This window comes from Pseudomonas lactis (assembly GCF_001439845.1).
Classification (GTDB): Bacteria; Pseudomonadota; Gammaproteobacteria; order Pseudomonadales; family Pseudomonadaceae; genus Aquipseudomonas; species Aquipseudomonas lactis.
Map to the genome: position 1 here is coordinate 1 of NZ_JYLO01000011.1, position 55,829 is coordinate 55,829.

General features: G+C 60.1%; 56 protein-coding genes (1 of these 56 running past the window's edge). 34 read left to right on the top strand and 22 right to left on the bottom strand.

Annotated elements, in window-relative coordinates; genetic code table 11:
- Window positions 1-160 precede the first annotated feature (160 nt).
- A complete protein-coding gene (locus TX24_RS19570) occupies window positions 161-874 on the bottom strand; it encodes an SIMPL domain-containing protein (RefSeq protein ID WP_003188494.1) in 714 nt (237 codons plus the stop codon).
- 205 nt (window positions 875-1,079) lie between these two features.
- On the opposite strand from TX24_RS19570, the gene TX24_RS19575 reads away from it, so the two are divergent.
- The 3 genes from TX24_RS19575 (at window position 1,080) to TX24_RS19585 (ending at window position 4,719) form a co-directional block, all read left to right on the top strand.
- The gene (locus tag TX24_RS19575) at window positions 1,080-2,342 is read left to right on the top strand and encodes an ATP-binding protein (RefSeq protein WP_003188495.1); all 1,263 of its coding nucleotides are present in this window, start codon (window positions 1,080-1,082) and stop codon (window positions 2,340-2,342) included.
- Window positions 2,335-2,895 (top strand): response regulator transcription factor, encoded by a 561-nt coding sequence (locus tag TX24_RS19580; RefSeq protein WP_003171731.1) that lies wholly within the window; start codon window positions 2,335-2,337, stop codon window positions 2,893-2,895. Before TX24_RS19575 ends, TX24_RS19580 begins: the two co-directional genes overlap by 8 nt.
- A gap of 99 nt (window positions 2,896-2,994) precedes the next feature.
- The gene (locus TX24_RS19585; RefSeq protein ID WP_057710921.1) at window positions 2,995-4,719 is read left to right on the top strand and encodes an ABC transporter ATP-binding protein/permease; all 1,725 of its coding nucleotides are present in this window, start codon (window positions 2,995-2,997) and stop codon (window positions 4,717-4,719) included.
- 274 nt (window positions 4,720-4,993) lie between these two features.
- Here the strand turns inward: TX24_RS19585 and TX24_RS19590 are convergent, their stop codons facing one another.
- Window positions 4,994-5,431: a Z-ring associated ZapG family protein gene (locus tag TX24_RS19590; RefSeq protein WP_003171734.1), complete on the bottom strand. Its 438-nt coding sequence runs from the start codon at window positions 5,429-5,431 to the stop codon at window positions 4,994-4,996.
- A 146-nt stretch (window positions 5,432-5,577) separates the two neighbouring features.
- Between TX24_RS19590 and TX24_RS19595 the strand changes: the two genes are divergently transcribed.
- The 3 genes from TX24_RS19595 (at window position 5,578) to zapE (ending at window position 8,753) form a co-directional block, all read left to right on the top strand.
- Window positions 5,578-6,207, top strand: a complete 630-nt coding sequence (locus TX24_RS19595) for an alpha/beta hydrolase (protein WP_003188497.1) — start codon at window positions 5,578-5,580, stop codon at window positions 6,205-6,207.
- A 16-nt stretch (window positions 6,208-6,223) separates the two neighbouring features.
- Complete coding sequence (locus tag TX24_RS19600) at window positions 6,224-7,579, top strand: tryptophan--tRNA ligase (protein WP_057710922.1); 1,356 nt, start codon at window positions 6,224-6,226, stop codon at window positions 7,577-7,579.
- A gap of 79 nt (window positions 7,580-7,658) precedes the next feature.
- Window positions 7,659-8,753 carry a cell division protein ZapE gene (zapE, locus tag TX24_RS19605; RefSeq protein ID WP_014716907.1) on the top strand — a complete coding sequence of 365 codons (1,095 nt, stop codon included), beginning with the start codon at window positions 7,659-7,661 and terminating at the stop codon, window positions 8,751-8,753.
- Between the two features lie 138 nt (window positions 8,754-8,891).
- On the opposite strand, the gene TX24_RS19610 is transcribed toward zapE, so the two are convergent.
- Window positions 8,892-9,812 (bottom strand): GlxA family transcriptional regulator, encoded by a 921-nt coding sequence (locus TX24_RS19610; protein ID WP_169855855.1) that lies wholly within the window; start codon window positions 9,810-9,812, stop codon window positions 8,892-8,894.
- Window positions 9,813-10,032: 220 nt separating this feature from the next.
- Here TX24_RS19610 and TX24_RS19615 point away from each other — a divergent pair, with 220 nt between their 5' ends.
- Window positions 10,033-11,169 carry an acyl-CoA dehydrogenase family protein gene (locus TX24_RS19615; RefSeq protein ID WP_034134864.1) on the top strand — a complete coding sequence of 379 codons (1,137 nt, stop codon included), beginning with the start codon at window positions 10,033-10,035 and terminating at the stop codon, window positions 11,167-11,169.
- Window positions 11,170-11,320: 151 nt separating this feature from the next.
- Here the strand turns inward: TX24_RS19615 and TX24_RS19620 are convergent, their stop codons facing one another.
- Complete coding sequence (locus tag TX24_RS19620) at window positions 11,321-12,361, bottom strand: NADP(H)-dependent aldo-keto reductase (RefSeq protein ID WP_057710923.1); 1,041 nt, start codon at window positions 12,359-12,361, stop codon at window positions 11,321-11,323.
- A 250-nt stretch (window positions 12,362-12,611) separates the two neighbouring features.
- Between TX24_RS19620 and rplM the strand changes: the two genes are divergently transcribed.
- The 8 genes from rplM to TX24_RS19660 all read left to right on the top strand — a co-directional run bounded on the left by rplM (window position 12,612) and on the right by TX24_RS19660 (window position 18,408).
- A complete protein-coding gene (gene rplM / locus TX24_RS19625) occupies window positions 12,612-13,040 on the top strand; it encodes a 50S ribosomal protein L13 (protein ID WP_003188508.1) in 429 nt (142 codons plus the stop codon).
- Window positions 13,041-13,054: 14 nt separating this feature from the next.
- Entirely contained in the window at window positions 13,055-13,447 is a 393-nt protein-coding gene (gene rpsI / locus TX24_RS19630; RefSeq protein WP_002555064.1) for a 30S ribosomal protein S9, read from the top strand.
- 266 nt (window positions 13,448-13,713) lie between these two features.
- A complete protein-coding gene (gene petA, locus TX24_RS19635; RefSeq protein ID WP_003188524.1) occupies window positions 13,714-14,307 on the top strand; it encodes a ubiquinol-cytochrome c reductase iron-sulfur subunit in 594 nt (197 codons plus the stop codon).
- The gene (locus TX24_RS19640; RefSeq protein WP_003188526.1) at window positions 14,307-15,518 is read left to right on the top strand and encodes a cytochrome b; all 1,212 of its coding nucleotides are present in this window, start codon (window positions 14,307-14,309) and stop codon (window positions 15,516-15,518) included. The genes petA and TX24_RS19640 overlap by 1 nt, the downstream gene beginning before the upstream one ends.
- Window positions 15,518-16,297: a cytochrome c1 gene (locus TX24_RS19645; RefSeq protein WP_003188528.1), complete on the top strand. Its 780-nt coding sequence runs from the start codon at window positions 15,518-15,520 to the stop codon at window positions 16,295-16,297. The genes TX24_RS19640 and TX24_RS19645 overlap by 1 nt, the downstream gene beginning before the upstream one ends.
- A 147-nt stretch (window positions 16,298-16,444) precedes the next feature.
- Window positions 16,445-17,062, top strand: a complete 618-nt coding sequence (locus TX24_RS19650) for a glutathione S-transferase N-terminal domain-containing protein (protein ID WP_003188529.1) — start codon at window positions 16,445-16,447, stop codon at window positions 17,060-17,062.
- 17 nt (window positions 17,063-17,079) lie between these two features.
- Window positions 17,080-17,499: a ClpXP protease specificity-enhancing factor gene (locus TX24_RS19655; protein WP_003188531.1), complete on the top strand. Its 420-nt coding sequence runs from the start codon at window positions 17,080-17,082 to the stop codon at window positions 17,497-17,499.
- A gap of 159 nt (window positions 17,500-17,658) precedes the next feature.
- Window positions 17,659-18,408, top strand: a complete 750-nt coding sequence (locus TX24_RS19660; protein ID WP_003188534.1) for a FadR/GntR family transcriptional regulator — start codon at window positions 17,659-17,661, stop codon at window positions 18,406-18,408.
- Window positions 18,409-18,549: 141 nt separating this feature from the next.
- Here TX24_RS19660 and TX24_RS19665 read toward each other — a convergent pair whose 3' ends face one another.
- Entirely contained in the window at window positions 18,550-19,707 is a 1,158-nt protein-coding gene (locus TX24_RS19665) for a hypothetical protein (protein WP_057710924.1), read from the bottom strand.
- Between the two features lie 233 nt (window positions 19,708-19,940).
- Here TX24_RS19665 and kdgD point away from each other — a divergent pair, with 233 nt between their 5' ends.
- The 5 genes from kdgD (at window position 19,941) to TX24_RS19690 (ending at window position 26,593) form a co-directional block, all read left to right on the top strand.
- Window positions 19,941-20,852, top strand: coding sequence for a 5-dehydro-4-deoxyglucarate dehydratase (kdgD, locus tag TX24_RS19670; RefSeq protein ID WP_003188537.1), 912 nt, complete (start codon window positions 19,941-19,943; stop codon window positions 20,850-20,852).
- A gap of 54 nt (window positions 20,853-20,906) precedes the next feature.
- Window positions 20,907-22,352, top strand: coding sequence for an aldehyde dehydrogenase family protein (locus TX24_RS19675; RefSeq protein WP_057710925.1), 1,446 nt, complete (start codon window positions 20,907-20,909; stop codon window positions 22,350-22,352).
- Window positions 22,353-22,523: 171 nt separating this feature from the next.
- Window positions 22,524-23,888 (top strand): MFS transporter, encoded by a 1,365-nt coding sequence (locus tag TX24_RS19680; RefSeq protein ID WP_003188541.1) that lies wholly within the window; start codon window positions 22,524-22,526, stop codon window positions 23,886-23,888.
- 10 nt (window positions 23,889-23,898) lie between these two features.
- Complete coding sequence (gene garD / locus TX24_RS19685; protein WP_057710926.1) at window positions 23,899-25,452, top strand: galactarate dehydratase; 1,554 nt, start codon at window positions 23,899-23,901, stop codon at window positions 25,450-25,452.
- A gap of 199 nt (window positions 25,453-25,651) precedes the next feature.
- Window positions 25,652-26,593 carry an AEC family transporter gene (locus tag TX24_RS19690; protein WP_003188544.1) on the top strand — a complete coding sequence of 314 codons (942 nt, stop codon included), beginning with the start codon at window positions 25,652-25,654 and terminating at the stop codon, window positions 26,591-26,593.
- 109 nt (window positions 26,594-26,702) lie between these two features.
- Here TX24_RS19690 and TX24_RS19695 read toward each other — a convergent pair whose 3' ends face one another.
- From TX24_RS19695 to gatC, 6 genes are all read right to left on the bottom strand, one after another.
- On the bottom strand, window positions 26,703-27,086 hold the full coding sequence (locus TX24_RS19695; RefSeq protein WP_003188545.1) for a carboxymuconolactone decarboxylase family protein: 384 nt from the start codon (window positions 27,084-27,086) through the stop codon (window positions 26,703-26,705).
- Window positions 27,083-28,162 (bottom strand): calcium/sodium antiporter, encoded by a 1,080-nt coding sequence (locus TX24_RS19700; RefSeq protein WP_057710927.1) that lies wholly within the window; start codon window positions 28,160-28,162, stop codon window positions 27,083-27,085. Before TX24_RS19700 ends, TX24_RS19695 begins: the two co-directional genes overlap by 4 nt.
- 26 nt (window positions 28,163-28,188) lie before the next feature.
- Entirely contained in the window at window positions 28,189-28,560 is a 372-nt protein-coding gene (locus TX24_RS19705) for a septal ring lytic transglycosylase RlpA family protein (protein ID WP_057710928.1), read from the bottom strand.
- A 130-nt stretch (window positions 28,561-28,690) separates the two neighbouring features.
- Window positions 28,691-30,136: an Asp-tRNA(Asn)/Glu-tRNA(Gln) amidotransferase subunit GatB gene (gatB, locus tag TX24_RS19710; protein WP_003188551.1), complete on the bottom strand. Its 1,446-nt coding sequence runs from the start codon at window positions 30,134-30,136 to the stop codon at window positions 28,691-28,693.
- 10 nt (window positions 30,137-30,146) lie between these two features.
- Entirely contained in the window at window positions 30,147-31,598 is a 1,452-nt protein-coding gene (gatA, locus tag TX24_RS19715) for an Asp-tRNA(Asn)/Glu-tRNA(Gln) amidotransferase subunit GatA (RefSeq protein WP_047712591.1), read from the bottom strand.
- A 16-nt stretch (window positions 31,599-31,614) separates the two neighbouring features.
- On the bottom strand, window positions 31,615-31,902 hold the full coding sequence (gene gatC, locus TX24_RS19720; RefSeq protein WP_003188556.1) for an Asp-tRNA(Asn)/Glu-tRNA(Gln) amidotransferase subunit GatC: 288 nt from the start codon (window positions 31,900-31,902) through the stop codon (window positions 31,615-31,617).
- A gap of 210 nt (window positions 31,903-32,112) precedes the next feature.
- Here gatC and mreB point away from each other — a divergent pair, with 210 nt between their 5' ends.
- The 8 genes from mreB to tldD all read left to right on the top strand — a co-directional run bounded on the left by mreB (window position 32,113) and on the right by tldD (window position 43,292).
- Window positions 32,113-33,150 (top strand): rod shape-determining protein MreB, encoded by a 1,038-nt coding sequence (mreB, locus tag TX24_RS19725; protein WP_057710929.1) that lies wholly within the window; start codon window positions 32,113-32,115, stop codon window positions 33,148-33,150.
- Between the two features lie 139 nt (window positions 33,151-33,289).
- Window positions 33,290-34,378 carry a rod shape-determining protein MreC gene (mreC, locus tag TX24_RS19730; protein WP_082628835.1) on the top strand — a complete coding sequence of 363 codons (1,089 nt, stop codon included), beginning with the start codon at window positions 33,290-33,292 and terminating at the stop codon, window positions 34,376-34,378.
- Window positions 34,378-34,866 carry a rod shape-determining protein MreD gene (gene mreD, locus TX24_RS19735; RefSeq protein WP_003188558.1) on the top strand — a complete coding sequence of 163 codons (489 nt, stop codon included), beginning with the start codon at window positions 34,378-34,380 and terminating at the stop codon, window positions 34,864-34,866. The genes mreC and mreD overlap by 1 nt, the downstream gene beginning before the upstream one ends.
- Before the next feature lie 51 nt (window positions 34,867-34,917).
- On the top strand, window positions 34,918-35,514 hold the full coding sequence (locus TX24_RS19740; RefSeq protein ID WP_003188560.1) for a Maf family protein: 597 nt from the start codon (window positions 34,918-34,920) through the stop codon (window positions 35,512-35,514).
- Between the two features lie 70 nt (window positions 35,515-35,584).
- On the top strand, window positions 35,585-37,042 hold the full coding sequence (rng, locus tag TX24_RS19745; RefSeq protein WP_003188562.1) for a ribonuclease G: 1,458 nt from the start codon (window positions 35,585-35,587) through the stop codon (window positions 37,040-37,042).
- Between the two features lie 78 nt (window positions 37,043-37,120).
- Window positions 37,121-40,936: a YhdP family protein gene (locus tag TX24_RS19750; RefSeq protein WP_003188563.1), complete on the top strand. Its 3,816-nt coding sequence runs from the start codon at window positions 37,121-37,123 to the stop codon at window positions 40,934-40,936.
- A gap of 48 nt (window positions 40,937-40,984) precedes the next feature.
- A complete protein-coding gene (locus TX24_RS19755; protein WP_003188564.1) occupies window positions 40,985-41,833 on the top strand; it encodes a carbon-nitrogen hydrolase family protein in 849 nt (282 codons plus the stop codon).
- A gap of 16 nt (window positions 41,834-41,849) precedes the next feature.
- Window positions 41,850-43,292, top strand: a complete 1,443-nt coding sequence (tldD, locus tag TX24_RS19760; RefSeq protein ID WP_003188566.1) for a metalloprotease TldD — start codon at window positions 41,850-41,852, stop codon at window positions 43,290-43,292.
- A gap of 45 nt (window positions 43,293-43,337) precedes the next feature.
- Here the strand turns inward: tldD and yjgA are convergent, their stop codons facing one another.
- Window positions 43,338-43,859: a ribosome biogenesis factor YjgA gene (yjgA, locus tag TX24_RS19765; protein ID WP_003188568.1), complete on the bottom strand. Its 522-nt coding sequence runs from the start codon at window positions 43,857-43,859 to the stop codon at window positions 43,338-43,340.
- Window positions 43,860-43,967: 108 nt separating this feature from the next.
- Between yjgA and pmbA the strand changes: the two genes are divergently transcribed.
- From pmbA to TX24_RS19795, 6 genes are all read left to right on the top strand, one after another.
- Window positions 43,968-45,314, top strand: a complete 1,347-nt coding sequence (pmbA, locus tag TX24_RS19770; RefSeq protein WP_003188569.1) for a metalloprotease PmbA — start codon at window positions 43,968-43,970, stop codon at window positions 45,312-45,314.
- A gap of 146 nt (window positions 45,315-45,460) precedes the next feature.
- A complete protein-coding gene (locus TX24_RS19775; RefSeq protein ID WP_003188570.1) occupies window positions 45,461-45,856 on the top strand; it encodes a hypothetical protein in 396 nt (131 codons plus the stop codon).
- Complete coding sequence (locus TX24_RS19780) at window positions 45,849-47,225, top strand: class II fumarate hydratase (protein WP_003188571.1); 1,377 nt, start codon at window positions 45,849-45,851, stop codon at window positions 47,223-47,225. The genes TX24_RS19775 and TX24_RS19780 overlap by 8 nt, the downstream gene beginning before the upstream one ends.
- Before the next feature lie 27 nt (window positions 47,226-47,252).
- On the top strand, window positions 47,253-47,681 hold the full coding sequence (locus TX24_RS19785; protein ID WP_003188573.1) for a hypothetical protein: 429 nt from the start codon (window positions 47,253-47,255) through the stop codon (window positions 47,679-47,681).
- 1 nt (window position 47,682) lies between these two features.
- Window positions 47,683-48,294 (top strand): superoxide dismutase, encoded by a 612-nt coding sequence (locus tag TX24_RS19790; RefSeq protein ID WP_044271631.1) that lies wholly within the window; start codon window positions 47,683-47,685, stop codon window positions 48,292-48,294.
- A gap of 32 nt (window positions 48,295-48,326) precedes the next feature.
- Window positions 48,327-49,220, top strand: coding sequence for a ZIP family metal transporter (locus TX24_RS19795; protein ID WP_057710930.1), 894 nt, complete (start codon window positions 48,327-48,329; stop codon window positions 49,218-49,220).
- Between the two features lie 122 nt (window positions 49,221-49,342).
- Here the strand turns inward: TX24_RS19795 and TX24_RS19800 are convergent, their stop codons facing one another.
- From TX24_RS19800 to TX24_RS19845, 10 genes are all read right to left on the bottom strand, one after another.
- The gene (locus tag TX24_RS19800; protein ID WP_003188577.1) at window positions 49,343-49,615 is read right to left on the bottom strand and encodes an HPr family phosphocarrier protein; all 273 of its coding nucleotides are present in this window, start codon (window positions 49,613-49,615) and stop codon (window positions 49,343-49,345) included.
- Window positions 49,616-49,631: 16 nt separating this feature from the next.
- A complete protein-coding gene (gene rapZ / locus TX24_RS19805; protein WP_057710931.1) occupies window positions 49,632-50,489 on the bottom strand; it encodes an RNase adapter RapZ in 858 nt (285 codons plus the stop codon).
- A 2-nt stretch (window positions 50,490-50,491) separates the two neighbouring features.
- Window positions 50,492-50,956 (bottom strand): PTS IIA-like nitrogen regulatory protein PtsN, encoded by a 465-nt coding sequence (gene ptsN, locus TX24_RS19810; RefSeq protein WP_003188579.1) that lies wholly within the window; start codon window positions 50,954-50,956, stop codon window positions 50,492-50,494.
- 10 nt (window positions 50,957-50,966) lie between these two features.
- Entirely contained in the window at window positions 50,967-51,272 is a 306-nt protein-coding gene (hpf, locus tag TX24_RS19815; protein ID WP_003171804.1) for a ribosome hibernation-promoting factor, HPF/YfiA family, read from the bottom strand.
- Between the two features lie 75 nt (window positions 51,273-51,347).
- Complete coding sequence (locus TX24_RS19820; RefSeq protein WP_003188580.1) at window positions 51,348-52,841, bottom strand: RNA polymerase factor sigma-54; 1,494 nt, start codon at window positions 52,839-52,841, stop codon at window positions 51,348-51,350.
- 184 nt (window positions 52,842-53,025) lie between these two features.
- A complete protein-coding gene (lptB, locus tag TX24_RS19825; RefSeq protein ID WP_003188582.1) occupies window positions 53,026-53,751 on the bottom strand; it encodes an LPS export ABC transporter ATP-binding protein in 726 nt (241 codons plus the stop codon).
- A complete protein-coding gene (lptA, locus tag TX24_RS19830; RefSeq protein WP_003188584.1) occupies window positions 53,751-54,284 on the bottom strand; it encodes a lipopolysaccharide transport periplasmic protein LptA in 534 nt (177 codons plus the stop codon). The genes lptB and lptA overlap by 1 nt, the downstream gene beginning before the upstream one ends.
- Window positions 54,271-54,843, bottom strand: coding sequence for an LPS export ABC transporter periplasmic protein LptC (lptC, locus tag TX24_RS19835; RefSeq protein ID WP_003188586.1), 573 nt, complete (start codon window positions 54,841-54,843; stop codon window positions 54,271-54,273). The genes lptA and lptC overlap by 14 nt, the downstream gene beginning before the upstream one ends.
- An 8-nt stretch (window positions 54,844-54,851) precedes the next feature.
- The gene (locus TX24_RS19840) at window positions 54,852-55,376 is read right to left on the bottom strand and encodes a KdsC family phosphatase (protein WP_003188588.1); all 525 of its coding nucleotides are present in this window, start codon (window positions 55,374-55,376) and stop codon (window positions 54,852-54,854) included.
- On the bottom strand, window positions 55,377-55,829 hold the final stretch of the coding sequence (locus TX24_RS19845; protein WP_003188589.1) for a KpsF/GutQ family sugar-phosphate isomerase. 522 nt of this gene lie beyond the right edge of the window; only the last 453 of its 975 coding nucleotides appear in the window; the start codon falls outside the window, past its right edge — the gene reads right to left on this strand; it ends in the stop codon at window positions 55,377-55,379.

Sequence of the window (55,829 nt, forward strand, 5' to 3'; positions counted from 1 at the left end):
TTTGTGGGTGTGTTTGGGCTTCTTTTTTGTGTGGGCGTGGGGGGGCGGGCTCGGGGGGGGGTGGGGTGCCTAGGTTGGTGGCATCGTCAAATCGGGTACCGACAGCCATCCAAAAAAAGGCGCAAGCCCGTAGGGCTGCGCCTTTGTCCTGTCTAAAAACTTACTGTAAAACTTCGATCACGCCGTCGGCACTCATAGTGACCTGGCTGGTGCCAGCTTCCACTTCAGGCGTCGGCGCTGAATCGGCCATGGCGGCTTTCATCATCATGCCGCCACTGCGGGCGTAAGGCATTGGGTAGCCATTGGTGTTGAAGTTCAGGTTGACGATCTTGTAGCCCTTGCCGCCGAGTGCATCGGTAGCCAGTTGCGCGCGCGCCTTGAACGCCGCCACCGCATCTTTGAGCAGTGCATCTTCGCTGGCCTTGCGCGTGGTGTCGGCGATGGCGAAGTCCATGCTGTCCATTTTCAAGGTGTTCAACAACTCGCCGGTGAGTTTGGACAGCGCCGGGAAATCCGCGCTTTCCAAGCGCAGCTCGGCGCGTTCACGCCAGCCGGTGATCTTCTGGTTCTTGCTGTCGTAGATCGGGTAGCTGTTGCGGCTGCCCTGGCGCAAGGTCACGCCTTTGACTTCGCGCGCCTGGCCCAGGGCCTGGTTCAGGGTGGTGGTGATTTCGGCAGCAAGCTTGGCCGGGTCGGCGTTTTGCGATTCGGTGTAAAGAGTGACGATCATCTTGTCGCGGGCCACTTCCTGGCTGGCTTCGGCGCGCAGGGAGATCTGGTTGTAATGCAATGCATCGGCGGCCATGGCCGGCAGGCTCGCCAGAGCGCTGGCGCTGAAGGTAATGATGGCTGCACTGCGAATGAAACGAGACATGGAAGCTCCTTGAGATAGTCGTGTTCGGTAAGACTGTAGACGCTGGCATCGGGTTCTTCGGGTTTACACATTACCCACAAGTTATGCGGGCGCCGACGAACGGTCATTTACCCGGCCTGCGTCAAAGAGCCACACACGCCGTGCCAGCAGGTCTGCTTCGTTTATACTCGTGCCGATCCGCCTGCAGCGCTCACCGGGAGAGCTCATGCTCGCCGCCGTAAAACTGACTTCCGCCACTCGCCAGAACCTCTGGCGCCTGACGTTCATTCGCACCCTGGTACTGGCCGCGCAGGCCGGTTCCGTCGGGCTTGCCTATTGGTTCGACCTGTTGCCGCTGCCCTGGCTGCAACTGGCCGTGACCCTGGGTTTTTCCACCGTATTGTGTGTGTTCACCGCCATTCGGTTGCGTACCACTTGGCCTGTGACCGAGCTGGAGTACGCCCTGCAACTGGCCTGTGACCTGTTTATCCACAGCGTGTTGCTGTACTTCTCCGGCGGTTCCACCAACCCCTTTGTCTCCTACTACCTGGTGCCTTTGACCATCGCCGCCGTGACCCTGCCGTGGCGCTATTCGGTGGTCCTGTCGGGCATCGCGCTGACGCTGTACACCTTGCTGTTGGCACAGTTTTACCCCTTGCAGACATTCCCCATCGCCCGGGAAAACCTGCAAATCTATGGGATGTGGTTGAGCTTCGCCCTGTCGGCGGCAGTCATTACCTTCTTCGCCGCGCGCATGGCCGAAGAACTGCGTCGTCAGGAAGAACTGCGTGCCATTCGCCGTGAAGAGGGCCTGCGTGACCAGCAGTTGCTGGCCGTGGCCACCCAGGCCGCTGGCGCCGCCCATGAGTTGGGCACGCCGCTGGCGACCATGAGCGTGCTGCTCAAGGAAATGACCCAGGACCATCACGACCCGGCCCTGCAGGATGATTTGAGCGTGCTGCAGGAACAGGTCAAGCAGTGCAAGCTGACGCTCCAGCAACTGGTGCGCGCCGCCGAGGCCAATCGCCGTCTGGCGGTCGAAATGCAAGACGTCACCCAATGGCTCGATGAGGCGCTGAACCGCTGGCACCTGATGCGTCCCGAAGCCAGTTACCGCTTCAACCTGCTGGGCCAAGGCAGCGTACCGCGCATGGCGCCACCGCCAGACCTGACCCAGGCGCTGCTCAACTTGCTGAACAATGCCGCCGATGCCTGCCCTGAAGGCCTCGGCGTGCAGTTGGACTGGGACGCGGAAAACGTCACCATCAGCATTCGTGACCACGGCGCCGGCGTGCCGTTGGCCATTGCCGAGCAGATCGGCAAACCCTTCTTTACCACCAAGGGCAAAGGCTTCGGCCTGGGCCTGTTTTTGAGCAAGGCCAGCGTGACCCGCGCGGGCGGCTCAGTGAAGCTCTATAGTCATGAGGAAGGTGGCACGCTCACCGAGCTGCGCCTGCCCCGTGTCGCACGAGGAGATATCGATGAGTGACGAGATCCAAGTCGAAGGCGAAGAACTGCCGCACCTGCTGCTGGTAGATGACGACGCGACCTTTACCCGCGTGATGGCGCGCGCCATGAGCCGGCGCGGTTTTCGCGTCAGCACCGCAGGTTCTGCTGAAGAGGGCCTGACCATCGCCCAGGCCGACCTGCCGGACTACGCTGCCCTGGACCTGAAAATGGACGGCGACTCGGGCCTGGTGCTGCTGCCCAAGCTGCTGGAACTCGACCCGGAAATGCGCGTGGTGATCCTCACCGGTTACTCCAGCATCGCCACCGCCGTCGAGGCGATCAAGCGCGGCGCCTGCAACTACCTGTGCAAACCAGCGGATGCCGACGACGTGCTGGCCGCCTTGCTGTCCGAGCATGCCGACCTCGACACCCTGGTGCCGGAAAATCCGATGTCGGTGGACCGCCTGCAGTGGGAACACATCCAGCGCGTGTTGACCGAACACGAAGGCAACATCTCCGCCACCGCCCGCGCCCTGGGCATGCACCGCCGCACGCTGCAACGCAAGTTGCAGAAGCGCCCGGTACGACGCTGAACGGCAACTGAACAACCCGCTTCAGGCTGCACGGACGCACGAACCGATCCCCTATGATCGGTTCAAACGCCTGTGACTTTTTCCTACCGAGCCTGAACGATGAATCAGAACGCTGAATACCGCGCGGTCAACGATGCGGTGCGTGGGCAATTCTTCCGCCGAACCTGGGCGATGATCACCCCCTATTGGCGCAGTGAAGAGAAGGGCAGGGCCTGGCTGCTGCTGGCCGCCGTGATTGGCCTGTCGCTGTTCAGCGTGGCGATCTCCGTGTGGATCAACCACTGGTACAAAGACTTCTACAACGCCTTGGAGAAGAAGGACACAGCGGCCTTCTGGCAACTGATCGGCTATTTCGGCGGGATCGCGGCGGTGGCGATACTCGGTGCGGTGTACCGCCTTTACCTGACCCAGATGCTGACGATCCGCTGGCGCGCCTGGCTCACCGAAAAACACTTCAGCCGCTGGCTGGCCCACAAGAATTACTACCAGCTGGAGCAGGGCGGCTACACCGATAACCCGGACCAGCGGATTTCCGAAGACCTCAACAACTTCACGTCCGGCACTTTAAGCCTGGGCCTCGGCTTGCTGCGTAACGTGGTCAGCCTGGTGTCATTCTCGATCATCCTGTGGGGCGTCTCGGGCAGCATCGAAGTGTTCGGCATCACCATCCCCGGCTACATGTTCTGGTGTGCGCTGCTGTACGCCGCCGTGGGCAGTTGGCTGACGCACCTGATCGGCCGGCGCTTGATTGGCCTGAGCAACCAACAACAACGCTTCGAAGCGGACCTGCGTTTTTCCATGGTGCGGGTGCGTGAGAATGCCGAAAGTATCGCCCTGTACAACGGCGAGCCGAATGAAAGGCAGCGCCTGAGCATGCGCTTCGGCAAGGTCTGGCAGAACTTCTGGGACATCATGAAAGTGTCCAAGCGCCTGACCTTTTTCACCGCCGGCTACAGCCAGATCGCGATCATCTTCCCGTTTATCGTCGCCGCGCCGCGCTACTTCACCGGCAAGATCGAGCTGGGCGAGCTGATGCAAATCAACTCGGCGTTCGGCAACGTACAAGAGAACTTCAGCTGGTTTATCAACGCCTATTCGGAGCTGGCGACATGGCGCGCCACCAGCGACCGTCTATTGAGTTTCCAGCAAGCCATGAGCGACAACGAGCAACGCACGCCGGCGATCGACGTGCGCCCTGAAGGCGAGCGCCTGGTGATCAACGACCTGGGCATGGACCTGGCCGACGGCCGCCATTTGCTCACCGACGCCGACATGACCGTGGAGCCTGGCCAGCGCGTCATGCTCAGCGGGCGTTCCGGCAGCGGCAAGAGCACCTTGCTGCGGGCGATGGGGCACCTGTGGCCCGCCGGGCATGGCAGCATTCGCCTGCCGGCGACGCGCTACCTGTTCCTGCCGCAAAAGCCTTACCTGCCGATTGGTACGCTCAAGGCCGTGTTGAGTTACCCACAGGACGACAGCGTCTACGCGCCAGAACGTTATGCACAGGTGCTGGAAACCTGCCGCCTGCCCCATCTGGTCAGCCGCCTGGATGAAGCCAACCACTGGCAACGCATGCTCTCGCCCGGCGAACAACAGCGCCTGGCCTTTGCCCGTGCGTTGTTGTTTGCACCGCGATGGCTGTACATGGATGAGGCGACCTCGGCCATGGATGAAGAAGACGAGGCGACCTTGTACCAGGCGTTGATCGATGAACTGCCGGGGCTGAGCATCGTCAGCGTCGGCCACCGCAGCAGCCTCAAGCGTTTCCATGGGCGGCATGTGCGCATTGACGGTGGGCGGTTGCAGGAACAGCAACTCACTTAAGCTCTTGCGCGCTTAATTTAGGAGCGAGCTTGCTCGCGAAAAACGTCAACGATGACGCGTGCTCCCTGAATAAACGCGGCGCCTGTGAGTTTTTCGCGAGCAAGCTCGCTCCTACAATTAGCGGAGTGTCTGAGGCAGGTGTGTCAACGGGCACACCGCTATCGCAGGCAAGCCAGCTCCCACAGGGGGGCGGTGTTGTCTGATGGTTCAGGCACCTAATAAAAAGCCCGGCTGATCATCGATCAGCCGGGCTTTTTTATTGCTCGAAGATGACTTACTTCTTCAAGCCGTAATGCTCATCCAACATGCCTGGGGCGTTCGGCGTTTTTGGCGCGTAGTCCCGTGGTGGCTCCTGGTTTTCCCGTGGTGGGGTCAGGCGTTCCCGTGGGGTTTGCGGTGCATCGGAATGCAGCGCGGCCAGCAGGCGCTGGCGGGTGATGTCGTCGAGGGCCAGGCGGTTAGCGCCATCGGCGAGGTGATCCTGTACTTCCTGGTAGCTCTGGGTGAGCTTCTTGACCAGGGTCGCGGTGCTGTTGAAGTGGGTAACAACCTCGTTCTGATAACTGTCAAAACGTTCCTGAATGTCATCCAGCTGACGCTGCGTGCGGTTAGGCGCGGCATTGGGCAGCAGGCGGGCAACCAGGAAACCAATGGCGACACCGGCAACCAGGGCAAGAGTCGGCAACAACCAAACTAAGAGCGAGTGTTCCACGAGTCCTTCCTCTATAAACGGCTTTGCTTTACGTTAACGGCTCAAACCTGCGCTGTATACCGCGATTAAGCTCGCAATGATGCCATGCACAGACTTTTAGCTAGACGAGTCGACCCCTTGAGAGGTCACGGAGTTCATCCTTGCTCATGCGTGAAACCCCCGTTTTGATCGATGGCCCGGTGGGCCAATTGGAAGCCCTGTACCTGGATCACCCCGAACCACGTGGCCTGGCGCTGGTTTGCCACCCTAACCCGGTACAGGGTGGGACCATGCTCAATAAAGTCGTATCGACCTTGCAACGCACCGCCCGCGACGCGGGTTTGATTACTTTGCGTTTCAATTACCGGGGCGTCGGTGCCAGTGCCGGTACTCACGATATGGCCAGCGGTGAAGTCGATGATGCAGAAGCGGCCGCCACCTGGTTGCGGGAAAAGCACCCGGACCTGCCGATCACCTTGCTGGGTTTTTCCTTCGGCGGTTACGTGGCTGCCAGTCTCGGCGGGCGTTTGGAAGCCAAGGGCGAAAAGCTCGCGCACCTGTTCATGGTGGCTGCGGCGGTGATGCGCCTGGGCGAGTCGGACGTGCTGCCCCAAGGCTGCCCGTTGACCCTGATCCAGCCGGAAACCGATGAAGTTGTGGACCCGCAACTCGTCTACGCCTGGTCCGCCGCCCTGAAACGCCCCCATGAGCTGCTGAAAGTGGCAGAATGCGGACACTTTTTTCATGGCAAGCTGACCGATCTCAAGGATCTGGTGCTGCCACGCCTTTCGAATTGATGACAAGCGATCACCCATGACGACCCGTACCCGTATCCTCACCGGCATCACCACCACCGGCACGCCGCACCTGGGCAACTACGCCGGTGCGATTCGCCCGGCGATCCTCGCCAGCGAAGACGCGAATGCCGACTCCTTCTACTTCCTGGCCGACTACCACGCCCTGATCAAATGCGATGACCCGCAGCGCATCCAGCGCTCGCGTATGGAAATCGCCGCGACTTGGCTGGCCGGTGGCCTGGATGTGAACCGAGTGACCTTCTACCGCCAGTCGGACATCCCGGAAATCCCCGAGCTGACCTGGCTGCTGACCTGCGTTGCCGCCAAGGGCCTGCTCAACCGCGCCCATGCCTACAAGGCCTCGGTGGACAAGAACGTGGAAAACGGTGAAGACCCGGATGCGGGTATCAGCATGGGCCTGTACAGCTACCCGGTGCTGATGGCAGCGGACATCCTGATGTTCAACGCGCACAAGGTGCCGGTGGGGCGCGACCAGATCCAGCACGTGGAAATGGCCCGCGATATCGGCCAGCGCTTCAACCACCTGTTCGGCAACGGTAAAGAATTCTTCACCATGCCCGAGGCGCTGATCGAAGAAAGCGTGGCTACCTTGCCGGGCCTGGATGGCCGCAAGATGTCCAAGAGCTACGACAACACCATCCCGTTGTTCACCAGCGCCAAGGACATGAAGGACGCGATCTCGCGGATCGTCACCGACTCGCGCGCGCCAGGCGAAGCCAAGGACCCGGACAATTCGCACCTGTTCACCCTGTACCAGGCGTTCGCGACCAAGGCCCAGGAAGCCCAATTCCGTGGCGAGCTGCTAGAAGGCCTGGGCTGGGGCGAGGCGAAGAACCGTCTGTTCCAACTGCTCGACGGCCAGCTCGGCGAAGCGCGCGAGCGTTACCATCAATTGATGTCGCGCCCATCGGACATGGAAGACCAGTTGCAGGTCGGCGCCAAGAAGGCCCGCGCTGTGGCGGCACCGTTCCTGGCCGAGCTGCGTGAAGCGGTGGGCCTGCGTTCGTTCGTCAACCAGGCGGCGGCGCCGGTCGCCACCAAGAAAAAAGCAGCGAAGGCTGCGCGGTTTGTGAGCTTCCGTGAAGCTGACGGCAGCTTCCGCTTCCGCCTGTTGGCCGCCGACGGCGAGCAACTGCTGTTGTCGCGCAACTTTACCGATGGCAAAGCAGCCGGCGCGGTGACCAAGCAACTGCAAAGTGGTGATGCGCTGGACGTGCGCGCCGAGGCTCTGACCTTCAGCGTATGGCTGGACGGCGCCGCAGTAGCTGACAGTGCCGAGTACGCCGATGAAGCATCGCGTGACGCGGCCATCGAAGCCTTGCGCGCTGCGTTAGCCCCCATCGAGGATTAACCCGACCAAGGGTTGATTGCCATTATCCAGGGCCGTCGTTACAGTGTCGGCCCGTTTTTGTTGCCTTGCTAACGAAATTATGACGCCCCTAGAACGATATCAAGCTGATCTGAAACGCCCCGAGTTCTTCCATGACGCGGCCCAGGAAAATGCCGTGCGTCATTTGCAGCGCCTGTACGAGGACCTCGTAGCCGCGTCGCAAAGCAAGCCAGGGATGTTCAGCAAGCTGTTTGGCAAGAAAGACCACACGCCGGTCAAGGGCCTGTATTTCTGGGGCGGTGTGGGTCGGGGCAAGACTTACCTGGTAGACACCTTCTTTGAAGCGCTGCCGTTCAAGGAAAAAGTGCGTACGCACTTCCACCGCTTCATGAAGCGCGTGCATGAAGAGATGAAGACCCTGCCGGGCGAGAAAAACCCGCTGACCATCATCGCCAAGCGTTTCGCCCAAGAGGCCCGGGTGATCTGCTTCGATGAATTCTTCGTCTCCGACATCACCGACGCCATGATCCTTGGCACCCTGATGGAAGAACTGTTCAAGAACGGTGTGACCCTGGTGGCCACATCGAACATCGTGCCCGATGGCCTGTACAAGGACGGCCTGCAACGTGCACGCTTCCTGCCGGCCATTGCGCTGATCAAGCAGAACACCGATATCGTCAATGTCGACAGCGGCGTCGACTACCGCTTGCGTCACCTGGAGCAAGCCGAGCTGTTCCACTTCCCGCTCAACGAAGCAGCACACGAAAGCTTGAAGAAAAGCTTCCGCGCCCTGACGCCGGAATGCACCCAGGCGGTGGAAAACGACAAGCTGATGATCGAGAACCGCGAAATCATCGCACTGCGCACCTGCGATGACGTAGCCTGGTTCGAGTTCCGCCAACTGTGCGATGGGCCACGCAGCCAGAACGATTACATCGAGCTGGGCAAGATCTTCCACGCCGTGATCTTGAGTGGTGTGGAACAGATGGGCGTGACCACCGACGATATCGCCCGACGGTTCATCAACATGGTCGATGAGTTCTATGACCGTAACGTCAAGCTGATCATCTCGGCGGAAGTCGAACTCAAGGACCTCTATACGGGTGGTCGCTTGAACTTCGAATTCCAGCGCACCTTGAGTCGCCTGCTGGAAATGCAGTCCCACGAGTTCCTGTCGCGCGGGCACAAGCCTTAATCAATCTCCGGCTCAATGGAGATCTAATGTGGGAGCCGGGCTTGCCCGCGATGGGGGTGTATCAGTCAACTATAGGCTGGCTGATACACCGTCATCGCAGGCAAGCCAGCTCCCACAATGGTTTGTGTTGGCCTGGAGTCAGGCGGCCTGCTGAAATTGCTGGCGATACTGGTTGGGCGACAACTCCGTGTGCTGCCTGAACAACCGCGCAAAGAAACTCGCATCGTCGTAACCCACCTCATAACTGATGGTCTTGATGCTCTTGCGGCTGCCCGAGAGCAGGCCCTTGGCGGTCTCGATGCGCAGGCGTTGCAGGTAATGCAGCGGCTTGTCACCGGTGGCGGTCTGGAAGCGGCGCATGAAGTTGCGGATGCTCATGCCGTGTTCCCGGGCGACGTCTTCAAAGCGGAATTTGTCGGCAAAGTGCTCTTCAAGCCAATGCTGGATCTGCAGGATGATCACATCCTGATGCAGCTTCTGCCCGCCAAACCCGATACGCCCCGGTGAATAGTTGCGCTGCACTTCATAGAGAATGTCGCGGGCCACGGCCTGGGCGATGTTGGCGCCACAGAAGCGTTCGATCAGGTAGATATAAAGGTCGCAGGCCGAGGTGGTGCCGCCGGCGCAATACAGGTTGTCGGCGTCTGTGAGGTGCTTGTCCTGATTGAGCTGCACCTTGGGGAAGCGCTCGCTGAAAGCGTTGAAAAAACGCCAGTAGGTGGTCGCCTCCTTGCCATCGAGCAGCCCGGCTTCGGCCAGCCAGAACACCCCGGTGGCCTCGCCGCACAGCACAGCCCCGCGAGCATGTTGTTCGCGCAGCCACGGCAGCACCTGGGGGTAGCGGGTGCACAACACATCGAAGTCGTCCCAGAAGGCCGGCAGCACGATGATGTCGGCGTCTTCGAGGCCGCCGTCCACCGGCATGATCACATCGCTGAAGCTGCGCACGGACTGGCCGTCGGGGCTGACCAGGCGCGTTTCGAACCCTGGGGTCAGGCCCAGGCCTTGCTGTTTGCCATGGCGCAGGCTGGCGAGATGGAAGAAATCCTTGGCTTGCATGAGGGTGGAAGCGAATACCCGATCAATGGCCAAAATGCTGACTCGCCGCAACGGCGTGGAGATTTGGTTAGACATAATTTCATTTATTCTTATAGGGGAAAGTGGTCACCAGACGGCTGGATCGTCTTATTTTTTGTCGCATGTGTCCAGTGTCCCGTGACGCCTTCGGGGCATAGGCTCTGTGGGCTCGTCCTTGTCCGACAATCCACACAGGTGACCCATGATCCCCAGAACCTTGTTCAGCTCGGAGCACGAACTCTTCCGTGAGAGCGTGCGCACCTTCCTCGAAAAACACGCCGTGCCCTTCCATGGGCAATGGGAAAAGCAGGGCTATATCGACCGTAACCTTTGGAACCAGGCGGGGGAGGCGGGCATGTTGTGTTCCCACCTGCCAGAGGAATACGGCGGCCTGGGCGCGGATTTTCTCTACAGCGCGGTGGTGATCGAAGAGGTCAGCCGCCTGGGTTTGACCGGCATCGGCTTTTCGCTGCATTCGGATATCGTCGCGCCGTACATCCTGCATTACGGCAGTGAAGCGCTGAAGCACAAGTACCTGCCCCAGTTGATCTCCGGGGAGATGGTCACTGCCATCGCCATGACCGAGCCGGGCGCCGGTTCCGACCTGCAAGGGGTCAAGACCAGCGCCGTGCTGGACGGCGATGAGTACGTGATCAACGGCTCCAAGACCTTTATCACCAACGGCTACCTGGCCGATCTGGTGATCGTCGTCGCCAAGACCGACCCCAAGGCCGGCGCCAAGGGCACCAGCCTGTTCCTGGTGGAAGCCGATACGCCGGGCTTCGACAAGGGCAAGCGCCTGGAGAAAGTCGGCATGAAGGCCCAGGACACCTCGGAGCTGTTCTTCCAGGACGTGCGCGTGCCCAAGGAAAACCTGCTGGGCCAGGCGGGCATGGGCTTTGCCTACCTGATGCAAGAGTTGCCGCAAGAACGCCTGACCGTGGCGATTGGCGCGCTGTCCTCAGCCGAAGCGGCGTTGCAGTGGACCCTTGAGTACACCCGTGAGCGCAAGGCGTTCGGCAAGGCGATTGCCGATTTCCAGAACACCCGGTTCAAGCTGGCGGAGATGGCCACCGAGATTCAGATTGGCCGTGTTTTTGTGGACAAGTGCATGGCTATGCACCTGGAAGGCAAGCTGGACGTGCCTACCGCAGCGATGGCCAAGTACTGGGCCACAGACCTGCAATGCAAGGTGCTCGATGAGTGCGTGCAGTTGCATGGCGGTTACGGGTTCATGTGGGAATACCCGATTGCCCGGGCCTGGGCGGATGCGCGGGTGCAGCGCATTTATGCGGGGACCAATGAGATCATGAAGGAGATCATTGCGCGGGCGCTTTGATGTTTGGTGCTCTTGATTGATCGTTTGATCGTTCCCACGCTCCGCGTGGGAACGCCTCATGTGACGCTCTGCGTCACGACTCTGAAAGCGGACGCAGAGCGTCCAAGGCGGCATTCCCACGCAGAGCGTGGGAATGATCAGTGCGGGTCAATCAGGGTGCTGGATTCGGATGATCCTTCTGAATCGCCTCAATCCCTTCCAACACTTCTTTCGACAATTTCAGATCGGCACTGGCGATGTTGCTGTCCAGTTGTTCCAGTGAAGTAGCCCCAATAATATTGCTGGTCACAAACGGCTGTTGCGTCACAAACGCCAGCGCCATCTGCGCCGGGTCCAGGCCATGTTCCCGCGCAAGAGCCACATAGCGGCTGCACGCCGCTTCCGACTGCGGGTTGAAGTAACGGCTGAAGCGGCTGTATTCAGTCAAGCGCGCCTTGGCCGGGCGGGCGCCATTTTCGTACTTGCCACTGAGCATGCCGAACGCCAAAGGCGAATAGGCCAGCAAGCCGCACTGTTCACGAATGGCAATCTCCGCCAGGCCCACTTCAAAGCTGCGGTTGAGCAGGTTGTAGGGGTTCTGGATCGACACGGCGCGCGGCCAGCCGCGGGCTTCGGCCAGGGCCAGGAACTTCATGGTGCCCCACGGCGTTTCGTTGGACAGGCCAATGTGGCGGATCTTGCCGGCCTTCACCTGTTCGTCCAGGGCTTCGAGCGTTTCCTCCAGTGGGGTGAGGTCGTCTTCGTCCTTGTGCTTGTAGCTCAACTGGCCGAAGAAGTTGGTGCTGCGCTCCGGCCAGTGCAATTGGTAGAGGTCGATCCAGTCGGTCTGCAGGCGCTTGAGGCTGGCGTCGAGGGCTGCGCCGATGTGCTGGCGGTTGTGGCGCAGGTGGCCATCGCGGATATAGTCGATGGTGTTGCCGGGGCCGGCGATCTTGCTGGCAAGCACCCAGTCGGCGCGGTCGCCACGGCTTTTGAAGTAGTTGCCGATGTAGCGTTCGGTGGTGGCGTAGGTGTCGGCCTTGGGCGGCACCGGGTACATTTCCGCGGTGTCGAGGAAGTTGATGCCTGCGGCCTTGGCCCGTTCGATCTGCGCGAAGGCCTCTGCCTCGCTGTTCTGCTCGCCCCAGGTCATGGTGCCCAACGCGATCGCGCTGACATTCAGATCGGTGCGGCCCAGCTGTCGGTAATCCATCGGGTACTCCTTCAGGGGAAAACAATCATAAAAGCAGGTTGAATTTTTTTTCGCAATCTGCATAATTGCCCACCTCTTTCTGCAGTGGAAGTGATGCGCCGCCTGCCGAAGAATCTTGCCGTTGAACGGACGCGCCGACCCGAGCCCCCGATAGCGTCTGTATCCGGCTGCCTTTGACCTTGTCAAAGTACGCACTATTCAGTAAGATCCGCCGTCTAAATTTACAGGCGGCCCCTGAGGCTATTAAAGAATGACAACTTTTACTGCAAAACCGGAAACAGTTCAGCGCGACTGGTTTGTCGTCGACGCCGCTGGTCAGACCCTGGGTCGTCTGGCCACTGAAGTCGCCAGCCGTCTGCGTGGCAAGCACAAGCCTGAATACACCCCGCACGTTGATACCGGCGACTACATCGTCATCATCAACGCTGAGCAGGTTCGTGTAACCGGCAACAAAGCAAGCGACAAAATGTACTACCGTCACTCCGGTTTCCCAGGCGGTATCAAGTCTTCCAACTTCGAAGGCCTGATTGCCAAGAAGCCTGAAGCCCCGATCGAAATCGCGGTCAAAGGCATGCTGCCTAAGGGCCCACTGGGTCGCGATATGTTTCGCAAGCTGAAAGTCTATGCGGGCGCTGTACACCCTCATGCTGCTCAGCAGCCCCAAGAACTGAAGTTTTAACGGAATAGTTCATTATGTCGGCGACTCAAAATTACGGCACTGGCCGTCGCAAAACCGCAACCGCACGCGTTTTCCTGCGTCCGGGCACTGGTAACATCTCGATCAACAACCGCTCCCTGGACAACTTCTTCGGTCGCGAAACTGCCCGCATGGTAGTTCGTCAGCCGCTGGAATTGACCGAGACCGTTGAAAAGTTCGACATCTACGTCACCGTTATCGGTGGCGGTGTAAGTGGTCAAGCTGGCGCAATCCGCCACGGTATCACTCGCGCTCTGATGCAGTACGACGAAACCCTGCGTGGCGCTCTGCGCAAAGCTGGCTTCGTGACTCGCGATGCTCGTGAAGTTGAACGTAAGAAAGTCGGTCTGCGTAAAGCGCGTAAGCGTCCGCAGTACTCGAAGCGTTAATTCGCTTTACGTTCCACAAAAACGCCCAGCCTCCTCACGGAGTTGGGCGTTTTTTATTGCCTGCGATTTATGCACATTTTTCGCCGTGACAACTTGCCACATCCGTAGACCCCCTATACTACAAGGCCTGGAGGCGGAGCCCCGGGCAATTCCCTTGTCATACGTGGGGCTTTTCATTACCATCCGTCAAAATTTTTATAAGTAAAGATTCAACACTTAGTAGACGCCTGATTTAACAGGCCAAAAAGCTGATGGGAGAGGACTGAATGAGCAATGACGGCGTGAATGCAGGCCGGCGTCGCTTCTTGGTAGCAGCCACATCCGTGGTGGGTGCTGCAGGAGCGGTGGGGGCTGCGGTCCCGTTCGTGGGGTCATGGTTTCCCAGTGCCAAGGCGAAAGCCGCAGGTGCACCGGTGAAGGTGAATGTCAGCAAGATCGAGCCAGGCCAGCAGATGATTGCTGAATGGCGCGGCCAGCCGGTTTTCATTGTTCGTCGTACCGAGGAAATCCTGGGGAATCTGAAGAAGATCGAAGGCCAGTTATCTGACCCGACATCCGAAAAGTCCGACCAGCCCGCCTACGCCAAGAACGAAGCGCGTTCGATCAAGCCAGAGATTCTGCTGCTGGTTGGTCTGTGTACCCACCTGGGTTGCTCACCTACCTTCCGCCCGGAAGTGGCGCCTGTCGACTTGGGCAAAGACTGGGTCGGCGGTTATTTCTGCCCGTGCCACGGTTCCCACTATGACCTCGCTGGCCGCGTCTACAAATCCCAGCCCGCGCCCCTGAACCTGCCGGTTCCTCCTCACAATTACGAATCTGACGACATCATTGTCATTGGCCTCGACAAGGAGAACGCGTGATGAGCAAGTTCATGGATTGGGTGGATGCGCGCTTCCCCGCCACTAAAATGTGGGAAGACCATCTCAGCAAATATTACGCGCCGAAAAACTTCAACTTCTTCTACTTCTTCGGCTCCCTGGCCCTGTTGGTGCTGGTCAACCAGATCGTCACTGGCGTGTGGTTGACGATGAGCTACACGCCGTCGGCGGAAGAAGCGTTTGCTTCTGTCGAATACATCATGCGTGACGTCGAGTACGGCTCGATCCTGCGCCTGCTGCACTCCACCGGCGCGTCGGCGTTCTTTATCGTCGTCTACCTGCACATGTTCCGCGGCCTGCTCTACGGCTCGTACCAGAAGCCTCGTGAGCTGGTGTGGGTCTTCGGCATGTTGATCTACCTGGCGCTGATGGCCGAAGCCTTCATGGGCTACCTGCTGCCCTGGGGCCAGATGTCGTACTGGGGCGCCCAGGTGATCATCTCGCTGTTCGGCGCAATCCCGGTGATCGGCAACGACCTGACCCAGTGGATTCGTGGTGACTACCTGATCTCCGGCATCACCCTGAACCGCTTCTTCGCCTTGCATGTGGTGGCCTTGCCGATCGTGATCCTGGGCCTGGTGGTACTGCACATCCTGGCGCTGCACGAAGTGGGTTCCAACAACCCGGATGGCGTGGACATCAAGAAGCACAAGGACGAGAACGGCATCCCGCTGGATGGCATTCCGTTCCACCCGTACTACACCGTGAAAGACATTGTCGGCGTAGTCGTGTTCCTGTTTGTGTTCTGCTCGATCGTGTTCTTTTTCCCGGAGATGGGTGGTTATTTCCTGGAGAAGCCTAACTTCGAACAGGCCAATGCCTTCAAGACACCCGAGCACATTGCCCCGGTCTGGTACTTCACGCCGTTCTACGCGATCTTGCGCGCGATCCCCGACAAACTCATGGGCGTGATCGCCATGGGCGCGGCCATCGCGGTGCTGTTCGTGCTGCCGTGGCTCGACCGTAGCCCGGTCAAGTCGATGCGCTACAAAGGCTGGCTGAGCAAGATCTGGCTGTGGGTGTTCTGCATTTCGTTCGTGATCCTGGGCGTGCTGGGCGTATTGGCGCCTACCCCTGAGCGCACGTTGCTGTCGCAGGTCTGCACCTTCCTGTACTTCGCCTACTTTATTCTGATGCCGTTCTATACCCGGCTCGAGAAGACCAAACCGGTTCCGGAAAGGGTGACTGGCTGATGAAAAAATTACTCGTTGCATTCGTGCTTGCGGCACTGCCGCTACTGTCCTTCGCCGCCGAACATGGCGCAGAGCTGGAAAAAGTCGATATCGATGTGTCTGACAAAGCCGCCATGCAGGATGGGCTGCGTACATTCACCAACTACTGCATGGGGTGCCACAGCGCCAAGTTCCAACGGTATGAGCGCGTTGCCGATGACTTGGGCATTCCCCATGAAGTGATGCTCAGCCACGCGGTGTTCACGGGTGCCAAGATCGGCGACCACATGAACATCGGCATGCAGCCGGCCGACGCCAAGACCTGGTTCGGCGCCGCACCGCCCGACCTCACCCTGGTGGCCCGTGTACGCGGTACCGACTGGCTCTACGGTTATCTCAAATCCTTCTACGAAGACCCTGCGCGCCCCTATGGCGTGAACAACAAAGTCTTCCCGAACGTCGGCATGCCGAACGTTCTGGTCGGCCTGCAGGGGCGCCAGGTGGTAGGATGCAAGCAGGTTCAGGTCGTTGAAGACGGCAAGAAGCAATATGATCCGTTGACCGGCACGCCGCTGACCCATGAAGCGTGCGATCAACTGACCATCGTGCCCAAGACCGGTACGCTGAACGAAGAGCAGTTCGACGAGAAGGTCAAGAACCTGGTGACCTTCCTGGCCTACTCGGCCAACCCGGTCAAACTGCAGCATCAGCGTATCGGTACCTACGTCTTGCTGTACCTGGCTTTCTTCTTCGTATTCGCTTATTTGCTCAAGCGTGAATACTGGAAGGATGTGCATTGATCCAACCGTAAGCAATTGCTGTTAATCTTGCGCGCCCAGCGGCATCTCTGAACACGTAGCGCCGGTTTGAACCGGTCGTTACAGGGATGCTTCTGGGCGCGCTCGTTTTTGAGCTTTCGATAATTTCAACAAGCGAGGAGGACCGCCATGGGCGTGACCAATCGGTTGGCCTGTTACTCCGACCCCGCCGACCACTATTCCCACCGAGTACGCATCGTGCTCGCAGAGAAGGGTGTCAGCGCCGAGATCATCAGTGTGGAGGCGGGCCGTCAGCCGCCGAAGCTGATCGAAGTGAACCCTTACGGCAGCTTGCCCACCCTGGTCGATCGTGACCTGGCGTTGTGGGAGTCGACCGTGGTGATGGAATACCTGGATGAGCGTTACCCTCATCCGCCTTTGCTGCCGGTGTACCCGGTGGCGCGTGCCAACAGCCGCCTGCTGATCCATCGGATCCAGCGTGACTGGTGCGGGTTGGTGGATGTGATCCTGGATTCGCGTTCCAAAGAAGCCGCTCGTGTGCAGGCGCGCAAGGAATTGCGCGAGAGCCTGACCGGCGTTTCGCCGTTGTTCGCCGATAAACCTTTTTTCCTCAGTGAGGAACAAAGCTTGGTGGATTGCTGCCTATTACCCATACTCTGGCGCTTGCCGATTCTGGGCATTGAACTGCCACGGCCGGCCAAGCCGTTGCTTGATTACATGGAGCGCCAGTTTGCGCGTGAGGCTTTCCAGGCGAGTCTGTCTGGCGCCGAACGCGATATGCGCTAAGGCTTAAGGAGCCGTTGATGAACTCCAGTCGACCTTACCTGGTCCGCGCGCTCTATGAGTGGATTGTGGACAACGATTGCACCCCGCACATGCTGGTCAATTCCGAATTTCCTGCGGTTCAGGTACCCCAGGGTTTTGCCAGTGACGGGCAAATTGTGCTGAACGTATCGCCCAGTGCCGTGCGCCACCTGCACATGGACAACGAAGCGGTGAGCTTCGAAGGGCGTTTCGGCGGTGTGCCCCATACGCTGTTCGTGCCCATCGGTGCCATCCTCGGGATCTACGCCCGGGAAAATGGCCAGGGCATGGTGTTCGATCTGGAGTCGCCTTTAGAGGATGACGAAACGATTGAAGGCGAAGACGGTGATGATGTACCGCCACCGGATGCCGAGCCGCCGCGCCCTAGCGGTCGGCCAAGCTTGAAAGTGGTGAAGTAGGCGGATTTCGCTTACAGACCCGTCTGAAAAATGCCTCGACAGCTGTCGGGGCATTTTTTTTGCGTGAAGGATATGGATGAAAGTCGCGCCAGAACGGTGATCGTACAACCACCATGGGCTATGATGCGGTCTTCAGTTCGTCGAGAAAGATGGTTCATCATGGAAAACGCCAGCGCCGCCCCACGTCTTCCCCGCAAGCGCCGCAGCCTTGCCCAGGAATTGGTCACGGTGTTGTCCGAGCAGATCCGCGATGGCCAGCTCAAACGCGGCGACAAGTTGCCCACCGAGTCGGCGATCATGGATGCCCACGGCGTCAGTCGGACGGTGGTGCGTGAAGCCATCTCGCGCCTGCAAGCGGCGGGGCAGGTCGAGACTCGCCACGGTATCGGCACCTTCGTGCTGGACACGCCAAGCCCCAGCGGTTTTCGCATAGACCCTGCCACCGTGGTGACCTTGCGTGATGTGCTGGCGATTCTGGAGTTGCGTATCAGCCTGGAAGTGGAGTCTGCGGGCCTTGCTGCCTTGCGCCGCAGCGATGAGCAACTGGCGGCCATGCGCGCGGCCCTCGATGCCTTGAATGAAAGTGCGGCCCACGCTGGCGATGCGGTGGCGTCGGATTTTGCCTTTCATCTGGAAATTGCACTGTCTACCGGTAACCGCTACTTCACCGACATCATGACCCACCTGGGCACCAGCATCATTCCGCGTACCCGCCTGAATTCGGCGCGCCTGGCCCATGATGATCAACAGCACTACATGAGCCGCTTGAGCCGCGAACACGAAGAAATCTATGAGGCGATTGCCCGCCAGGATTCGGATGCGGCACGTGCGGCCATGCGCCTGCATTTGACCAACAGCCGTGAGCGGCTGCGTCATGCCCATGAAGAGGCAGAGGCACAGCGGGGCTGATCGTTCCCACGCTCTGCGTGGTAACGCCTCTATGGACGCTCCGCGTCCCGATGCGCGTGAATTTCTCAAGCCCTCGCAGGGTGACGCGGAGCGTCATAGGCTGTATTCCCACGCAGAGCGTGGGAACGATCATGCCAGCCGTTAGTTGGCGGGTTGGTTTGGCTTGTAGTCCTTAAGCAGCAAGTACGTGCTCCACCCCCACCAATCATTAGTCCAGTGCTTGTCGTTCAAATCATTGACGTCCTTGCGCCGCAGCACCTTGTCCCCCTCCATCTTGAACAGCGGCGAGAAGTTATTCGCCGGGTTTTGCGCGGCGTTCAGGTCGGGCACATACAGCGGTGCCTTGAACTCAGCTGGGGAGGGCGCGATGCCGCTGATGAAGGTTTCGAAGATCTCATCGGCCGAGGCCTGTACGGCCCCTTTGACCTGCACGCGATTGTCGGCGTCGATGCTGTCGAAGTAGCGCTTGTCGCCGTAGGCATGCCACTGAGCGCCCATGGCATTGCGCACCTTGAGCCCGAATTTACTGTCTTCATCGTGCATGAAGCGGCTGATCAGCGAGCCGAGTTCTCCTGGCGTCACCACTGCCGCCAGTTGTTTGCGCGGTACCCGCAGGTGGCCGGCGGAAAACAGGTCGGTCAAAAAGTGATCGGCAAAGCTGTTCATGGCGTAAGCCAATTCCAGGGCCTGGTCGGTGCCGGTCTGATGAGCCACCACGGCCTGTTGCAGAGCCGCTGCGTGACCGGCCAAATAGGCGGACAGGGCCCATTCACCGAAGTGGTCGGCGTTGTCCGCTGCCAGCTTCAGGTAGCGGCCCAACGGTACGAGGGCCGAAACAGCACTGCCGCCGCCGGTTATGCGATTCCACTCCTCGGACAACGTATCTCCCAGGGCGTCATAGGCTTCATGAGGTTGTTTGCCGTCCTTGATCGCCTGGTTGACGGCGTTGATCTCCTTTTGCATCACCGCCAGGATCTTCTGCGCTTCTTCCCGTGAAGCAGGCAACACGGCGAGAGAATTGAACGCCGCGGTGAAGCGTTGCACGCGCTCGGTCGGAGAATTGCCATCGCTGATCGGTTGGCCGGGGATGCCATAGAAGTCGCCGCCCAGGGCGATCACTTGGCCATAGGTCAGCGCAAGCCCGTTGGGCAGGTGCAGTTCGACTTGGCGCGCAGGAATGGCCGAGGCGTCCTTGCTGAAGCGAAGCAGGGTGTCATCGCCGATGGCGGTGTGTTCACCGCCTTCGAAGCGCAGGGTAGGCGGAGTTTTTTCGGGTGCTGCGAGTTCAAGACCTGACATGTTAGCTCCTTGCTATGTCGTAGGAATCTTCCGTGATAACTGTATGCATATACAGTCACCTGAATCATAGGTGAGAAATTTCCTACGTCAAGAGCCGCGTCTTAAGCCCTCGTTGGATTACGCCGGATGAATTGCAGTTGACGAATTTATTTATAGTTGTACGATGACGTACGACATCATCAAAACCAACAACAACCTTTCGTAAGAAAGTCTTCGCCCAGGGTGTTCGAATAATGAATCCACAAGAACTGAAGTCCATCCTCTCCCACGGTCTGCTGTCTTTCCCAGTGACCGATTTCAACGCCCAGGGTGATTTCCACCAGGCGGGTTACATCAAGCGCCTGGAATGGCTGGCCCCTTATGGCGCCAGCGCCTTGTTCGCCGCGGGTGGCACAGGTGAGTTTTTCTCCCTGGCGGCCAGCGAATATTCCCAGGTGGTGAAAACCGCCGTGGATACCTGTGCGTCCAGCGTGCCGATCCTGGCCGGTGTAGGCGGTGCCACCCGCCAGGCCATCGAGTACGCCCAAGAGGCCGAACGCCTCGGCGCCAAAGGTTTGCTGCTGCTGCCGCACTACCTCACCGAAGCCAGCCAGGACGGGGTTGCCGCCCACGTTGAAGCCGTGTGCAAGTCGGTCAAGATCGGCGTGGTGGTGTACAACCGCAACGTCTGCCGCCTGACCGCACCGCTGTTGGAGCGTCTGGCCGAGCGCTGCCCGAACCTGATCGGCTACAAGGATGGCCTGGGTGATATCGAGTTGATGGTGTCGATCCGCCGTCGCCTGGGCGACCGTTTCAGTTACCTCGGTGGTTTGCCGACTGCAGAGGTTTACGCCGCAGCCTACAAGGCCCTGGGCGTGCCGGTGTACTCCTCGGCGGTGTTCAACTTCATCCCTAAGACCGCGATGGATTTCTACCACGCCATTGCCCGCGAAGATCACGCCACCGTTGGCAAGATCATCGACGACTTCTTCCTGCCGTACCTGGATATCCGTAACCGCAAAGCCGGTTACGCGGTGAGCATCGTCAAGGCCGGTGCGAAAATCGTCGGTTATGACGCCGGCCCCGTGCGCACGCCACTGACCGACCTGCTGCCGGAAGAATACGAAGCCCTTGCTGCGCTGATCGACAAGCAAGGCGCGCAATAAATTATCCACAAGGCCGCTGAGCAATCAGCGGCCTTTTGCGTCAGGAGAAGATTCGTGTCCCAAGCAAAGCGTTTTGAAAACTACATCAATGGCCAATGGGTAACCGGCGCCGACTACTGCACCAATATCAACCCGTCGGATGTGTCCGACGCCATTGGCGAATACGCCAAAGCCGACGTGGCCCAAGTCAACGCGGCCATCGACGCTGCCCGCGCCGCGTTCCCGGCGTGGTCCACCTCCGGTATCCAGGCGCGTCACGATGCGTTGGATAAAGTCGGCAGCGAAATCCTCGCCCGTCGTGAAGAGCTGGGTACTTTGCTGGCGCGGGAAGAGGGCAAGACCCTGCCTGAAGCCATTGGCGAAGTGACCCGTGCCGGCAATATCTTCAAATTCTTCGCCGGTGAATGCCTGCGCCTGTCGGGCGATTACGTGCCGTCGGTGCGTCCGGGCGTCAACGTTGAAGTGACCCGCGAAGCCCTCGGTGTGGTGGGCCTGATCACTCCGTGGAACTTCCCGATTGCCATCCCCGCGTGGAAAATCGCCCCGGCCCTGGCCTACGGCAACTGCGTGGTGATCAAGCCTGCCGAACTGGTGCCGGGCTGTGCCTGGGCCTTGGCGGAGATCATCTCCCGCGCCGGCTTCCCTGCCGGTGTGTTCAACCTGGTGATGGGCAGTGGCCGTGTGGTCGGCGACGTGCTGGTCAACAGCCCGAAAGTCGATGGCATCAGTTTCACCGGGTCTGTGGGCGTTGGGCGTCAGATCGCCGTCAGCTGTGTCTCGCGCCAGGCCAAGGTGCAGTTGGAAATGGGTGGCAAGAACCCGCAGATCATTCTCGACGATGCCGACCTCAAACAAGCTGTCGAGCTGTCGGTCCAGAGTGCGTTTTACTCCACCGGCCAGCGTTGCACCGCCTCGAGCCGTTTGATTGTTACTGCCGGGATTCACGACCAGTTCGTCGCCGCCATGGCCGAGCGCATGAAGTCGATCAAGGTCGGCCACGCGTTGAATAGCGGCACCGACATTGGCCCGGTGGTGTCCCAGGCCCAGTTGGATCAGGACATGAAATACATCGACATCGGCCAGAGCGAAGGCGCCCGGCTGGTGAGCGGTGGCGGCCTGGTCACCTGCGACACCGAAGGCTATTACCTGGCGCCCACACTGTTTGCTGACAGTGAAGCGGCGATGCGCATCAGCCGTGAAGAGATCTTCGGCCCGGTGGCCAACGTGGTGCGCGTGGCCGACTACGAGGCCGCGCTGGCCATGGCCAATGACACCGAGTTCGGCTTGTCGGCCGGCATCGCCACCACCTCGCTCAAATATGCCAACCACTTCAAGCGCCACTCCCAGGCCGGGATGGTGATGGTCAACCTGCCGACGGCGGGGGTGGATTACCACGTTCCATTTGGTGGCCGTAAGGGCTCATCCTACGGTTCGCGTGAGCAAGGTCGCTATGCGCAAGAGTTCTACACCGTGGTGAAAACCAGCTACATCGGTTCGTAACACGCAGCACCCTGTGGCACCGGCCTTATGTGGGAGCTGGCTTGCCTGCGATAGCATCACCTCGGTCTAGCTGACACACCGAGGTGCCTGCATCGCGGGCAAGCCCGGCTCCCACAGGAAAAACAAAAAATCATCACCCGCAAAAAAAATAATTAGTGGGAGTACTTCTACATGCAAGCGACCAAGCCGACCCATGTCCGCTATTTGATCCTGCTCATGCTGTTCCTGGTGACCACGATCAACTACGCCGACCGGGCCACCATCGCTATCGCCGGCTCCAGCCTGCAAAAAGACCTCGGTATCGACGCGGTCACCCTCGGTTATATCTTCTCTGCGTTCGGTTGGGCCTATGTGGCCGGGCAAATCCCCGGTGGCTGGCTGCTTGACCGTTTCGGCTCGAAAAAAGTCTATGCCCTGAGCATCTTCACCTGGTCGCTGTTCACCGTGCTGCAAGGCTACGTCGGTGAGTTTGGCGTCTCCACTGCGGTGGTCGCGCTGTTCATGCTGCGCTTCATGGTGGGCTTGGCCGAGGCACCGTCGTTTCCGGGAAATGCCCGTATTGTTGCGGCGTGGTTTCCTACGGCTGAACGCGGCACTGCGTCGGCGATCTTCAACTCGGCCCAGTACTTCGCCACGGTGCTGTTCGCGCCCTTGATGGGCTGGATCGTCTATCGCTTCGGCTGGCAGCACGTGTTTATTGTGATGGGCGTGATCGGCATTGTGTTCTCGCTGATCTGGCTGAAAGTTATCCACAGCCCGCGCCAGCATCCGATGATCAACGAGGCCGAGTTCAATCACATCGCCGCCAATGGCGCGATGGTCGACATGGATCAGGACAAGGGCAAGGGCAAGAAAACCGACGGGCCGAAGTGGGATTACATCCGCCAGCTCCTGACCAACCGCATGATGCTCGGTGTCTACCTGGGCCAGTACTGCATCAACGGCATCACCTACTTCTTTCTGACCTGGTTTCCGGTGTACCTGGTGCAGGAGCGTGGCATGACCATCCTCAAGGCCGGCTTCATTGCCTCGTTACCGGCGATCTGCGGCTTTATCGGCGGGGTGCTCGGTGGGGTGATTTCCGACTACCTGCTGCGCAAAGGCCATTCGCTGACCTTCGCGCGCAAGGCGCCGATCATCGGTGGCCTGCTGATTTCCAGCAGCATCGTGGCCTGCAATTACGTAGACATCGAATGGATGGTGGTGGGCTTCATGGCCTTGGCCTTCTTCGGCAAAGGCGTTGGCGCACTGGGTTGGGCGGTGGTGTCCGACACCTCACCGAAACAAATCGCCGGGCTCAGTGGCGGCTTGTTCAACACCTTCGGTAACCTGGCGTCGATCACCACGCCGATTGTGATTGGCTACATCATCAGCACCACCGGCTCGTTCAAATGGGCCCTGGTGTTCGTTGGCGCCAACGCGCTGGTGGCGGTGTTCAGTTACCTGGTGATTGTCGGCCCGATCAAGCGTGTGGTGCTCAAGGAGCCGCCTACCCAGGGCCCTGAGTTGACCAACCTTTCTCAAGCGCATTCCTGAGGTTCGTGTGATGCAGTTGATTGAACATGCCGACTCGCCGCGCTCGATCCGTTTGCACGAGCGCGACAATGTGGTAATCGTGGTGAACGATCAAGGGGTGCCCGCCGGTACCGAGTTTCCCGACGGCCTGGTCACCGTGGATTTCATCCCGCAGAGCCACAAGGTGACCCTGGAAGACATCCCCGAGGGCGGCCAGATTATTCGCTACGGCCAGATCATCGGTTATGCCCTGGCGCCGATTCCCCGCGGCAGTTGGGTGCAGGAGGACCAGTTGCGCATGCCCACCGCACCGCCGCTGGACAGCTTGCCGCTGTCCACCGAGGTGCCTGAAACCCAGGCACCCCTGGAGGGGTTTACCTTCGAGGGCTATCGCAATGCGGACGGCACCGTGGGCACGCGCAATATCCTCGGCATTACCACTACCGTGCAATGCGTCACGGGCGTGCTGGACCATGCGGTCAAGCGCATCAAGGACGAGTTGCTGCCCAACTACCCGCATGTCGATGACGTGGTGGCGCTGACCCACAGCTATGGCTGCGGCGTGGCGATTACGGCGACGGATGCCTACATCCCCATCCGCACCGTGCGCAACCTGGCGCGCAACCCCAACCTGGGCGGCGAAGCCTTGGTGATCAGCCTGGGCTGCGAAAAGCTCCAGGCCGGCCAGGTGATGCACGACAACGACAGTTCTGTAGACCTGAGCGAGCCGTGGCTGTATCGCCTGCAGGATTCCAGCCACGGCTTTACCGAAATGATCGAGCAGATCATGGCCCTGGCCGACGTGCGCTTGAAAAAACTCGACCAGCGTCGCCGCGAAACCGTGCCGGCCTCCGAGTTGATCCTGGGCATGCAGTGCGGCGGCAGCGATGCGTTTTCCGGGATCACTGCCAACCCGGCGCTGGGCTATGCCTCGGACCTATTGCTGCGCGCCGGCGCGACGGTGATGTTTTCCGAAGTGACTGAAGTGCGCGATGCGATTTACCTGCTGACTTCACGCGCGCAAAACGAAGACGTCGCCCGCGAGCTGGTCAGGGAAATGGACTGGTACGACCGTTACCTGGCCAAGGGCGAGGCGGACCGTAGCGCCAATACTACGCCGGGTAACAAGAAGGGCGGGCTGTCGAATATTGTCGAGAAGTCGTTGGGCTCCATTGTCAAATCCGGCAGCAGTGCGATCAACGGTGTGCTTGGCCCTGGGGAACGCTTCAAGGAAAAGGGCCTGATCTTCTGCGCCACACCGGCCAGTGATTTTGTCTGCGGCACCTTGCAACTGGCGGCGGGGATGAACCTGCACGTGTTCACCACCGGGCGCGGCACGCCGTACGGGCTGGCGATGGCACCGGTGGTGAAGGTCTCCACCCGCACCGAGCTGGCCCAGCGTTGGCCGGACCTGATCGATATCGACGCCGGGCGCATTGCCACGGGGCGCGCGAGCATCGAGGAGCTGGGGTGGGAGCTGTTCCACTTCTATCTGGATGTGGCCAGCGGCAAGAAGCAGACCTGGGCAGAGCGGCACAAGCTGCATAACGACATCACGCTGTTCAACCCGGCGCCGATTACCTGAAACCAGGCGCTAACCCTGTAGGAGCGAGCTTGCTCGCGAAAAACGTCAACGATAACGCGTGTTAACTGAATGAACGCGGCGCCTGGGAGTTTTTCGCGAGCAAGCTCGCTCCTACATTTGAAGTGCGTTGCCCACACGAACCCGCTCGTACTGGCTTATCATTAGCCAACTAACGACGCCCACCAAGGTTCTCCCCGGCATGCTGGCAATCTTCCTCACCACCCTCACCATCACCGCGCCGGTGTTTGCCATGCTGTTCCTGGGCGTGTTTCTAAAGCGCATCAATTGGATCAACGACAACTTTATCCACACCGCATCGTCCCTGGTGTTCAACGTTGCCATGCCGGCGCTGCTGTTCCTGGGCATTCTGCATGCCGACCTGCACTCGGCGCTCAAACCGGGGCTGCTGATCTACTTTTGCGTCGCCACCTTGGTGAGCTTTGCCATGGCCTGGGGCTGGGCGATCTTTCGTTGCAAGCGCGAAGACCGAGGCATCTACGCCCAGGGTGCGTTTCGTGGCAATAACGGGGTCATCGGCCTGGCGCTGGCGGCCAGTATGTACGGCGACTACGGCATATCCCTGGGCGCGATCCTCGCCGCGCTGGTGATCCTCTTTTACAACACGCTGTCGACCATTGTGCTGGCGGTGTATAGCCCGGTGATCAAGTCCGACCCGTGGAGCATCTTCAAAAGTGTATTGGCCAACCCGCTGATTATCAGCGTGATCGTCGCCACGCCGTTCGCGTACTTCCAGATCGGCGTGCCCGGCTGGCTTGAGAAATCCTTGCAGTACCTGTCCGACACCACGCTGCCGTTGGCGTTGATTTGCATCGGCGGCACCTTGTCCATGGCCGCGTTGCGCAAGAGCGGCAACATGGCGTTGAGCGCAAGCCTGATGAAGATGATCTGGCTCCCGGTGATCGCGACTCTGGGCGCGTGGTTGCTGGGGTTCCGAGGGCCGGAGTTGGGGATTCTGTTCCTGTATTTCGGCGCGCCGACTGCGGCCGCGAGCTTTGTGATGGCTCGGGCGGCGGAAGGGAATCATGAACTGGCGGCGGCGATTATCGTGATCACCACGCTGATGGCGGCGGTGACCACGAATATCGGGATTTTTGTGTTGCAGGCGGGTGGTTGGATCTGAAATAGGCGGGCAGCTTAAGGCCCCATCGCAGGCAAGCCAGCTCCCACACTTGAAGGTATTCACACATCCACATGTGGGAGCTGGCTTGCCTGCGATAGCTATCTGGCAGTCACTGCTGATCGGCCTGATACGCCTCAATCACTTCCTGCGCCGCCCGAAATGCATCAATCGCCGCCGGCACCCCGGCATACACCGCGCAATGCAGCAGCGCTTCGCGAATCTCTTCAACCGTACAGCCATTATTCAGCGCACCGCGCACATGCCCCTTGAGTTCCTGCGAGCACTTGAGGGCGGTGAGGGCGGCGAGGGTGATCAGGCTGCGGGTCTTGAGTGGCAAGCCTTCGCGGTTCCAGACGCTGCCCCATGCGTGCTCATTGACGAAGTCCTGCAGCGGTTGGGTGAACGCCGTTGCATTGCCCAGGGCGCGGTCGACGAACGCATCGCCCATGACTTGGCGACGCACTTCAACCCCTGGCTTTTTCTGATCGGTCATTGCGATTCCCTCTTGTGTTGGCGGTGCCAGGCGCGCAGTGAGGTGAATAACAGCAGAGCGCCTAACGCCGGCAGGACGTAATACAGCATCAATTGTTCAAGCTTGTTGGCCAGCGGCATGCCGGTGGTGAACGCCATCACATGCAGGCCGTAGGCCAGGTACAGCCCCAGCAGCACCACCCCTTCGATGCGTGTTACCCGGTAGCCGGTATAGAACACCGGCAGGCACAGGATGATGGCGCCGAGCATCACCGGTAAATCGAAGTCCAGGGCGTTGGGCGATACCGACAGCGGTGTCGGCGCCACCAGGGCGGTAAAACCCAGCACGCCGAGCAGGTTGAACAGGTTGCTGCCGATCACGTTGCCCACGGCGATCTCCCGTTCGCCACGCAAGGCGGCGATCAGCGACGTGGCCAGGCACGGCAGCGAGGTGCCGACGCCGATCAACGTGAGGCCGATGACGCGCTCCGATAATCCGAGATCGCCCGCCACCTCAACCGCTGCGCCGAGCAACAAATGCCCGGCCAGCACCAGCACCAGCAAGCCGCCGAGCATCAGCAGCACACTGCTCAGCCATGGCGCTTTGGCCACGGTGTCGAGGGTGCGCGGGCGGCGGGAGTGGCGTGTCTGGTAATGCAATACGCCCAGGTAAGCCAGCAGCGCCACCAGCAGCACGGCGCCATCGAAGGGCGTCAGCATTTCATTGGCGGCCAGGATAAACACCAGCAGGCCGGCGACGATCATCACCGGGATATCCACGCGCACCAGCTGCCGCGAGACTCGCAGTGGAATGATCAGTGCGGACAAGCCCAGGGTCACGAGGATATTGAAGATGCTGCTGCCGATGACGCTGCCTACGGCAATGTCCGTGTTGCCAGCCAGCGTGGCCTGCAGGCTGACGGTCATCTGTGGCGCACTGCTGCCGAAGGCGACGATGCTCAAGCCGATGATCAGTGGCCGCACCTTGAGGCTGGCCGCCAGGCGCACCGCAGCGCGCACCAGGATTTCAGCGCCGACGATCAGCAAGATCAGGCCGCCCACCAGTTCGAGCAGGCTCCAGGGCGATAGGGCGTTCAATCCGAAAATGCTCAAGGCTGCCTCGATCAGTTGTTCAGGGCTTGCACGCGAACCCGCGCGGTACCGCTGCTCAGCATGCGCAGTTGCTCGGCAGCCTTGCGTGAAAGGTCGATCAGGCGGCCACGGGTATGCGGGCCGCGATCATTGATACGCACCACGACAGAACGGTTGTTGTCGAGGTTGGTCACCTTGACCTGGGTGCCGAAGGGCAGGCGCCGATGGGCGGCGGTCAAGGCGTTCTGGTTGAAAGGTTCACCGCTGGCAGTTCTCTTGCCATGGTGCTTGGCGCCGTAATAGGACGCGGTGCCGGTTTCGTCGTAGCCGTTGGGGTCGATGAGGCCGCTGGTGCAACCGGCCAGCAGGGAGGACAAGGCCAGGAGGCCGAGTAGACGCTTCATTTCAAGATGTCCCCGTTGGATCGTTCCCACGCTCTGCGTGGGAATGCAGCTGGTGACGCTACGCGTCACAAAAGCGGACGCGGAGCGTCCCGTGAGACGTTCCCACGCAGAGCGTGGGAACGATCATGGATCAGCCTTCGAGCTTGCTTTTGAGCAGTTCGTTCACCTGTTGCGGGTTGGCTTTGCCCTTGGAGGCTTTCATCGCCTGGCCGACAAAGAAGCCGAACATCTTGCCGCGCTTGGCTTCGTCTGCCGCGCGGTATTGCTCGACCTGCTCGGCATTGGCCGCGAGCATTTCATCGAGTACGGCCGAGATGGCGCCGCTGTCGGTGACTTGCTTGAGGCCACGCTTTTCGATGATCTCGTCGGCACTGCCTTCACCGGCGGCCATCGCTTCGAACACAGTCTTGGCAATTTTGCCGGAGATGGTGTTGTCCTTGATGCGCAGCAGCATGCCACCCAGTTGTTCGGCGGTGACCGGCGCTTCGTCGATTTCCAGGCCCTGTTTGTTCAACAGGCTGCCCAGTTCGACCATCACCCAGTTGGCCGCCAGCTTGGCGTCGCCGGCAATGCTCACGACTTTTTCGAAGTAGTTGGCTTGTTCGCGGCTGGAAGCCAATACGCTGGCATCGTAGACCGACAGGCCGAACTGTTCCTGGAAGCGTTCGCGTTTTTGCTGCGGCAGTTCCGGCAGGGTGGCGCGGATGTCATTGAGGAAGGAATCCTCCAGCACCACCGGCAACAGGTCCGGGTCGGGGAAGTAGCGGTAGTCGTTGGCTTCCTCCTTGCTGCGCATGGCGCGGGTTTCGTCTTTGTTCGGGTCGTACAGGCGCGTTTGCTGGATCACCTTGCCGCCGTCTTCGATCAGCTCGATCTGGCGACGCACTTCGCTGTTGATCGCCTTCTCGATGAAGCGGAACGAGTTGACGTTCTTGATCTCGCAGCGGGTGCCGAACTCAACCTGACCCTTGGGGCGGATTGACACGTTGCAGTCGCAACGCAGCGAGCCTTCGGCCATGTTGCCGTCGCAGATGCCCAGGTAGCGCACCAGCGCGTGGATGGTCTTGACGTAGGCCACGGCTTCCTTGGCGCTGCGCATGTCCGGCTCGGACACGATCTCCAGCAGCGGCGTGCCGGCACGGTTCAGGTCGATACCGGTCGCGCCCGGGAATTCTTCGTGCAGGCTTTTGCCGGCGTCTTCTTCCAGGTGCGCACGGGTGACGCCGACACGCTTGATGGTGCCGTCTTCCAGGGGAATGTCCAGGTGGCCCTTGCCGACAATCGGCAGTTCCATCTGGCTGATCTGGTAGCCCTTGGGCAGGTCCGGGTAGAAGTAGTTCTTGCGCGCAAACACGTTGTGCTGGCCGATCTCGGCGTCAATCGCCAGGCCGAACATCACCGCCATGCGCACCGCTTCCTGGTTCAGCACCGGCAGCACGCCGGGCATGCCCAGGTCTACCAGGCTGGCCTGGGTATTGGGCTCAGAGCCGAACGTGGTGGCGCTACCGGAGAAAATCTTCGATTGGGTGGCGAGCTGGGTATGAATCTCCAGCCCGATCACAACTTCCCATTGCATAGTGTTCTCCTCAGAAGCCGGTAGGGGTGCGGGTGTGCCAGTCGGTGTTCAACTGGTACTGGTGCGCCACATTGAGCAGGCGGCCTTCCTGGAAATACGGGGCGAGCAATTGTACGCCCACCGGCAGGCCATCGACGAAACCTGCGGGCATGGACAAGCCCGGCAAGCCCGCGAGGTTGGCGGTGATGGTGTAGAGGTCTTCCAGGTACTCGGCGATCGGGTCGCCGGTCTTGGCGCCGATCTTCCACGCCAGGTTCGGCGCGGTCGGGCCGAGGATCACATCGACTTCTTCAAAGGCGGCCATGAAGTCGTTCTTGATCAGGCGACGGATTTTTTGCGCCTTGAGGTAGTACGCGTCGTAGTAGCCGGCCGACAGGGCGTAGGCGCCGACCATGATCCGGCGCTGCACTTCACTGCCGAAGCCTTCGCCACGGGAGCGTTTGTACAGGTCGGTGAGGTCTTTCGGGTTTTCGCAGCGATAGCCGAAGCGCACGCCGTCGAAACGCGACAGGTTGGAAGACGCCTCTGCTGGCGCGATCACGTAGTAGGCGGGAATCGCATGCTGGTTGTTCGGCAGGCTGATTTCCTTGATCACGGCGCCAAGTTTTTCCAGCTCTTTGATGCTGTTTTGCACCAGATCGGCGATACGCGGGTCGAGGCCGGCGCTGAAGTATTCCTTCGGCACGCCGATGCGCAGGCCCTTGATCGAGGTGTTCAGGCTGGCGCTGTAGTCCGGCACGGGCTCGTCGATGCTGGTGGAGTCCTGTTTATCGAAGCCTGCCATGCCTTGTAACAATATTGCGCAGTCTTCAGCGGTGCGTGCCAACGGGCCGCCCTGATCGAGGCTGGACGCATAGGCAATCATGCCCCAGCGAGACACACGACCGTAGGTCGGCTTCAGGCCGGTGAGGTTGGTGAAGGCCGCTGGCTGGCGGATCGAACCGCCAGTGTCGGTGGCGGTAGCGGCGGGCAGGAAGCGCGCGGCCACGGCCGCCGCCGAACCACCGGACGAACCACCCGGCACGTGTTCCAGGTTCCACGGGTTTTTCACCGCGCCGTAGTAGCTCGACTCGTTGGCCGAGCCCATGGCGAATTCGTCCATGTTGGTCTTGCCCAGGGTCACGGCACCGGCAGCGGCCAGCTTGGCGACCACAGTGGCGTCGTAGGGCGCCTTGAAGTTGTCGAGCATCTTCGAGCCGCAGCTGGTGCGAATGCCCTGGGTGCAGAACAGGTCCTTGTGGGCGATCGGTGCGCCAAGCAGCGCGCCGTTCTCACCGTTGGCGCGACGGGCGTCGGCGGCCTTGGCCTGGCTCAGGGCCAGCTCCTCGGTGAGGCTGATGAAGCTGTTGACCTTCGGATCGAGCGCGGCGATACGCGCCAGCAAGGTCTGGGTCAGCTCTTCGCTGGAAAACGATTTGTCGGCGAGACCGCGGGCGATCTCGGCCAGAGTCATGTGATGCATGAAAGGCTCTTTCCCTTTAGTCGATGACTTTCGGAACCAGGTACAGGCCGTTTTCGACCGCTGGCGCGATGGACTGGTAGGCCTCGCGATTATTGCGTTCGGTCACGACGTCTGCGCGCAGGCGCTGGCTGGCTTCCAGTGGGTGAGCCAGGGGCTCGATGCCGTCGGTATTCACGGCTTGCATTTGGTCGACCAGCCCGAGAATGCTGTTCAGGGCTGCGGTGGTCTGTGGAAGATCGGCATCATTAAGGCCAAGCGAGGCCAAATGTGCGATTTTTTCCACGTCGGAGCGTTCAAGCGCCATGGGATTCTCCAGTGGAAAACAGAACGGAGGGCGTCCGTGTGTTAGATTGTCGGAACACTACCGCATTTCTACGGTCATAAGGCCGCGATTGTGGGGGTTGGTGCACAGAAAGTCGGCCAATTTAGCACATTGGCGCCTTGCCCAAAATCCCTGTCGTTGTTAGAGTTTGCCGCACTTTTTTACCCACGCGTTGCCTAGGGTCCTTTCCCCATGTTCAAGAAACTGCGTGGCATGTTTTCCAGCGATCTCTCCATTGACCTGGGCACTGCCAACACCCTTATTTACGTGCGCGAGCGCGGTATCGTTCTGAATGAGCCATCGGTTGTGGCCATTCGGACCCATGGTAATCAGAAAAGTGTCGTTGCCGTTGGCACCGAGGCCAAGCGCATGCTCGGCCGTACACCAGGCAATATTGCTGCCATTCGTCCGATGAAGGATGGCGTGATCGCCGATTTCAGCGTCTGCGAAAAGATGCTGCAGTACTTCATCAACAAGGTTCACGAAAACAGTTTTCTGCAGCCCAGCCCTCGCGTGCTGATCTGCGTTCCGTGCAAGTCCACCCAGGTTGAGCGTCGCGCCATCCGTGAATCGGCCCTTGGCGCCGGTGCCCGTGAAGTCTTCCTGATCGAAGAACCGATGGCCGCTGCGATCGGTGCCGGCCTGCCGGTTGAGGAAGCACGCGGTTCGATGGTGGTGGATATCGGTGGTGGTACCACCGAAATCGCCCTGATTTCCCTGAACGGTGTGGTGTATGCCGAATCCGTACGCGTGGGCGGTGACCGTTTCGACGAAGCGATCATCACGTATGTGCGTCGTAACTACGGCAGCCTGATCGGCGAATCCACCGCCGAGCGCATCAAGCAGGAAATCGGCACCGCTTACCCAGGCGGTGAAGTGCGCGAAGTCGATGTGCGCGGTCGCAACCTGGCCGAAGGCGTTCCACGTGCCTTCACCCTGAACTCCAATGAAGTGCTGGAGGCTCTGCAAGAGTCCCTGGCCACCATAGTTCAGGCGGTGAAAAGCGCCCTGGAGCAATCGCCGCCGGAGCTGGCTTCCGATATCGCCGAGTGTGGCCTGGTACTGACCGGTGGTGGCGCCTTGCTGCGCGACCTCGACAAGTTGCTGGCCCAGGAAACCGGCCTGCCGGTGATCGTCGCCGAAGACCCGCTGACCTGTGTTGCCCGTGGCGGTGGTCGTGCGCTGGAAATGATGGATAAACACACCATGGACCTGCTCTCCAGCGAATAAGATTGCCTGGATGGTTCATGCTTCGTCGGCAGGCAGCACTTTGCAGTGCTGCCTGTTGGCGTTTATCTTCTTCAATCTGCATCCAGGCCGGTTTGATGCCGTATGAATAAAGAGAACATTTGCCTGGGAGGAGCGGCTTATTAAACCGCTTTTCGCCAAAGGCCCCTCATTGGGTGTGCGCTTATTGGTGCTGACCGTGCTTTCGGTCGCGCTGATGGTGGTCGATGCCCGCTTTGCACTGCTCAAGCCGGTGCGTAGCCAGATGTCGCTGGTGTTGATGCAGACCTACTGGATCACCGACCTGCCGCAACGTCTATTCCAGGGTGTGTCCAGCCAATTTGGCAGCCGCACCGAACTGGTCGCCGAGAACGAAAAACTCAAGACTGAAAACCTGCTGTTGCAGGGGCGCATGCAAAAGCTGGCGGCCCTCACCGAGCAGAACGTTCGGCTGCGCGAGTTGCTCAATTCTTCCGCGCTGGTCAACGAAAAGGTCGAAGTGGCCGAACTGATCGGCATGGACCCCAACCCCTTTACCCACCGCATCATCATCAACAAGGGTGAGCGCGACGGTGTGGTGCTTGGACAGCCGGTGCTCGACGCCCGTGGCCTGATGGGCCAGGTGGTGGAGTTGATGCCCTACACCTCGCGGGTGCTGTTGCTGACGGACACTACCCATAGCATCCCGGTACAGGTCAACCGTAACGGCTTGCGCGCGATTGCCAGCGGCACCGGTAACCCGGAGCGTCTGGAACTGCGCCATGTGGCCGACACTGCGGATATCAAGGAAGGTGACCTGCTGGTCAGTTCTGGCCTGGGCCAGCGCTTCCCGGCGGGTTATCCGGTGGCGACGGTCAAGGAAGTGATCCACGATTCCGGCCAGCCGTTCGCTATCGTTCGGGCGGTACCGACTGCCGCGCTGAACCGCAGCCGTTACCTGCTGTTGGTGTTCAGCGACAACCGCACCCCGGAAGAGCGCGCCAACGACGCCGCCCAGGCCCAGGAAGCGGAAGACCAGCAGAATGGTACCGCGCCTATCGTGCCGGCCACGGTGCCGAAACCGGCTTTCGTCGGTCCGCCTGCCCCTGCGGCAACAACTGCACCGGCACCGGCGGCAACGCCCGCTCAACCGGCAGCGCACAACGCGCGCCCGGCTAAGCCGGCTGTAGCCAAACCCCCGGCCACTGCGCCGAGCACCGCTCCGACCACCACACGGCAGAGGGAGCAATAATGGCCGGTACTCATTCACGCAATGGCTGGATCGTCTGGCTGACCTTCGCCATCGGCTTGCTGCTCAGCGTTTCGCCGCTGCCGCAGTTTATGGAAATCCTGCGCCCGCTCTGGCTGGCCTTGTTGCTGGCGTTCTGGTCATTGAACCTGCCGCACAAGGTGGGCATGGTCACGGCGATGTGCCTGGGGTTGGCCGAAGATGTGCTGTATGGCACCTTGCTGGGCCAGAACGCGTTGATCCTCACCCTGATTACCTTTCTGGTGCTGTCGTTGCAACAGCGCTTGCGCATGTTCCCGATGTGGCAGCAGTGTTTGGTGATCCTGGTGATCTTCGGCCTGGCGCAGTTGGTGCAACTGTGGCTCAGCGCGTTGACTGGCAACCGCCAGCCGACCCTGGCGCTGGTCTTGCCGGCGCTGGTCAGCGCCTTGTTGTGGCCCTGGATCAGTTTTGGCCTGCGTGGGCTGCGTCGTCGCTATAAAATCAATTGAATGGATTGCGAGGCTCTGCCTGGTTATCGAACCCCACAGGGAGAGGCTGCAATGAATTCGCTTTATCTGGCCTCGGGCTCCCCGCGGCGACGTGAACTGCTGGTCCAGATCGGTGTGCCCTTTACCCTGGTCAGCGCCGCTATTGATGAAACGCCCCTTAACAACGAACCTGCCGTTGCCTATGTCGAGCGCCTTGCGCGGGGCAAGGCGACGGCGGGTTTTGTTGCGCTTGGCCACACCTCAAACACCTGCGTGCTAGGGGCCGACACGGCGGTGATTGTCGACGGGCGGATCCTGGGCAAACCGGTGGACCAGGCTGATGCACTGGCCATGCTGATGGCCCTTTCCGGCCGCGAGCATGAAGTGCTTACCGCCATTGCCCTGACCGACGGCCAGCAATGTGAAACCCGATGTGTCAGCAGCCGTGTACGTTTCCGCGAGGTTTCTGTGCAGGAGGCTACCACCTACTGGCACAGTGGCGAACCGCAGGACAAGGCTGGCGGCTATGCTATCCAAGGGCTGGGTTCGGTGTTTGTGGCCGGGCTTAATGGCAGTTATTCCGCCGTGGTGGGCCTGCCAGTCTGCGAAACCGCGCAACTGCTCGCCCAATTCGGCATACCCTGTTGGCAAAACCTTACCGTGTGCTGAACGCCGTATTCCAGCGCCAAGCCTTAAGCGACCGGTCACTATTGTGAAAACGCCTGAACGAGACCCAGCCATGAGTGAAGAGATTCTGATCAATATCACGCCGATGGAATCGCGCGTGGCGGTGGTAGAGAACGGTGTTCTGCAAGAAGTGCATGTCGAGCGCACCCAGAAGCGCGGGATCGTCGGCAATATCTACAAAGGCAAGGTGGTGCGCGTATTGCCGGGCATGCAAGCGGCCTTCGTCGACATCGGCCTGGACCGTGCAGCGTTTATCCATGCCTCGGAAATTTCCCTGCGCGAAGGCCCTGCGGTGGAAAGCATCAGCGCCCTGGTGCACGAAGGCCAGAGCCTGGTGGTGCAAGTCACCAAGGACCCTATCGGTTCCAAGGGCGCCCGCTTGACCACCCAGCTGTCGATTCCCTCGCGCTACCTGGTGTACATGCCGCGCACCGCCCATGTGGGCATTTCCCTGAAGATCGAAGATGAAGCCGAGCGCGAGCGCCTGAAGAAGGTGGTCAGCGACTGCGTCGCCGCCGAGGGCATCAAGGAAGCGGGTGGGTTTATCCTGCGCACCGCCGCAGAAGGCGCTGGCGCGGATGAAATCCTCATGGATATTCGCTACCTGCGGCGCCTGTGGGACCAGATCGACGCACAGATCAAGACCATCGGCGCGCCCAGCGTCATCTATGAAGACCTCGGCCTGGCGCTGCGCACGCTGCGCGACCTGGTCAGCCCGAAGATCGAGAAAATTCGCATCGACTCGCGGGAAACCTTTCAGCGCACCACGCAATTTGTCGCCGAGTTGATGCCAGAAATCGCCGATCGCCTGGAACACTACCCCGGCGAGCGGCCGATATTCGACCTGTATGGCGTTGAAGATGAAATCCAGAAAGCCCTGGAACGCAAGGTGCCACTCAAGTCCGGCGGCTACCTGGTGGTAGACCCGGCAGAAGCCATGACCACCATCGACGTCAATACCGGTGCATTCGTGGGCCATCGCAACCTTGAAGAAACCATCTTCAAGACCAATCTCGAAGCGGCCACGGCTATTGCCCGCCAACTGCGCCTGCGCAACTTGGGCGGCATCATCATCATCGACTTCATCGATATGGAAGATGAAGAGCACCAGCGCCAGGTGCTGCGTACGCTTGAGAAGCAACTGGAACGCGATCACGCCAAGACCAACATCATCGGCATCACCGAGCTGGGCCTGGTGCAGATGACCCGCAAGCGCACGCGCGAAAGCCTTGAACAGGTACTGTGCGAACCGTGCAGCAGCTGCCAGGGCCGCGGCAAATTGAAGACCCCGGAAACGGTTTGCTACGAGATTTTCCGCGAGATCCTGCGCGAGGCACGCGCCTACCAGGCCGAAGGTTATAGAGTACTTGCCAATCAGAAGGTGGTGGATCGCCTGCTGGACGAAGAGTCCGGTAACGTCGCCGAACTGGAAAGTTTTATCGGTCGCACCATTCGCTTCCAGGTCGAAACCATGTATTCACAGGAACAATACGACGTGGTGTTGCTCTGATCCCCAGCTGTGCACTTTCTTCGAGACCGGCAGACCTTGATCTGCCGTCCGCTAACTGTTTTTTGAGGGTCGCCTGACATGGAGCGTCTGATACGCTTTTTTGCCGCTTTGACCCGTTGGGGCCTGGGCCTGTGCGCCTTGTTGCTGGTATTGGCAGCGGTGTACGTGAGCCTGGGGCGCGAACTCACCCCGCTGGTGGCCGAATACCGCGCCGAAGTCGAAGCCAAGGCTCAGGCGGCGCTGGAGACGCCGCTGCATATCGGTAGCCTTGAAGGCCGCTGGAGCGGGTTTGCCCCGGTATTGCTGGCTCACGACGTCATGGTCGGCGAGGGTAGCAGTGCCTTGCGCCTGGACCAGGTGGAAGTGGTGCCGGATATATGGGCCAGCCTGTTGGCCCGCGAAGTGCGCATCGCTCATCTGCAAGTCAGTGGCCTGCAACTGAGTGTCAAGGAAGACCAGGACGGCCGCTGGACCCTGCAAGGCTTGCCGGTACAGGACGACCAACCGTTGGACCCGCAACAGTTGCTGACGCGCATGCAAATGGTCAAGCGCGTGTCGGTGCTGGACAGCCAGGTAACCTTGCAACCCTTCGATCAGGCGCCGGTGACCGTGACCTATGTGGGCCTGAGCCTGCATACCGGCATGAGCCAGCAGCGTCTGGACGCTCGCCTGACCTTGCCCGATGGCCAACCGTTGGCCGTCAGCCTGCGTAGCCGCATTCGCGCCAGCCAGTGGCAAGACGCTGAGGTCGATGCCTACCTGAGCCTGCCGCAAAGCGACTGGGCCAAGTGGATTCCCGCGAGGCTGACCCAGCAATGGAAGCTGACGCAATTGAAGGCCGGCGGCGAGTTGTGGCTCAGTTGGGCCAAGGGTACGGTGCAAAGCGCGGCGGTACGCCTCAATTCGCCCCAAGTGAAGGGCAGCTACGCCGACCGTAAGCCGGTACACCTTGAAAACCTGGCCCTGACCGCCTACCTGCAGCGCAGTGACACTGGCCTCAAGGTGCTGTTCGATTCCCTGGCGATGAACATTGGCGAAACCCGTTGGGAGTCGCGTCTGCAATTGCAGCAAAGCCTGGCCACCGACAAGGAGCAGGAAGTGTGGAAGTTGCAGGCCGATCGTCTCGACCTCACTCCCATCACACCGCTGCTCAACGCCTTGGCACCGCTGCCGGACGGCTTTGCCAAGGCCGTCGAACACCTCAAAGCCACCGGCCTGTTACGCAATGTGCTGGTGGACTTCCGACCACAAGACACTACTGACCGCAAACTCAGTTTTGCCGCCAACCTGGAGCGTGTCGGCTTCGATGCCTACTTTGGCGCGCCGGCCGCACGCAATGTGTCCGGCAGCATCAGTGGCGACCTGGGCCAGGGCGAGTTGCGCATGGACAGCAAGGACTTTTCCTTGCATCTGTATCCGATCTTCGCCAAACCTTGGCAGTACATCCAGGCCAATGCGCGCCTGACCTGGAAGCTGGACAAGCAAGGCTTCACCCTGATCGCCCCGTATATCAAGGTACTGGGCGAGGAAGGCAAGGTGGCGGCGGACTTCCTGATTCGCCTGCATTTCGACCACAGCCAGGAAGACTACATGGACCTGCGGGTCGGCATGGTCGATGGCGATGGCCGTTTCACTCCCAAATACCTACCGGCCGTGTTGAGCCCGGCGCTGGATGAATGGCTGCGCACGGCGATCCTCAAGGGCGCGGTGGACGAAGGCTTCTTCCAGTACCAGGGTTCGCTCAGCCACAATGCGCTGCCGGCGTCGCGCAATATCAGCCTGTTCTTCAAGGTGCATGATGCCGAACTGGCCTTCCAGCCCGGCTGGCCTCATGTGAACAAGGTCAATGGTGAAGTGTTCGTCGAGGAAAGCGGCGTACGCATCCTGGCGAGCAAGGGCCAGTTGCTCGACACCCAGGTCAAGGATGTCTACGTCAATATCCCCCACGCCCCAGCGGGCGGGGACAGTCATCTGCTGCTCACGGGCGGGTTCTCCGGCGGTTTGGGCGACGGCCTGAAGATCCTTCAAGAAGCCCCTATCGGCACGGCGTCTACGTTCGCCGGTTGGAAAGGCGAGGGCGACCTGCAAGGTAGCCTGGACCTGGACGTACCGCTGGCCAAAGGCACTGAGCCCAAGATCGTGGTGGACTTCAAGACCGACAAGGCGCGCCTGCAATTGGCGGAACCGCCCCTGGAACTGACCCAGCTCAAGGGTGATTTTCGCTTCGACAGCGCCAAGGGCCTGAGCGGGCAGAAGATTTCGGCCCAGGCGTTCGACCGCCCCATCACGGCGCAGATTTTTGCCGAAGGCAAGCCGGGCAATATCAGCACTCGCGTGACCGCCAATGGTCAGGTCACCGTCAAGCGCCTCACGGACTGGTTGAAAATCAGCCAGCCGTTGCCGGTCTCCGGCGATATTCCCTACCAGTTGCAAGTGATCCTCGACGGCGCAGACAGCCAGTTAATGGTCAATTCCAACCTCAAGGGTGTCGCGGTGGACCTGCCGGCACCGTTCGGCATGCCGGCCAGCCAGGGACGTGACAGCACCTTTCGCATGACTTTGCAGGGCGCTGAGCGCCGTTACTGGTTTGATTACGGCGAGCTGGCTAACTTCACCTTTGCTGCGCCGCCGGACAAGTTCAATGATGGCCGCGGCGAACTGTTCCTAGGCGATGGTGATGCCGTGCTGCCGGGGGCCAAGGGCCTGCGCATTCGTGGCGTGCTGTCGGAACTGGATATCGATCCCTGGAAGAAACTTGTGGATCGCTACGCGGGCAATGATCCAGGTGGCAATGCCAAGCAACTGCTCAGCGGTGCGGACTTCAAAGTGGGCAAGCTGACCGGGTTTGGTACCCAGTTTGACCAGGTCAGCTTGCAGCTCGATCGCAAACCAGCGGCCTGGGGCCTGCAACTCGATAGCCAGCAAGCCAAGGGCGCGGTGAACCTGCCGGACGCCAAAGGCGCGCCGATTGCGGTCAACCTCAAGTATGTGAAATTGCCTGCGCCAGACCCGACCGCGCAGGCGGACGAAAACGCGCCGGACCCGCTGGCCGATATCGACCCAAAAAGCATTCCGGCGCTGGATATTGCCGTCGACCAGTTGTTCCAGGGCTCGGACCTGATCGGCGCCTGGTCGCTGAGGATCCGCCCCACCGCCAAGGGCCTGGCCTTCAATAACCTCGACCTGGGCCTCAAGGGCATGCTGCTCAAGGGCGCCGGGGGTTGGGAAGGTGCGCCAGGCGCCAGCAGCAGTTGGTACAAGGGCCGCCTTGATGGCCGCAACATTGCCGACGTGCTCAAGGGCTGGGGCTTTGCGCCTACGGTGACCAGCGAAGACTTTCATCTGGACGTGGATGGCCGCTGGCCGGGTTCGCCGGCCTGGGTCGGGCCCAAGCGCTTTTCCGGCAGCCTGGATGCTGCGTTCCGTAAAGGTCAGTTCGTCGAAGTGGAGGGCGGGGCCCAGGCATTGCGAGTGTTTGGCCTGCTTAACTTCAACTCCATTGGCCGGCGTTTGCGTTTGGACTTTTCCGACTTGTTCGGCAAGGGTTTGAGTTATGACCGGGTCAAAGGCTTGTTGGCCGCCAGTAATGGTGTGTTCGTGACCCGCGAGCCCATCACCATGACCGGGCCTTCCACCAATCTTGAGCTTAACGGCACCCTGGATCTGGTTGCCGATCGCGTCGACGCCAAGTTGCTGGTCACCTTGCCTGTGACCAACAACCTGCCGATTGCGGCGCTGATTGTCGGTGCACCGGCCATTGGTGGTGCGCTGTTTTTGATCGACAAGCTGATCGGTGACCGGGTTTCGCGCTTTGCCAGTGTGCAATACAAGGTGCAGGGCCCTTGGAAGGATCCGAAAATCACCTTCGACAAGCCATTTGAAAAGCCAAACTGAGAGCCTGTGGAGTAGCATGGCCCCATGCCCTGTATGGAGTGTCGGCCCATGTCCTTTGCGGTAATTCAAATGGTCAGCCAGAGTGACGTGCTGGCCAACCTCGCCCAGGCGCGTCGCCTGCTGGAACAGGCGGCGGCCGGCGGCGCGAAACTCGCGGTGCTGCCAGAGAATTTCGCCGCCATGGGGCGCCGCGATGTGGCCGACATTGGCCGCGCCGAGGCGTTGGGCCAAGGGCCTGTGCTGCCCTGGTTGAAACAGGCCGCCCGCGACCTCACCTTATGGATAGTGGCCGGCACATTGCCGTTGCCGCCCCAGGACCAGCCCCACGCCAAACCCAATGCTTGCTCGCTGCTGATCAACGATCAGGGTGAAATCGTCGCTCGCTACGACAAACTCCATCTGTTTGATGTGGACGTAGCGGATGCTCGCGGTCGTTATCGCGAATCTGACGACTATGCTTTCGGTAACCAGGTGGTGGTGGCGGATACGCCGGTGGGCCGTGTGGGGTTGACGGTGTGTTACGACCTGCGTTTCCCGGAGCTGTACAGCGAGTTGCGCGCGGCGGGGGCTGAACTGATTACCGCGCCTTCGGCTTTCACGGCGGTGACCGGGGCTGCGCACTGGGATGTGCTTATTCGTGCGCGGGCCATTGAAACCCAGTGCTACTTGCTGGCGGCCGCCCAGGGTGGTGTGCATCCAGGGCCACGGGAAACTTTTGGCCACGCAGCGATTGTCGACCCTTGGGGCCGAGTGCTGGCGCAACAGGATCAAGGCGAAGCGGTGTTACTGGCCGAACGCGATAGCAGTGAACAGGCGTCGATACGGGCGCGCATGCCGGTGGCCAATCACCGGCGCTTTTTCTCGCAGGGCGCGCAGCGGCCTGCTTCAGAACGATGAATTTAAGGCCAAACCTATGAGCGAGTTGTTGTCCTCAGTCAGTGATCACCTCCTGGCACCCGGTGGCGTGACCATCGAAAGCCTGCAAACCGTGCTCGGCGATCTGGCCGGGCCGGGTATCGATGCGGCTGACCTGTATTTCCAGGGGCAGATTTCCGAGTCATGGGCGCTGGAAGATGGGATCGTCAAGGAAGGCAGTTTCAACCTTGACCAGGGCGTAGGCGTTCGCGCGCAATCGGGTGAGAAGACCGGCTTTGCCTACAGCAATGCGATCACCCTGGAGGCCTTGGGCCTGGCGGCGCGTGCCGCCCGTTCGATTTCCCGTGCCGGCCAGAATGGCACGGTGCAGGCATTCAGTACCCAGGACGTGGCCCAGTTGTATGCGCCGGATAACCCCTTGGAAGTGATCAGCCGTGCGGAAAAAGTCGAGCTGCTCAAGCGTATCGACGCAGCTACCCGCGCTCTGGACCCGCGTATCCAGCAAGTGACCGTAAGCATGGCCGGCGTGTGGGAGCGCATCCTCGTGGCGTCCACCGACGGTGGGCTGGCGGCGGATGTGCGGCCGCTGGTGCGTTTCAATGTGAGCGTGATCGTCGAACAGAACGGGCGCCGCGAGCGCGGTGGCCATGGCGGCGGCGGGCGCACCGACTACCGTTATTTCCTCGCTGACGACCGTGCCATGGGCTATGCCCGTGAGGCGCTGCGCCAGGCATTGGTCAACCTGGAGGCGATACCGGCACCGGCCGGCACCTTGCCGGTGGTGCTGGGCTCGGGTTGGTCTGGCGTGTTGCTCCACGAAGCCGTGGGCCATGGCCTGGAAGGCGATTTCAACCGCAAGGGCAGTTCCGCCTATAGCGGGCGCATGGGCGAAATGGTTGCGTCCAAGCTGTGCACCATTGTCGATGACGGCACCCTGGCCGGCCGCCGTGGTTCGCTGAGTGTCGATGACGAAGGTACGCCGACCGAATGCACCACCCTGATCGAGAACGGCGTGCTCAAGGGCTACATGCAAGATAAGCTCAACGCCCGCCTGATGGGCGTGGCGCGCACCGGTAATGGTCGCCGTGAATCCTATGCGCACCTGCCAATGCCGCGTATGACCAACACCTACATGCTCGGTGGCCAAAGCGATCCGGCAGAAATCATTGCCTCGGTCAAACGCGGTATCTACTGCGCCAACCTCGGCGGCGGCCAGGTTGATATCACCAGCGGCAAGTTCGTGTTCTCCACCAGCGAGGCGTACCTGATCGAAGACGGCAAGATTACCGCGCCGGTCAAAGGGGCGACGTTGATTGGTAACGGGCCGGAAGCCATGAGCAAAGTGTCGATGGTCGGTAACGACCTGTCGCTGGACAGCGGCGTGGGCACGTGCGGCAAGGATGGGCAGTCGGTGCCGGTAGGTGTCGGCCAGCCAACCTTGAAAATTGATGCGATTACCGTGGGTGGCACGGGATCGTAGGAACCGGAGCTTCGGGTGGCGAAGACCGCCACCCGGGGAAGAGGATCAGCGCAGGCCGCGTTGAGTCTCGTCCAGCTCACGGATGTACTTGAAGATTTTACGGCTGGTGGCTGGCGCCTTGTTATGCGCCAGCTCGTGCTGAGCCTGACGGATCAGGGAGCGCAATTGCTGGCGGTCCGCGTCCGGGTAGTCCAGTACGAATTTCTCCAGCACCGCGTCATCGCCCGAGATCAGGCGGTCACGCCAACGTTCCAGGTTGTGGAAGCGTTCGTTGTACTGGCGAGTGGAGGCATCGGTTTGATCGAGCAAAGTCAGAATGGCGTCAATGTCTTGATCGCGCATCAGTTTGCCGATAAACGAGATGTGCCGTTTACGCGCGATATTCGCGGTGTGCTTGGGCGCATCCGCCAGGGCCCGACGCATTTCGTCGGTCAGTGGCAGTTTGGCAACCAAATCCTTTTTGAGCGTTGTAAGGCGCTCGCCAAGGTCAACCAGAGCATGCAGCTCGCGTTTGACCTGGGTTTTGCTTTTCTCCCCATCGAGGGAGTCGTCGTAAGAATCAACCATGGTGGCAGTCCGCAAAGAAACGCCGCCATGATAACCAGTCGGGGGCCGCTTGTCCGGCCCGGTCGCTCGATGGCCATTACCGAAAGCAGAATTTGAGTGGAGAAAACCATGAGTGCAGCCCAAAGCGTCGGTCCACAAGCGTTACCGGCACTGCAGGAACAAGTCGAGCAGATCCTTGCCGAGGCCAAGCGTCAGGGGGCCAGCGCCTGTGAAGTGGCGGTGTCGCTGGAGCAAGGGTTGTCGACTTCGGTGCGCCAGCGGGAAGTGGAAACGGTTGAATTCAATCGTGACCAAGGGTTTGGCATTACCTTGTATGCGGGCCAGCGCAAAGGCTCGGCCAGCACTTCCGCCAGTGGCCCTGAGGCAATTCGCGAGACCGTCGCCGCAGCACTGGCGATTGCCAAGCACACCTCCGAGGATGAAAGCTCGGGCCTGGCCGACAAGGCGCTGATGGCCAAGGAGGTGCAGGATTTTGACCTGTTCCATGCCTGGGATATCACCCCTGAGCAAGCCATCGAGCTGGCGCTGACCTGCGAAGCGGCAGCCTTCGATGCCGATGCCCGCATCAAGAATGCGGACGGCACCACCTTGAGCACCCATCAGGGTTGTCGCGTCTACGGCAACAGCCATGGCTTTATCGGTGGTTATGCCTCCACGCGTCACAGCCTCAGTTGCGTGATGATTGCCGAAGCCAACGGGCAGATGCAGCGTGATTACTGGTACGACGTAAACCGCCAAGGCGATTTACTGGCAGACCCTGCAAGCATTGGCCAGCGTGCGGCGCAACGGGCTGCGAGCCGCCTGGGCGCGCGCCCGGTGCCGACCTGCGAAGTGCCTGTGCTGTTTTCCGCAGAGTTGGCCGGTGGTTTATTCGGCAGCTTCCTGGGGGCGATTTCCGGAGGCAACCTGTATCGCAAGTCTTCGTTCCTGGAAGGCGCCATCGGCCAGAAGCTGTTTCCTGAGTGGCTGACCATCGACGAGCGCCCGCATTTGATGCGCGCCATGGGCAGTTCGTCGTTCGACGGCGATGGCTTGGCGACCTATGCCAAGCCGTTTGTCGAGAAAGGTGAGCTAGTGTCTTATGTGCTGGGCACTTATGCCGGTCGCAAGTTGGGCCTGCCCAGTACCGCCAACGCGGGCGGCGTTCATAACCTGTTCGTGACCCATGGCGATGAAGACCAGGCCGCGTTGTTGCGGCGTATGGGGCGTGGGTTGCTGGTGACTGAATTGATGGGCCATGGCCTGAACATGGTCACCGGTGACTACTCGCGCGGTGCGGCGGGCTTCTGGGTGGAGAACGGCGAAATTCAGTTCGCCGTCCAGGAAGTGACCATCGCCGGCAATATGCGCGATATGTTCAAGCAGATCGTTGCCGTGGGTAACGACCTGGAACTGCGCAGCAATATCCGTACGGGTTCGGTGCTGATCGAACGCATGACGGTCGCTGGCAGCTAATCCTCCAGCACGTCCTCAAAAGGCGCGCCATCGCAAGATGGCGCGCCTTTTTTATTGCAGCTCTTTTCGCAGGATCAATAGGCCACTCTTGTTTTGATTCTCAATATCATTTAATAATAAATATCATTACCGAGTGAGTGTGGCTCATGAGTTCTGTCCTGCATGAGGATCCCTATCTGGAAAGCTGGCGTTGGATGAGCCGCCAGATTCGCTGTGGCCTGGATCCCAATGAACCCCGCCTGATCGAGCATTACCTGAACGAAGGTCGGTACTTGGCGTGTTGCACCGCAACCCATCCGTGGACGATCGCCGAAACCTCATTCCGCTTGCTGATCGACACCGCCGCTGATGTCGCCTTGCCCTGGCATTGGCGCTCCCTGTGCCTGGACCAGGCCTGGCGGCCACTGCGCGACCTGGAAAAACTCTCCCACTGTGCCTGCCGCCTCAAGCGCTGGCAGACCTTTGCCTGGCAATTGGCGAGCTGCGAATTACTGCCTTCGATTTCCGTTTCTGACTTGGTGCAAGGATCTAATGATGAGTAACACCCGTATCGAACGCGACAGCATGGGCGAACTGCATGTGCCGCAAGAAGCTTTGTATGGCGCACAAACACAGCGTGCGGTGAACAACTTTCCGATCAGTCATCAACCCATGCCGGCGCAATTCATCCGCGCCCTGATCCTGGCCAAGACCGCCGCCGCGAGGGTCAACGTCGACCTCAAGCAAATCAGCGAAGGGCAGGGCAAGGCCATTGTCGATGCCGCCCAAGGCCTGCTGGAAGGCGACTACATGCAACACTTCCCGGTGGATATCTTCCAGACCGGCTCCGGCACCAGCTCCAACATGAACGCCAATGAAGTGATCGCGACGCTTGCCAGCCGTTTGCTGGGCGAGGCGGTTAACCCCAACGATCATGTGAATTGCGGCCAGAGCAGCAACGACATCATCCCCACCACCATCCACGTCAGTGCCGCGTTGGTGCTGCATGAGCAAACGCTGCCGGCCCTGCTGCATCTGGTGCAGGTCATCGAGCAAAAAGCCGAGGCAGTTCACCCGTTCATCAAGACCGGCCGCACGCATTTGATGGACGCCATGCCGGTGCGCATGAGCCAGGTGCTCAACGGCTGGGCGCAGCAGCTCAAGGCCAATATCGGCCACTTGCAGGACCTGCTGCCGGCGCTGCAAGCACTGGCACAGGGCGGCACGGCGGTCGGTACCGGGATCAACGCGCACCCCGAGTTTGCCGGGCGCTTCAGCCAGCAACTGAGCCTTTTGACCGGGGTGAAGTTCACCCCTGGCAAGAACCTGTTCGCGCTGATTGGCTCCCAGGACACCGCCGTTGCAGTCTCTGGCCAGTTGAAAGCCACGGCGGTGTCACTGATGAAGATCGCCAATGACCTGCGCTGGATGAACTCCGGCCCATTGGCTGGCCTCGGTGAAATCGAACTGGAGGCGCTGCAGCCGGGCTCGTCGATCATGCCGGGCAAGGTCAATCCGGTCATCCCGGAAGCGACCGCCATGGTGGCTGCCCAGGTCATCGGCAATGACACAGTGATCACCGTGGCCGGCCAATCGGGCAACTTCGAGCTGAATGTGATGCTGCCGATCATTGCCCAGAACCTGCTCAGCAGCCTGGAGTTGCTGGCCAATGCCAGCCGGTTGCTGGCGGACAAGGCCATTGCCAGCTTCAAGGTCAACGAACCCAAGCTCAAGGAAGCGCTGTCACGCAATCCGATCCTGGTCACCGCACTTAACCCGATCATCGGCTACCAGAAAGCCGCTGAAATCGCCAAGAAGGCGTATCAGCAAGGCCGCCCGGTGATCGAGGTCGCCCTCGAACACACCGACCTGCCGCGCAGCCAACTGGAAGTCCTGCTGGACCCGGAAAAGCTCACGGCTGGCGGCGTGTAATCAACGACCCTGCTTTGGAGGCTCACCATGGAGCACTGGAAACGCACGATCGAACGGGCCAATCGCTGCTTTATGGCGGGTGAGCTGGTTGACGCTCGCGAGGCCTATCTGCAAGCCCTGGCCCTGGCCCAAGTGTTGTTCGAACGCTGGGCGGATGCTGACGAAGCGGTGGCCGCTTGCGTCATTTCCCATCACAACCTGGCAGACCTGCACTTGCGTCTGAACCAGCCTGAGGAAAGCGCGGAATACCTGTGCGCTATTCATCAGCGCCTTTTGCAGACCATGCAGGACCCGCGCCTCAGCCCGTCATTGCGCGAGGCCGCGCTGCGCCAGAGCAGCAAGACCTACGTCGAGCTGCTGAATTTCATCAGCGATCACGGCGAATACCCACGCACTCATCGGCTGCTGGGCAGTGCTGCGACGCCAACGTCCACGTCCCACTATGGAGCACATTGATATGACCTATACCTTGCCGGCCTTGCCTTACGCCTACGACGCCCTCGAGCCGCATATCGACGCGCAAACCATGGAAATTCACTACACCAAGCACCACCAGACCTACATCAATAACCTCAATGCTGCGGTCGAGGGCACTGAGTTCGCCGGCTGGCCGGTGGAGAAGCTGGTGTCCAGCGTCCAAACATTGCCGGAGAAATTACGCGCTGCCGTGGTCAACCAAGGAGGCGGGCATGCGAACCACTCGTTGTTCTGGGCGGTCATGTCACCTACAGGGGGAGGCAAACCCGAGGGCGCGTTGGGTAAGGCTATCGACGAGCAATTGGGTGGTTTCGACAGCTTCAAGGAGGCGTTCACCAAGGCGGCGTTGACGCGTTTCGGCAGCGGCTGGGCCTGGTTGAGCGTTACGCCGCAGAAAACGCTGGTGGTGGAAAGCAGCGGCAACCAGGACAGCCCGCTGATGAGCGGCAATACACCCATCCTCGGTCTGGACGTCTGGGAACACGCTTACTACCTGCAATATCAAAACCGACGACCCGAGTACATCAATGCCTTTTACAGCGTCATCAACTGGCCGGAAGTTGCCGCGCGCTATCAGGCGGCCTTGGCCTGACACTCACTCCATAACAAGATCTAAGGCCGACTATGGGCACTCAAACACTGGCGATCGGTAGCGTACGAATGTTTCGTTATGCGTTTGGCACGCTGCTGCTATTGGCAGGTACTGCGTTATTGGTGGCCCATGGGCTGGCCTGGTTGAACCTGGAACCGCGCATTCTGCGTGCTTTGCAGGGCGGGGCGATCTGCGCGCTCGGCACCGCGCTGGGGGCGGTGCCGGTGTTGGTGATTCGGCGCATGCCGATGGCGCTGAGCGATACCCTGCTGGGCTTTGGGGCTGGTGTGATGCTGGCGGCGACCGCGTTTTCCCTGGTCGTGCCGGGTATCGCGGCTGCTGAAAGCCTGGGGCTGTCGCCCTGGGGCGCCGGTGGCCTGATCAGCTTCGGCATCATGCTCGGGGCGTTCGGCCTGTACCTTGTGGACCGCAAAGTTTCCGGCGCCAGCCCGGAAATGCTGGTGGGTACACCGGATAAACCGGTTATCCCGCCGCGTATTTGGTTATTCGTGTTTGCCATCATTGCGCACAACATTCCTGAAGGCATGGCTGTGGGTGTTTCTGCGGGCGGAGGCATGACGGATGCCGACAGCCTCGCCATGGGCATTGCCCTGCAGGATGTCCCCGAAGGGCTGGTGATTGCGTTGGTATTGGCGGGAGCGGGAATGTCGCGGGTCAAGGCCTTCCTGATTGGCGCTGCATCGGGCTTGGTTGAACCGGTATTTGCGGTGCTTTGCGCATGGCTGGTGAGCCTTGCAGAAGTGTTGTTGCCGTTGGGTCTGGCGCTGGCCGCCGGGGCAATGTTGCTGGTAGTGACTCATGAAGTCATCCCCGAATCGCGCCGCAATGGCCATGAAAAGCTCGCCAGCCTTGGGCTGTGCCTCGGGTTTTGCCTGATGATGGTGATGGATACGGCGTTGGGCTGAGGATGGCTTTATCTATGTAGGAGCGAGCTTGCTCGCGAAGAACGCAAGAGCACCGCGTTAAACAACGATGCCCGCGTTATCGTTGACGTTTTTCGCGAGCAAGTTCGCTCCTACAGTAGGGGTTACTCGCCTTCGTCGAAGTAGTTGTTGATCAACTCGACCAGCGCGGCCATTGCTTCGTCTTCTTGCTCACCTTCGGTGCTCAGGTGGATCTTGGTGCCTTTCCCGGCCGCCAACATCATCATCGCCATGATGCTCTTGCCATCGACCATGGACTCTGGCGTACGCCCAGCACGGATCTGGCAGGGGAACTGCCCGGCCACTCCAACGAATTTAGCCGACGCCCGGGCGTGCAGGCCCAGCTTGTTGATGATTTCAATTTCCAGAGCAGGCATCGCGCAGGTGTTCCTTTCAACTCAGGTCGCGGTGGCGAACCTGGACGTTCTTGAGGGTTTGTTGCAGCACCTGGCCCAGCCGTTCAGTCAAATAGACCGAGCGGTGGTGGCCGCCGGTGCAGCCAATGGCAATGGTGACATAGGCCCGATTGCTGGCGGCAAAGCGCGGCAACCATTTGAGCAGGTAGCTGGAGATATCCTGGAACATCTCTTCTACGTCCGGTTGTGCGGCCAGGTAGTCGACCACAGGCTGGTCCAGCCCCGACTGATCACGTAATTCCGGCTTCCAGTAAGGATTGGGCAGGCAGCGAACATCGAACACTAGGTCGGCGTCTACCGGCATGCCGCGCTTGAAGCCAAACGACTCGACCAGAAACGCCGTCCCCGGCTCAGGCTGGTTCAGCAGGCGCAGCTTGATCGCATCGCGAAGCTGATACAGGTTCAGGTTGGTGGTGTTGATCTTCAGGTCGGCCAGGTCAATGATCGGCCCCAGCAGTTTGGTCTCGTCCTCGATGGCTTCGGCCAGAGAGCGGTTGGCACTGCTGAGGGGGTGGCGTCGACGGGTTTCGGAGAACCGCTTGAGCAGGGTTTCTTCGTCGGCATCCAGGTACAGCACATCGCAATGAATGTGCTTGACACGCACTTCTTCCAGCAGTTCCGGGAACCGCGAGAGGTGGCTGGGCAGGTTGCGCGCATCAATCGAGACAGCCACAAGTGGCTGTGCCAATTCGGTATGGATCAATGCACGTTCCGCCAGCTCTGGCAGCAGGCCGGCTGGCAGGTTGTCGATGCAATAGAAGCCGTTGTCCTCAAGCACATTGAGGGCGGTGCTCTTACCCGAGCCGGAGCGACCGCTGACGATGATCAAACGCATGATTACTGCCCGTTTTGTTCATCCAGGACAACTTGGTACAACGCTTCATTGCTGGAGGCGCTGCGCAGTTTGTCGCGTACATCCTTGCGGTCCAGCATGCTGGCGATCTGCCGGAGCAGTTCCAGGTGCGCATCGGTGGCGGCTTGCGGGACCAGCAGAACGAACAGCAGGTCAACCGGGGCACCGTCGATGGCGTCGAAGTCGATGGGTTTTTCCAAGTGCAGCAGAGCGCTGACCGGGGTATCGCAGCCTTCGAGACGGCAGTGAGGAATGGCGATGCCGTTGCCAAAACCGGTCGAGCCGAGTTTTTCACGGGCGATCAGGGCTTCGAAAACATCTTGCATCTCCAGCTCAGGCACTTGGCTGCTGATCAGGTTGGCAATTTGTTCGAGGGCGCGCTTTTTACTGCCGCCCGGCACGTTCACGAGGGAACGGCCGGGGGTCAGGATGGTTTCAAGTCGGATCATGGGGGGAGAGTTAACGACCTGTACCTTGCATCAGGTGCAGATTCTTTTCCTTATGCTTTATGAGTTGGCGGTCGAGCTTGTCGTAGAGCGAGTCGATTGCCGCGTACATATCTTCATGTTCCGCATTGGCGACGAGCTTGGCATTCGGTACGTGCAGGGTGGCCTCGATTTTCTGCTTGAGCTTATCGACCTCCATGATGACCTGCACGTTGGTGATCTTGTCAAAATGCCCCGCAAGCTTGTTCAGTTTGCTCTCGGTGTATTCACGCAGGGGCTTGGTGACTTCCAGCTGGTGTCCACTGATGTTGACTTGCATACAGCTTCTCCTTCGTTGCCAGTGCATAAAGCGGTGGGCAGGAATACCCACCACTGGAACGCTGTGGCCCGCCCGTCACATCAAACGCTTACGCTCGCTGGAAGGCGCGATCCCTAGGGACTCGCGGTACTTGGCGACGGTTCGACGGGCGACCTGAATGCCTTGTGCCTCCAGTAAACCAGCGATCTTGCTGTCACTCAACGGCTTTTTCTGATTTTCCGCGGCAACCAGTTTTTTGATGATCGCGCGGATCGCCGTGGACGAGCATTCGCCGCCTTCGGAGGTGCTGACGTGGCTGGAGAAAAAGTATTTCAGCTCATAAATACCCCGTGGGGTATGCATGAATTTCTGCGTGGTGACCCGGGAAATCGTCGATTCGTGCATACCGACGGCTTCGGCGATGTCGTGCAGCACCAGAGGCTTCATGGCCTCGTCGCCGTATTCCAGGAAACCGCGCTGGTGCTCGACGATCTGGGTCGCGACTTTCATCAGGGTTTCGTTGCGGCTTTGCAGGCTCTTGATGAACCACCGCGCTTCCTGCAACTGGTTGCGCATGAAGGTGTTATCGGCGCTGGTGTCAGCGCGGCGCACAAAACCGGCGTACTGCGGGTTGACCCGCAGACGCGGTACCGACTCCTGGTTCAGCTCCACCAGCCAGCGTTCGTTGTCCTTGCGCACGATGACGTCGGGGACCACGTATTCGGCTTCGCTGGATTCGATCTGCGAGCCCGGACGCGGGTTGAGGCTTTGCACCAGCTCGATGACCTGGCGCAAGTCATCTTCCTTGAGCTTCATGCGGCGCATCAGTTGGCTGTAGTCGCGACTGCCCAACAGGTCGATGTAGTCACTGACCAGCCGTTGCGCTTCGGTGAGCCATGGCGTCTTGGCCGGCAGTTGGCGCAGTTGCAGCAACAGGCACTCGCTGAGCGTGCGGGCACCAATGCCGGCGGGTTCGAATTGCTGGATGCGGTGCAGGACGGCTTCGATTTCGTCCAGTTCGATGTCCAGTTCCGGGTCGAAGGCCTCGAGGATCTCGTCGAGGGTTTCGTCCAGGTAGCCCTGGTTGTTGATGCAGTCGATCAGGGTGACCGCGATCAGGCGATCGGTATCGGACATCGGCGCCAGGTTCAGTTGCCACAACAAGTGGCTCTGCAGGCTCTCGCCCACCGACGTACGGGTGGTGAAGTCCCACTCGTCGTCATCGTTGCTCGGCAGGCTGCTGGCGCTGGTCTGGTAGACGTCTTCCCATGCGGTGTCCACGGGAAGCTCGTTGGGAATGCGTTCATTCCAGTCGCCTTCCTCCAGGTTGTCCACCGTCGGGGCGGTTTCCTGATAGGAGGGTTCCTGCACGTCGGGATTGGGTTTTTGCTCGATGTTGTCGGCCAGCGGATCTGCGTTGTCGAAGTCGTCGCCTTCTTCCTGGCGTTCGAGCATCGGATTGGACTCCAAGGCCTCCTGGATTTCCTGTTGCAGGTCCAGGGTCGACAATTGGAGCAGGCGGATGGCCTGTTGCAGCTGCGGTGTCATCGTCAGCTGCTGGCCCATTCTCAGGACTAGCGATGGTTTCATGGCAGGGGCTTAACACCTTATTCGCCGGCGCAATGCGCCATCCACGACAGGGCGCGTGAGCGCCAAACATAAGCAAATTATATGCCTGATCTCGGGGCCTTTGCCTAGAGCGCGGTAACAATAAAAAAACCGAGGTTTCTATTGACTCCCGCGCGCTCAAGGGAAAAGCGCGATACCCCTGTGTTTACAGGCGGAACTCGTGACCCAGGTACACTTCCTTCACCAGCTCGTTAGCCAGGATTGTCTCGGCATCGCCTTCGGCAATCAGTTGACCATCGTTGACGATATAAGCGGTTTCGCAGATATCCAGGGTCTCGCGTACGTTGTGGTCCGTGATCAGCACCCCAATGCCCTTGGCCTTGAGGTGATGGATGATCTGCTTGATGTCACCCACCGAAATCGGGTCGACACCGGCGAAGGGTTCATCCAGCAGGATGAATTTCGGCGCAGTCGCCAGGGCGCGAGCGATTTCCACGCGGCGACGCTCACCACCGGACAAGCTCATGCCGAGGTTGTCGCGAATGTGGTTGATGTGGAATTCCTGCAACAGGCTTTCCAGCTCCTGGCGGCGGCCATCGCGATCAAGTTCCTTGCGGGTCTCGAGGATCGCCATGATGTTGTCGGCTACCGACAGTTTGCGGAAGATCGACGCTTCCTGGGGAAGATAGCCGATACCTGCCCGTGCACGGCCGTGCATGGGTTGGTGGCTGACGTCCAGGTCGTCGATCAATACACGACCCTGGTCTGCCTGGACCAGCCCGACGATCATATAGAAGCAGGTGGTTTTGCCGGCACCGTTAGGGCCTAGCAGGCCGACGATCTGGCCGCTGTCGATCGACAGGCTGACGTCGCGTACCACCTGGCGGCTTTTATAGGCCTTGGCCAGATGCTGGGCTTTCAGGGTTGCCATTACTCGGCCTTCTTCTTCGGCTGGATAACCATGTCGATGCGTGGGCGGGGTGCGGTGACCTTGTTGCCGTTGGCGCGACCGGCGTTAGCGATCTGCTTCACGGTGTCATAGGTGATTTTTTCACCTTCCGTGGAGTTGCCGTCCGGGCTCAGCACCTTGGCCTGGTCAATCAGTACGATGCGATTCTGCTGGGCGTGATACTGGATAGTCTTGCCGTAGCCCTTCATCGGGCCGGTGTCGGTGGCGGACTGTTTCTGCTCGAAATAAGCCAGGTTGCCCACCGACGTCACCACGTCAATGTCGCCTGCCGGGGTGCGCGTCAGGGTCACCGTGTTGCCGGTTATCTTCATCGACCCTTGGGTGATGATTACGCCGCCGGTGTAGGTGGCGACACCTTTCTTGTCATCGAGCTGCGCATCGTCAGCCGAGATGTGGATCGGTTGCTGGCTATCGTTCGGCAGAGCCCAGGCGCTCACGCTTCCCAGTGCTGCGCCCAGACCGAGCAAAATAGGGAGGGTTTTAACGAGCCTCATACTGTCCTCTTACGTTCGATAGCAGGTGTATCCTGCTTTCTTTCAAATACGCTTTCATTCCCTTGCCAGTCGATACACCGCCAGCGCCGTCGATTCTAACGTCTTGCTCGGTCTGCGCATATTGCTTCTGTGGGAATACGGTCATGCGACTGCTGGTAATGATGGTGTCGCGGTTCTGCGCGTCTGTACGTGCGACGCGAACCGAGTCGATCAGTTCAACTTCGGTGCCGTCCGCGTTCACTTCGCCACGCTTGCTGGTGACGTGCCAGGGAAATTCGGTGCCGCGATACAGGTTCAGGTCCGGATTGGTCAGCAGGCTAACGTCGGCTACCTTCAAGTGTTCGACCTTGTCCGACGTCAATTCATACTGCACCTTGCCGTCGGGCAGGTACTGAATGCTGTAGGCATTGGTGGCGTAATAGTCGATAAGGCCTTCGTCAACCTGCGCAACAGGCTTGTCGAGAAAGCGCTCCGGGCTGATATTCCAGTAGCCCACCGCCAGGAGCAGCGCGGCGATGACCCCGAATAACAGGAAGTTGCGAATCTTTTTGCTCAGCATATAACGCTCTATAGGTAGGCGGCGTGGGCCGCTTCAAGACTGCCCTGGGCACGCAGGATCAACTCGCAGAACTCGCGGGCGGCACCTTCGCCGCCACGGGCGGTGGTGATGCCATGGGCGTGTTCGCGCACAAACGCTGCGGCATTCGCGACGGCCATGCCCAGGCCCACCCGGCGAATCACCGGCAGGTCTGGCAGGTCGTCGCCCAGATAGGCGACCTGTTCATAGCTTAGGTTGAGTTGGCCAAGAAGCTCGTCCAGCACCACCAGTTTATCCTCGCGGCCCTGATACAGGTGAGGAATACCGAGGTTTTGTGCGCGGCGTTCCACAACCGGTGTTTTTCGACCGCTGATAATTGCGGTTTGCACGCCCGCTGCCATCAGCATCTTGATGCCTTGGCCGTCGAGGGTGTTGAAGGTCTTGAATTCGCTGCCGTCTTCGAGGAAGTACAGGCGGCCATCCGTCAGCACGCCGTCAACGTCGAAAATCGCCAGTTTGATGTTTTTACCGCGTTGCATCAGGTCGCTGGTCATTTACATCACTCCTGCGCGCAGCAAGTCGCCAAGGTTAAGGGCCCCGATCGGCCGATCATCGTGGTCGACCACGATCAGTGCGCCTATCCGGTGGTCCTCCATGATCTTCAACGCTTCAGCCGCGAGCATTTCGGCGCGCGCGGTCTTGCCGTGAGGGGTCATCACGGCGTCGATGGTGGCGGTGTGGATATCAATGGTGCGGTCCAGGGTGCGACGCAGGTCGCCGTCGGTGAAGATCCCGGCCAGCCGACCATCGGTCTCGACGATGGCGGTCATGCCCAAGCCCTTGCGGGTCATTTCCATCAGCGCATCCCGCAGCAGGGTGCCGCGTGGAACGCTCGGCAATTCTGTGCCGCTGTGCATCACATTTTCCACTTTCAGCAACAGGCGACGGCCCAGTGCACCACCGGGATGGGAAAACGCGAAGTCTTCAGCGGTAAACCCGCGAGCCTC

What these genes read in the sequence shown, in the direction of transcription:
- TX24_RS19570 (WP_003188494.1), bottom strand. Translation starts at nt 874, where the DNA reads ATGTCTCGTTTCATTCGCAGTGCAGCCATCATTACCTTCAGCGCCAGC.
- TX24_RS19575 (WP_003188495.1), top strand. Translation starts at nt 1,080, where the DNA reads ATGCTCGCCGCCGTAAAACTGACTTCCGCCACTCGCCAGAACCTCTGG.
- TX24_RS19580 (WP_003171731.1), top strand. Translation starts at nt 2,335, where the DNA reads ATGAGTGACGAGATCCAAGTCGAAGGCGAAGAACTGCCGCACCTGCTG.
- TX24_RS19585 (WP_057710921.1), top strand. Translation starts at nt 2,995, where the DNA reads ATGAATCAGAACGCTGAATACCGCGCGGTCAACGATGCGGTGCGTGGG.
- TX24_RS19595 (WP_003188497.1), top strand. Translation starts at nt 5,578, where the DNA reads ATGCGTGAAACCCCCGTTTTGATCGATGGCCCGGTGGGCCAATTGGAA.
- TX24_RS19600 (WP_057710922.1), top strand. Translation starts at nt 6,224, where the DNA reads ATGACGACCCGTACCCGTATCCTCACCGGCATCACCACCACCGGCACG.
- zapE (WP_014716907.1), top strand. Translation starts at nt 7,659, where the DNA reads ATGACGCCCCTAGAACGATATCAAGCTGATCTGAAACGCCCCGAGTTC.
- TX24_RS19610 (WP_169855855.1), bottom strand. Translation starts at nt 9,812, where the DNA reads ATGCAAGCCAAGGATTTCTTCCATCTCGCCAGCCTGCGCCATGGCAAA.
- TX24_RS19615 (WP_034134864.1), top strand. Translation starts at nt 10,033, where the DNA reads ATGATCCCCAGAACCTTGTTCAGCTCGGAGCACGAACTCTTCCGTGAG.
- TX24_RS19620 (WP_057710923.1), bottom strand. Translation starts at nt 12,361, where the DNA reads ATGGATTACCGACAGCTGGGCCGCACCGATCTGAATGTCAGCGCGATC.
- rplM (WP_003188508.1), top strand. Translation starts at nt 12,612, where the DNA reads ATGACAACTTTTACTGCAAAACCGGAAACAGTTCAGCGCGACTGGTTT.
- rpsI (WP_002555064.1), top strand. Translation starts at nt 13,055, where the DNA reads ATGTCGGCGACTCAAAATTACGGCACTGGCCGTCGCAAAACCGCAACC.
- petA (WP_003188524.1), top strand. Translation starts at nt 13,714, where the DNA reads ATGAGCAATGACGGCGTGAATGCAGGCCGGCGTCGCTTCTTGGTAGCA.
- TX24_RS19640 (WP_003188526.1), top strand. Translation starts at nt 14,307, where the DNA reads ATGAGCAAGTTCATGGATTGGGTGGATGCGCGCTTCCCCGCCACTAAA.
- TX24_RS19645 (WP_003188528.1), top strand. Translation starts at nt 15,518, where the DNA reads ATGAAAAAATTACTCGTTGCATTCGTGCTTGCGGCACTGCCGCTACTG.
- TX24_RS19650 (WP_003188529.1), top strand. Translation starts at nt 16,445, where the DNA reads ATGGGCGTGACCAATCGGTTGGCCTGTTACTCCGACCCCGCCGACCAC.
- TX24_RS19655 (WP_003188531.1), top strand. Translation starts at nt 17,080, where the DNA reads ATGAACTCCAGTCGACCTTACCTGGTCCGCGCGCTCTATGAGTGGATT.
- TX24_RS19660 (WP_003188534.1), top strand. Translation starts at nt 17,659, where the DNA reads ATGGAAAACGCCAGCGCCGCCCCACGTCTTCCCCGCAAGCGCCGCAGC.
- TX24_RS19665 (WP_057710924.1), bottom strand. Translation starts at nt 19,707, where the DNA reads ATGTCAGGTCTTGAACTCGCAGCACCCGAAAAAACTCCGCCTACCCTG.
- kdgD (WP_003188537.1), top strand. Translation starts at nt 19,941, where the DNA reads ATGAATCCACAAGAACTGAAGTCCATCCTCTCCCACGGTCTGCTGTCT.
- TX24_RS19680 (WP_003188541.1), top strand. Translation starts at nt 22,524, where the DNA reads ATGCAAGCGACCAAGCCGACCCATGTCCGCTATTTGATCCTGCTCATG.
- garD (WP_057710926.1), top strand. Translation starts at nt 23,899, where the DNA reads ATGCAGTTGATTGAACATGCCGACTCGCCGCGCTCGATCCGTTTGCAC.
- TX24_RS19690 (WP_003188544.1), top strand. Translation starts at nt 25,652, where the DNA reads ATGCTGGCAATCTTCCTCACCACCCTCACCATCACCGCGCCGGTGTTT.
- TX24_RS19695 (WP_003188545.1), bottom strand. Translation starts at nt 27,086, where the DNA reads ATGACCGATCAGAAAAAGCCAGGGGTTGAAGTGCGTCGCCAAGTCATG.
- TX24_RS19705 (WP_057710928.1), bottom strand. Translation starts at nt 28,560, where the DNA reads ATGAAGCGTCTACTCGGCCTCCTGGCCTTGTCCTCCCTGCTGGCCGGT.
- gatB (WP_003188551.1), bottom strand. Translation starts at nt 30,136, where the DNA reads ATGCAATGGGAAGTTGTGATCGGGCTGGAGATTCATACCCAGCTCGCC.
- gatA (WP_047712591.1), bottom strand. Translation starts at nt 31,598, where the DNA reads ATGCATCACATGACTCTGGCCGAGATCGCCCGCGGTCTCGCCGACAAA.
- gatC (WP_003188556.1), bottom strand. Translation starts at nt 31,902, where the DNA reads ATGGCGCTTGAACGCTCCGACGTGGAAAAAATCGCACATTTGGCCTCG.
- mreB (WP_057710929.1), top strand. Translation starts at nt 32,113, where the DNA reads ATGTTCAAGAAACTGCGTGGCATGTTTTCCAGCGATCTCTCCATTGAC.
- mreD (WP_003188558.1), top strand. Translation starts at nt 34,378, where the DNA reads ATGGCCGGTACTCATTCACGCAATGGCTGGATCGTCTGGCTGACCTTC.
- TX24_RS19740 (WP_003188560.1), top strand. Translation starts at nt 34,918, where the DNA reads ATGAATTCGCTTTATCTGGCCTCGGGCTCCCCGCGGCGACGTGAACTG.
- rng (WP_003188562.1), top strand. Translation starts at nt 35,585, where the DNA reads ATGAGTGAAGAGATTCTGATCAATATCACGCCGATGGAATCGCGCGTG.
- TX24_RS19750 (WP_003188563.1), top strand. Translation starts at nt 37,121, where the DNA reads ATGGAGCGTCTGATACGCTTTTTTGCCGCTTTGACCCGTTGGGGCCTG.
- TX24_RS19755 (WP_003188564.1), top strand. Translation starts at nt 40,985, where the DNA reads ATGTCCTTTGCGGTAATTCAAATGGTCAGCCAGAGTGACGTGCTGGCC.
- tldD (WP_003188566.1), top strand. Translation starts at nt 41,850, where the DNA reads ATGAGCGAGTTGTTGTCCTCAGTCAGTGATCACCTCCTGGCACCCGGT.
- yjgA (WP_003188568.1), bottom strand. Translation starts at nt 43,859, where the DNA reads ATGGTTGATTCTTACGACGACTCCCTCGATGGGGAGAAAAGCAAAACC.
- pmbA (WP_003188569.1), top strand. Translation starts at nt 43,968, where the DNA reads ATGAGTGCAGCCCAAAGCGTCGGTCCACAAGCGTTACCGGCACTGCAG.
- TX24_RS19775 (WP_003188570.1), top strand. Translation starts at nt 45,461, where the DNA reads ATGAGTTCTGTCCTGCATGAGGATCCCTATCTGGAAAGCTGGCGTTGG.
- TX24_RS19780 (WP_003188571.1), top strand. Translation starts at nt 45,849, where the DNA reads ATGAGTAACACCCGTATCGAACGCGACAGCATGGGCGAACTGCATGTG.
- TX24_RS19785 (WP_003188573.1), top strand. Translation starts at nt 47,253, where the DNA reads ATGGAGCACTGGAAACGCACGATCGAACGGGCCAATCGCTGCTTTATG.
- TX24_RS19790 (WP_044271631.1), top strand. Translation starts at nt 47,683, where the DNA reads ATGACCTATACCTTGCCGGCCTTGCCTTACGCCTACGACGCCCTCGAG.
- TX24_RS19795 (WP_057710930.1), top strand. Translation starts at nt 48,327, where the DNA reads ATGGGCACTCAAACACTGGCGATCGGTAGCGTACGAATGTTTCGTTAT.
- TX24_RS19800 (WP_003188577.1), bottom strand. Translation starts at nt 49,615, where the DNA reads ATGCCTGCTCTGGAAATTGAAATCATCAACAAGCTGGGCCTGCACGCC.
- rapZ (WP_057710931.1), bottom strand. Translation starts at nt 50,489, where the DNA reads ATGCGTTTGATCATCGTCAGCGGTCGCTCCGGCTCGGGTAAGAGCACC.
- ptsN (WP_003188579.1), bottom strand. Translation starts at nt 50,956, where the DNA reads ATGATCCGACTTGAAACCATCCTGACCCCCGGCCGTTCCCTCGTGAAC.
- hpf (WP_003171804.1), bottom strand. Translation starts at nt 51,272, where the DNA reads ATGCAAGTCAACATCAGTGGACACCAGCTGGAAGTCACCAAGCCCCTG.
- TX24_RS19820 (WP_003188580.1), bottom strand. Translation starts at nt 52,841, where the DNA reads ATGAAACCATCGCTAGTCCTGAGAATGGGCCAGCAGCTGACGATGACA.
- lptB (WP_003188582.1), bottom strand. Translation starts at nt 53,751, where the DNA reads ATGGCAACCCTGAAAGCCCAGCATCTGGCCAAGGCCTATAAAAGCCGC.
- lptA (WP_003188584.1), bottom strand. Translation starts at nt 54,284, where the DNA reads ATGAGGCTCGTTAAAACCCTCCCTATTTTGCTCGGTCTGGGCGCAGCA.
- lptC (WP_003188586.1), bottom strand. Translation starts at nt 54,843, where the DNA reads ATGCTGAGCAAAAAGATTCGCAACTTCCTGTTATTCGGGGTCATCGCC.
- TX24_RS19840 (WP_003188588.1), bottom strand. Translation starts at nt 55,376, where the DNA reads ATGACCAGCGACCTGATGCAACGCGGTAAAAACATCAAACTGGCGATT.